The following is a 57671-nucleotide window of genomic DNA, read 5'->3' as shown; positions in this document are numbered from 1 at the left end:
ACTGTAATTGCGAGGCTTAATGAGCTAAAGCCAAACTTGGTTGTTTTCTTTAGATTGGTCATCATGTGGTCTCTTTATTTATTATATTTTTGCTTGTGACTCATTTTTATTCATAAACATATGATTAAAAATCGTCTCTCCCAAAATGAAATACATCATCTCGGTTACATTTCTATAACAAATGCAAGCTAATTGCGAACAATTTCGATTACCTCTCAAAATAATCTACGCATTTCGAGGTAATAACAGAGTAAAAGACTAAAACACTAACTAAATGAATAGCAAGGCAGTTGATAACGCTGACTTTATACTTACAAACCAATTAACCATGAGGCTCAAGAACACCTTTCTAGTTCAAAAAACCATCAAAACTGAACGAATAGATAATGCTAACCATCAGCCATTATAGAGCAAAAACTCCATACTTTTTAATACTATAATTTTACAAAGCTATAGAATGTTGTTGACCTGTTAACTAAAACCACTCTAATCTAAACGCCTGTTTGAAATGCAGCAAAAAAAACAACAAAGGGCATAAGCATGGGGTATGACGCAGATAAAGAACTCAATCTACAGCAATATGATTCATTGGTAGATTTGATCGAACAAACTTGCCAACGTTATGGGGATAATGTGGCTTATGCTTGTTTGGGGAAACAAACCACCTTTAAAGAACTCGAACTTGCTTCACGTCAGTTTGCCGCCTACATGCAAAACCATAGTCAGCTAAAACCTGGGGATCGCATCGCGATTCAGTTGCCAAATATCACTCAATTTGTGATTGCCGCATACGGTGCAATTCGTGCGGGGCTAATCATAGTCAACACTAACCCGCTGTATACTGAACGTGAGCTAATCCATCAGTTTAATGATTCCGGCGCAAAAGCCTTGGTGGTGTTATCTAACTTATTACCCACATTAAATAATGTAGTTGCGAAAACTGATATTGAATTAGTCATCAGCACCCATGCACTGGATTTAATTAATCCTCAGCCTCAAGCCGACACCCCTTTTGCAAAAGTCGAATTTAACCACATGCTCGCCTTAGGTGAACAATCAAGCTTTAGTCCTTACAAACCTCAGCAAGAAGATCTAGCCGCGCTGCAATACACTGGCGGCACCACGGGCTTATCAAAAGGTGCCATGCTAAGCCATCGCAATATGTTGGCTAACTCAGGCCAAGTAAAATCGCGTATTGCCAGCACTATGACTGAAGGCAAGGACATTTTTGTCGCGCCGTTACCGATTTATCATATCTATGCCTTTATGGTGAATTTAGTCCTGTATTTTGAATCTGGCAGCTGCTCAGTGCTAATCCCTAACCCACGCGATATTGCAGGCTTAATAAAGACTATGGCCAGTTATCCGTTTACTGGCTTTGCAGGGCTTAATACTTTATTTGTTGGCCTATGCCACCAACCAGAATTTCAAGCATTGGATTTTAGTAAGTTAACCATTACGCTCTCTGGCGGCACAGCACTGACAAGTGCTGCGGCAAATATTTGGCAAAAAACTACTGGCAGTATGATATCTGAGGGTTATGGCTTATCAGAAACCGCCCCGGTAGTGAGCTTAAATGCGCCGGGTTACCAAAAGTTAGGCACTATTGGTAAACCTGTATTGGCCACCGAGGTTAAAATATTAGATATAAACGATGAAGAAGTGCCATTAGGTGAAGCTGGCGAACTTGCAGTTAAAGGCCCACAAGTGATGCAAGGCTATTGGCAAAAGCCTGAAGAAACCGCCAAAGTCATGACCCGTAACGGTTATTTTAAAACCGGCGATATTGCAGTCGCTACTGAAGATGGTTTTCACAAAATAGTCGATCGCAAAAAAGACATGATTATCGTTTCAGGTTTTAATGTTTATCCCAATGAAGTGGAAGATATTTTATCCCAAAACGAATTAGTGCTTGAGTGCGCGGTAGTCGGTGTCGAAGATGAAAAATCCGGTGAAGCAGTTAAAGCAGTGATCGTTTTAAAAGATCCCTCAATTGATGAAGCGCAAACCAAACAGCAAATTTCAGATTATTGCCGCAGCCAATTAACAGCCTATAAAATTCCACGCATTATTGAGTTTACCGAGCAACTGCCGAAAAGCACTGTGGGTAAAATCTTACGCCGCGAGTTAAGAAAGTAGCAGTCCACGGTATATGATTTAAAAGAAATATCATTCGTAACAACATCAAAAATGCCTTCACAATTGAAGGCATTTTTTTATCGCTGGCTAAACTGAAAATAGTCAGCGCTAAGCAGATTCTTGCCCTATGTCAATGTCAGCGAGTAATTGCAAGCTGGCAAACGCGTTATAAATTTCACTTGTATGCATTAGCTCTTGGTGTGTGCCCACAGCAACGACTTGGCCTTTTTCTAACACCACAATTCTGTCGGCATTAATCACTGTGGCTAATCGATGGGCAATGATCAAGGTGGTTCTGCCCTGCATCAGATTATCTAAACCTTGCTTTACATACACTTCACTCACCGCATCTAGGGCACTGGTGGCTTCATCTAATAATAGAATAGGTCTGTCTGCCAATATGGCTCTGGCAATGGCAATGCGCTGTTTTTGACCACCTGAGAGCTTAACGCCTCTCTCACCTAAATAGGTATGATAGCCGTCAGGTAACTCATTAATAAATTCATCAGCTTTAGCTGTTTTACAAGCGTTAATAACCTCATCTTCGCTGGCATCAACCCGGCCATAGCGAACATTTTCAAGTACGTTAGTGGCGAAAATAACTGAGTCTTGTGGCACTAATGCATACTGCTCGCGTAATTGGTTTAAGCTCAACTGCGAGATATCAAATCCATCTAACTTAACAGCGCCTGAGCGAGGTTGATAAAAACGTAGCAGCAATTCAAATAAGGTACTTTTACCGGCGCCGCTTTCTCCTACCAACGCAACTCTTTCACCCGCCTTAATCTGTAAATCAATGCCTTTAATGACATCATCGGCAACACTAGGGTAAGCAAAACGTAACTGCTCTAGACTCAGTTGGCCTTTAACCTCATCAGGGAGCATCTGAGGCGTTGTAACTTGTGGTAAATCAATAGGAGTGTTCACTAACTCAACTAATCGCTCTGCAGCGCCTGAGGCGCGCTGAATTTCACTGAACACTTCACTAATGGTGGCCACTGCACCTGCTGCCATTACCGCATAAAACATAAAGGCGGATAATTCACCAGCGGTAATATTTTGCGCCATCACATCTTGCGCCCCAACCCACAGCACCAAGGCAATAGCGGCAATACTTAAAAACATTACTGAAGATATTAAAATAGAGCGATAGAGAATACGGCTTTTAGCCGCGGTCATCACAGCTTCAACTTGCTCATTGAACACGTAGCGATCTTTACTTTCATGGCCGTAGGCTTGCACGGTATGAATTTCATGGAGGGTTTCATCGATATACGCCCCCAGATCGCCCACTTTATCTTGGCTGGTACGTGAATACTGACGCACTTTTTTACCAAGAAAAATAACCGGAACAAACACCATAGGCACAGCCAGTAACACTAAGCCCGTTAACTTAATACTGGTCAGCGCCATCATCACTATAGCGCCGAGCACGGTAACACTTGAGCGAAACGCCATCGACAAACTACTGCCCACCACACTTTGCAATAACGTGCTGTCAGCGGTAAAGCGTGAAATCACTTCACCAGTGCGCTGCTCGGCAAAAAATGCCGGCGATAATGACAATAAATGGTTATATACTTTCAAGCGAATATCAGCGATAACCCGCTCACCTAGCCAAGTCATTAAGTAAAAGCGACAAAAGACCGCCGTGCCACTTACTGCGGTTATCACTAATATAAACAAGACGATTTCATTGAGCCGGCCAGCGTTATCAGCCACAAAGCCTTCATCGACCATCATCTTCACTCCTTGGCCTAATGATAACCAAGCAAATGAGCCGATAAATAAAAAGATAATTGCCGCTACCACTCTCATTCGATAAGGCTTAAGAAATGTCATAATCCACGGCAATACTGGAAATGCTTGTTTAGACGATGGCTTTTGTTCAAGTGGCTGTGAAGGCGAGTCAGTAGTCAAAATAGATACCAATAAAAACTAAGTAGCCAAATAGTACCAATAAACAATCAAGCAGATGAAGATAAATATAGCATTGACAATACTGAGCCAATTATTGAACTCAGCATTGTTGCAAAATGGTGCAGGGTTTTACTATTGCTTGCAGTAAAACAAAACAGTAGATTAGCTCAAGCTGTTACTGTCGATGGTTTTCAGTGAGCGTAAAAATATCCCTAAGCCGCCAACACTCAGCACTAAGATAACAATTAATTCGAACGCGCTCATTTGGGTAAAGCGAAAATTAATTGAGCTAATCACGCCGAAGATAAGCGCAACCAGTGAGCCAAAGGTTAGGATCCAGCCAAAAATATTTTTGGCATTGTAAAACATCAAACCTACTCCAAACATAAATGGGATCATGATCATGCCACTGGTCAGGTTCATACCGCCCATTCTGTATAGACTATGCCCCATACCAAATGAACTGGTGATTTTAATGGCATTCAGTAGCATATAAAAACCACCGCACATCATAATCAAACCAATAAAAAATGACCCAATTCCACCTGACGTTCCACCTGCACCTTTCATACAATTCCTTTGTAAATGTTAATGTTATTAGCGCGTTGAGCTTAATCTATTGCCTATGTAATCTAGCATCAGTCACCTTGGCGCTGCAAACCTTATCAGCCTATGTCGAACAAATACGCCACAGGGCAATTTGGGTGTAAGGCGTCATCATTTTAGATATGGCGATTAAACGGGGCGATTAACTGCAGATAAGCCCTGAGTTCCTCTCGCACAATAAACGCTTATCTGCGATAATTATCGGCTATTTTGATGATGTTGATGACAGGTAATTATAATGACGGCAAACCAATTCTCATGTGAAGGAATTGAGTTAACACTTTTTCGCTATCCAAAGCAGCAAGAGTCCAACCTGCAAGCTTGGGATGCCGCCGATGAACACCTGATAAAACATATTATTGAGTCAAGCCAGATTCAGTCAAACACGAGCCCAGTTAATACCGCCATCATTAATGATAATTTTGGGGCGCTGCAATGCGGCCTTGTTGCGATTGAGCCAAGCTGGCCTTTATTTGTGGAAACCGACGCGAAAACCAGTTTACTGGGGGCTGAGTTAAACTTAGCAGCCAATCAACTGCCATCAGATAATATCCAGCGTTTTCATAGCCGTGAGCTATTACCTGACATCTTGCAGCTAGTGTTAATGAAGCTGCCAAAAAACCTCAGTTATTTTGCTCATCAATTGCAGCGCTTATCTCAGGTTTTACCAAAAGGTACTCAGGTACTCATTGGCGCTAAAGCAAAAACCATCAATAAAGCGATTTTAGCCGTCATTGAGAAAAATTTAGGCGCTGCTAATGCTAGCTTAACTTGGAAGAAAACCCGCGTAATCACTTGTATTGCTGACGGTAATAAACGCCAACTTCCACAAGCTGTCAACTGGCCTGTTGATGAGTTATCACTTAACATCAGTAACTTAAGCAATGTATTTGCCGCTAACAAGCTCGATATTGGTGCTCGTATCATGCTAGATAACTTGCCAGAAGGTGAGTTTAATACCGTTATAGATCTTGGTTGTGGTAATGGTATTTTAGGCCTGCGAGCCGGACAACTTTACCCGCAAGCAACTATCCACTTTGTAGACGACTCAGAAATGGCCGTTGCATCGAGTCGTCACAATTGGCAAGCAAATGGCTTTGCTCGTGAAAAAGCGCAGTTTCATTGGGATGATTGTTTAACCCACTTAGATGCTGAAATGGTGGCTGATTTGGTGTTGTGTAACCCTCCTTTTCACCAGGGGGAAGCAATAACCGATCACATTGCATGGCAGATGTTTGTTGATGCCCGTAAACGTTTAGCCCCTGGCGGCATGTTACAAGTCGTGGGCAATCGGCATTTGGCTTACCATGTAAAATTGAAGCGTTTATTTAAAAACTGCAACACTGTGGCGTCAAATGGTAAGTTTGTTATTTTACAAGCAATTAAGTAAACCCTGCCAGACTCAACCTTTGTTCAAGCTTCGATTAAGCCTTTAACTTAAAGGCTTAATCGCGCTAACAGTTAAACGACTCATTCTGGCTAATCAGTGCAGTTAATCTGTGCCGCTAATCTGTGTTAGTCATATCAGGCCCTAGTTTCAATACTTCTCCCCCACAGATACTTTACTCGGCCGAGTCAAAACAGTTAACCGCCAAGACGAGCATTACCACTTAAGTTGTTACTCATGTAAGTTTATTACCAGCTGTAACAATCGAGCTTACCATAACGGCTAATGATCGAAGACTGGCTATAAAATAAAGCGCCTAATAAATCGATATTGATATGACACCCTATAGCAAATTATAACGCTATTAACTAACCCGAGACGCTATTATTCAAGCTAATAAGCTGCCACCAGCCCCTAAATAAAAGCTTAGATAAGGCAATTAAATTGGTAATAACACCAGAAGAAAATTGGTATACCAACAGAATAGCTAGATGATCTCCGTAACCAACGCCAAAAATACAAACAAATATCATTCTCAGAAAATTTATTACAATTTAGTAACAAAAAACTTTTAAGATAGCAACGTAATTACATACTTTTTAAGCACCTATCATCACTTTTTCACTGTAAATCAATAAAAGCTTATCCCGAAGGTTTAATATAATGTCCAATAAACTGACAATCCTTGTTAATTGATAAGGTAAAATATCACCAGGGTTAGACTCTAGACCAACTCGGCTTAAGTCATTAAATTAGTGATTTGAATTAGCGATTTGAATTAGCGATAAGAGTAAAAAAGACAACCTTTAACCGCAGCCCTTGCTTTGGCCGCTGATTTTGTACAAAAAACAAACAGAATTCTCTACAACCATAAAAAAAGGACGCTTAGCGTCCTTTAAAGTGTGTATTGATGGTTAACTTAATCTGTTAACCAAGTTATCAATTGAATATAAATCACGCTTCTCACTGTTTTTACGTTTCACTTCTTCAAGTGATTTAGCCTCAACAGTATCAAACAATACATTAATCAAGCGATTAAAGTGTTTGTGCATAGCTGCACGCGCCTCTGAAGCATCTGCTGCGGCGAGAGCCTCATAAATGGCAGTATGTTCATCTAAGGTCTTCTGGTTGTCTTTGCTACAAACGCTATCATAGTCGTCAATAATTTTTGGACTTGATGCCCGCAGTGCCCACAAGCTTTCAAACATTTTGATTAATGCACCGTTACGAGTAGAGTTAGCGATGATGTTATGAAACATTTGATCTGCTTCTTCTACATAAGACTTATTTTCCATCATAATCAATGTCTTATTTAACTCTACCAATTCTTCTTCGGTAATAGTATTTGCTGCAAGTGCAGCTATCTCACCTTCAACAAGTGCTCTAGCCTGGGTTAATTCAAAGGCGTTGATTTTGTTTTTTAGCTGGGACTGATTGACTGATTGTAAGACGTAAACACCCGAACCCGTTTTAACTTCAATTTTCTCTCGCACTTCCAGTGCAATAATCGCCTCACGAATGGTTGGACGACTAACATCAAACTTTTCAGCTAGCTCCCTTTCTGGAGGTAAACGACTACCAGGTACATATTCGCCGCGAGTAATAGACGCTTCAATCTCTTCTACGATGCGCCAAAACATACGTCTATTTTTCATGTTTGGTCCTTCAATATTTTAAAAAATAACAATTTGCATAACCTACATCATATCGATTTAGTAATTCAACGCAAAGCCTATTTATCAGTTTAGAGTGCAATTCAGCAATCATACAAGTAGTAATCATTGTTACCTTAATGTTATTGGTAATAACAAAAAAGTAAAGCCAATTTAATATTGGTAACACAAAATGGTTGACACGCACCATGACCATTGGTTAGTTTCTATGCAGCGAAAGGTTGTATTTAAAGATCATGTTTAAAGGATTGTGTTCGCATTTAAATACAATATTTTATCTGGGGAGATAAACGTGAAACTTAATAAAATAAGCGACGCATTAAGGTTAAGTAAGCTTAACTGGCAGCCAAAATATTGTGCCTGATGCAAATCTATTTGGTTTCTCACCACAAGTGGCATCTGCGTCAGTGTATTGGGAAGGTGATTGGGCAACATTCAGAGTACTTTATAAGTACCGAGAATCGTATTTCCAACCTAATAACTTGCCGTTTCCAGATAGTTCAAACCGTTATGTGCAAGACTCTGATTACTTATCTGTATCACTTAAAGCGCTAAACCTGCTAGACGAGCCACAAATCATGACTCGTGGTAATGACACCACAGTTTCTGACTACTCTCGTTCAGGGCCTAAGTACTTCCTTGGCGCGAAAGTTAAGTTTTAATCCGCATTAGAAACTTAGCATTGGCACTCCTACCCCACTATTGAGCTAGGAGTTTATTTACGATTAAAACAACACTAAAACTCAGTATAAAAATAACAATGAGCGTACTAATGCAATATCAATATTTACCTAGCAAGGATAAAAACTTAAAACATATTGCTCTTATGCTGTGTCTATCGGCATTAAGCCCTTTCTTATCGCTCAATGCAGCCACTTACACAGTGAAGACGCCTGTGGAATATAACCAAACAATAAAAAATATTGTCGCAGGTGATGAAATCATCTTGGCTGACGGTATTTGGCAAGACTTTGAAATCAACTTTAGCGGTCAAGGCACAAAAGCGGCCCCCATCACACTGTCAGCGCAAACCAAAGGCAAAGTCATATTATCAGGACAATCTAATTTGCGTTTATCTGGCCAGTATTTACATGTAAGCGGCTTAGTATTTAAAAATGGCTACAGTCCAAGCCGTGAAGTGATTGCCTTTAGAAGCAGTGATGATGATTTTGCTAATCATTCGCGAGTATCTGAAGTGGTCATCGACAACTTCAATAAGCCAGAGCGATTTGATTCTGATCAGTGGGTGGCGCTGTATGGTAAAAATAACCGCTTCGACCACAATCATTTAGTGGGTAAGCGTAATAAAGGCGTGACCTTAACGGTGCGATTAAAATCGCCGTTAAGTCAGCAAAATAATCATCAGATTGATCATAACTACTTTGGTCCTCGGCCAACCTTGGGATCCAATGGCGGTGAAACAATCCGCATTGGCACTAGCCATCATTCCATGTCGGCATCGCAAACTGTCATCGAAAATAACTACTTTGACCGCTGTGATGGCGAAGTAGAAATCATCTCCGTTAAGTCCGGCAACAACACCATTCGTAACAACACCTTTTTTGCATCCCGCGGCACCTTAACCCTACGTCATGGTAATGCTAACCAAATAAGCAGCAATGTATTTTTAGGTAATGGCGTAGAGCACACTGGCGGCGTTCGGGTGATCAATCGCGATCAAATCGTCACCAACAACTACTTTGAAGGCTTAACGGGTTATCGCTTTGGCAGTGGCTTCACCATTATGAATGGCGTACCTAACTCGCCTTTAAATCGTTATCACCAAGTGGTTAATGCCAATATTAATCACAACAGTTTTATTGATGTAAACCATATTCATTTAGCTGCAGGTAGCGATGCTGAACGCTCTGCTGCGCCGCTAGAAACTCAGTTTTCAAAAAACCTGTTAGTTAATCGCAATCAACTATCACCGTTCGCCATATTTGATGATATTTCAGGGATAAGCTTTACTAACAACGTTTCTAATAAGCTTAACAATAACAGCATTACTCAAGGCATTGATGCGCAATCGATTAAACTAGTGCGGGCTGAAAATGGCCTGTTATATCCAAGCAATAACGCCTTAAGCGCCTATGGCATATCGACCTCACTCACTCCCACTTTAAAAAGCGCAACTGGCGTGAGTTGGTATCCGAAAACAGAACCAGAAATCGCCTTTGATTCAGGTAACCAAATCGCAGTTTCAACCGCGCAAGAGCTTAAGCAAGCCGTTAACCATGCAAGCGCTGGCGATGTTATCGCACTCAATAACGGCGAATATCAGCTTGAACAAGTGTTACTTATCAATAAGCCGCTCACCATCAAGGCACGAGTAAAGCAACAAGCCAAACTGAGTTTTAGCCAATCCAGCCTATTTGAAATTCAAAATAACGGCAGTTTAAAGCTCGATGGTTTAGTCATTAGCGGTAAAAATAGTACCAATATTGCAGGTAACGATATTGCAGCTAACGATGTTGCAGAAAACAGTGTGGTAAAAACCACCAGCTCCGGCATGTTAACCAATTATCGATTCAGCTTATTAAATAGTGAAATCAAACAACTTGATAACCAGCCTTCATTTCACTTTTTTGACTCAGGTGCGCGAGCTTTTGCCAATAATATTGTCATTAGCAATAATCACTTTATCAATATCAGCGGTGATATTTTAAGGCTCAATAAAGAGACTGATGATAAAGGCATTTATAACGCTGAGTATGTACAAGTAAACAACAATCAGTTTGAGCATATTCAAGGCTCACTGGTTAATTTATATCGCGGCGGTAAAGACGAAAGTACCTTCGGCCCTCACCTTACATTTGTGAATAATCACATCAATCAGGTTGGCCTTGGAAAACGTAATCCCTTCAAAGCCAGCTTATACCTTCATGGCGTGCAAGTGACCGATATGGCTAATAATCAATTTACTGACAGTGCCGCAGTCAAAATAGAACACACCACAGGTGACCCCGTCACTCAACTCAGTCATAACCAATTTACTCATACGCTACTACCAACCATTAGCGCGCTTTATGAAAACCCTAAATTTATCCATAAAAAACCAATAACTAAAAATAAGCAGTAGGAGTCACAATGAAACAGAGCGAACATTTTTCATTTGGAAATGAAACAGAAATTGAAGACATTGGCGGCGGTTTAAAGCGTCAAATGCTTGGGTTTAATCAAGAGCTAATGGCAGTAAAAATTTGGTTTGAGAAAGGAGCCATTGGTTACAATCATGCCCACAGACACTCACAAGTTTCATACGTTGTGGAAGGTGAATTTCACTTTAATATCGATGGCGTCACTAAAATTCTAAGAGCGGGTGATAGCTGTATGATCCCGCCTCATGCAGACCATGGGGCCACTTGCCCAACAGGCGGTATTTTAATTGATACCTTTAGTCCCGCAAGAGAAGATTTCATTGAGGGACTAAAATGAAAATAAGAAACTTACGCTGGTGGGTGATTCTACTCATCGCATTAGCTACGGTAATTAATTATATCGACCGTTCAGCGCTAAGCGTGCTTTGGCCTGATATTGTTGAAGATATATTTCCTAATGAAACCGCACTAGAGCGCAAACAGATCTATGCCAATATTTCTATTGTATTCATATTATCTTATGCCTTTGGTCAGGCGATATTTGGTAAAATATTTGACTGGATTGGTACCCGACTAGGCTTTGTGCTCTCAATTGGGGTGTGGTCGATTGCAACAGCTGCACATGCATTCGCACAGGGTATGCTGAGCTTCAGTATCTTTAGAGCAATTCTAGGTCTGGCTGAGGCTGGTAACTGGCCAGGCGCAGCTAAAAGTAACGCTGATTGGTTTCCTACAAAGGAGCGCGCTTTAGCCCAAGGCATTTTTAACTCAGGTGCTGCTATTGGCGGCATTATATCGATTCCACTTATCGCTTATATGACCGTTTATTTTAGCTGGCAAATGGTCTTCGTTGTCATTGGTTTGGTCGGTTTATTATGGTTAATCCCTTGGATTATCTTAGTTAAAGCACCGCCTAAGTCTCACCCTTGGATTACCGAGGAGGAGCGACAATACATTTTAACAGGTCAGAAATGCACTAACGCTGACGATGAAGTTGATGCAAAAGAATATAACCCGACCACCACAGAGCTACTTTCTCATAAGCAAAGTTGGGGGGTGATTATTGCGTCTGCAGCAATCGATCCTATCTGGTGGTTGTTTGTTTTCTGGATCCCTATTTACCTCAATGAAGTGTACGCCATGGATGTTAAGTCTATTGGGATATACGGCTGGGTGCCTTATGTGGGAGCAATGCTTGGGGCATGGTTTGGTGGCTTACTGGCACAAAACCGTTTAAAAGCAGGTTGGGATACCAATAAAACCCGTAAGCTGACGATTACCTTAGGTTGTTTGATTATGTTGCCATCGCTTTTATCTATGGCAAACCCAGGTGGGCCAACGACCGCGGTAATGATCATGGCGGTGATCTTGTTCGGCTTTCAAACGGCTATTGGTAATGTACAAACACTGCCCAGTGATTTATTTGGGAAAAAAGCTGTGGGTACACTAGCAGGAGTTTCAGGAATGGCTGCCAAGCTAGGGGCATTAGGGTTAACAGCGTTAGTGCCCTATTTAACGGCTGACGGTAACTACACGCCAGCATTTGTTATTGGTGCATCTTTAGCTCTCATTGCCATTGCTGCGGTGTGGATATTGATCCCCAGAATTGAGCCTGTTAGCCCCAAAAGCAAATAGCCTCAACTCAAGATAGATTAACAACGATTTAGCATTACATTATCTAGCAATAAACCTTATGTTCTGAGCAAACATAAAGTGACTAGTTAATTGTCGCTGGGGCTGAACCCAAATAGCCCTTTTTTATTTGGTGAGACCTACTTTTCATGTACTCAACCCCTTCCGAGTATCTGTTAAGTAGGTTAAACCTTCGTTATTGGCTATTACCTTTAGTGATTATGATACTCTTCGCTCAAGGTTTTTACGCTATCAACCTTAGTATTGAGCTTCAAATCAACTTGAGCCGGCGGCGACAATAACACCGCTAATCTTTGCTTTAATGTTAACCCCGCCATAGTCACTTCCTTAAACATGTCTCGCCACTCAGCAAAGCTCACGATTATAGGATTAAAACTATTAACCGGCTTGGTAATACCATAAATCACCGTGTCATTTTCAGGCTCAAAGGTGTTAAATAACTTATCCCAAATGATCAGCACGCCTGCATAATTTTTATCAATATATTGTGGGTTACGGCCATGGTGCACCCGATGATGTGACGGCGTATTAAAAATAAGCTCAAGCGGGCCAAGAGATTTAATCGCTTGGGTATGCACAAAAAACTGTAACCCCAAATTAAGCAGTACTACAAATACCACCCAATTGGGGTCAAACCCAATCACCACCAATGGCAGCCAAAACAGCCACATTCCCGCTAAGGGGTAAAGCAAACTCTGCCTAAAAGCAGTGCTGAAATTCATATTTTCAGAGCTATGGTGAACAACATGAGCCGCCCACATCCAGCGCACACGGTGGCTTGCGCGGTGAAACCAGTAATAACAGAAATCTTGGGCGATCATCAACGCAATAAAACTGCCAATTCCCATTTGAATATCAAGTAGCTTCCAATCAAATACCATCAGGTATAATTTTGCGATAAATAATCCGGCTAAAATGTCAGTTAGTTGATGCATTGCGGCAAGGCAAAAATTACACGCAACTTCCATAGGGGCGTACTTGGCTGATTCGGGTAACTTATTGGATCTAGTGCCTAGATACCACTCCAGTAAAATGCACAGGAAAAATAGTGGCGCCAGCACCAGTAGCAAGATCTCGGGGTGAGTGATCAGTGTATTCAAATCCATTGAAAACCTTCTTTATTTTTTATTATTGTATTTTATGAATCTATTTATAAATGCATTAACCCATTGGCGCTAACAGGCTTAGGTTCATTACCACTTTGCAAAATGATCTTCGGTTAATCCAAGTTGATTTTGTAACTGATGCACTCGGCCATTATTGTCGGTTATCTGGCCACTAAAATAACCAATATACTGCCTGAAATTACTTTTAAGAAACCCAAGGTTAATCTTCTCACTGCGACACTTTAATGCGCGAAAGCTTAAATCAATTTGGTTGTCGCCCCCGGTGATGTACCAATCATCGTCACTGCGCTGGCGATTAAACTCAAACCTTACCGCTGGCATAAAATGGCGTTCACCATTAATCCATAACACGTTCTCAGTGGCGCCTGTTTCATTAACGCCCGCGGCTAAGTTAAGCCCCAACACACCCGATTCAACTTGAGTATTGATTGACGCCCAGCGCCAGCTGGTTTCTCGGCGCATGTATCCGGCAGAAAAATCATAACTCGCTAAAGCCTGATTCAGCGGCTGCGGTTCATCATTGACCGTTAAACTGCCTGATACTTTTAAACCATTGTGTTTTTGGGTATAGGTCCAACCGTTATAGCCGGTTGGCGTGCATAAACTCATCGGCAAACTTAACATGGGCGCTGTTAATGTAAGCTCAGCCTGAATATTGTCTGCGGCGATATATAACTGCCAGACACCGTCTTTAATAACAAATTCAATCTGAGATTGGCGATGCTTAATGCGCGACTGACCATTTTTAGGTGACTGAGACAGTGACATACCCAGCGCTAACGGTTTTAAGGTTTGCGTCTGTGTTAAGCGATTTTTTTCTATGTCATAGAGGTAACAAAAACTGCTGCCAACATAGCGAATATCGGCAATAGCCACCCCAATGATATAACGAGGGGTAGTAATATTAATAAATTGAAATTGCTTAAAATCGACATGTTTTGCAAACCATGAACTGGGCTTATCCATGTCAGTAAAGTAACTAAATTGCTTAACACCAAGATCTGCGACAATGCCATCAAAATGCCCATATATAGGTTGGCCGTCATTTTTAATTAACGATTCTGGCGCTAATGCCGAAGTGGGTTGTCGATGATGTAAAGCCATTTAGCATCCAATGAATAATATGATTAGACTCTAACCTCTATACTTTCAGGGCTAAAGTCAATGGTTTGTTACCATGGGATATCACCACTAATCTCTCATCATCATGGCGAAATAATCCAGACTAATAAATGAACCAGTGAAACTGATTAACTCAGGTTATTGGGCTGGCAAGGCAGTAAAAATCTGTTATTCTGAGGCCATCATTTTTTACCGTTTTGTGACATGAAATCATTACCTTTGTTGTTATGCAGCTCGTTATTTCTTTCAGCTTGCGCCAGTTACACCCCGACCCATATTGCGCTTAACCCCAGTGTCCCCCAACCACTGAATCAAATCGACCAATATGCCACTGTTGCGGTAAACACCATTGATGTCCGCAAAGCTAACTTTATTGTTCGCTTTAATAAAGAAGGTGAAGCAGCAGAATTAATTAGCCCAAGTGAACCTATCAGGCAGCAACTGGACAATGTATTTAAGCAAGCCATGACCAAGGCGGGCTATCAAGTTGACCCTGCAGCGACCAATTCGGCTGAATTTCAATTAGATTATTTACTGACAGATGTCACCGAGTCGACTTTCGGTTTTGAGGCAAAGACGACATTAACCATCAATGTGGTCGCTAAAAATCAAACCCAAGAATTTACTAAGATATATAACGCTAAAGGTTTATTAAAGGGCCCATTTAGCCCAGATTACGCCACCCTTGAGCTGGATATGAATAAGCTCATCGATGAACTGACCAGCAAAATTATTAATGATGCTGAACTGCACCATTTCTTACAACAATAACCCAGGAAGAAGCCATGCTTAAGTGGATGTTAGCCAGCGTACTTGCATTATCAACCATGGTTGCTCAAGCAGCCGTGGATATTCAGCCCGATACGCTTTACCCAAAAGTTGAGTTTGATACCAGCATGGGCAAGGTCGTGGTTGAGCTAGATAGAACCCGTGCGCCACTCACTGTGGATAATTTTTTGACCTATGTGGTCAAAGGCGATTATGACAATACGATTTTTCATCGCGTCATTGCCGATTTTGTGGTTCAAGGTGGCGGATTAACCTCGGAGTTTGAAGAACTTCCATCGCTAGACCCTATCGTTAATGAATCCGGTAATGGTTTATCCAATGCTATGGGCACCATTGCTATGGCTCGCGATAACGACCCCCACTCTGCCACGCGTCAGTTTTACTTCAATGTAGGCGATAATAAAAACCTCAATCCTTCCAAGCGCCGTTGGGGTTATGCGGTATTTGGCGAAGTCGTAGAAGGAATGGCAGTACTGGAAGCCATGTCATATGTTCCAACTGGCCATAATGCCCAACTCAATTGGCCTGATGTGCCCGTTAAAGAAGTGAAATTGAATAAAGCGACACTACTGAAACGATAAACCTTATAAATTTCATGGTTATAGGTGACTCATTTACGTTACGTAAATTCATCAATTATTTAAAAAAGCGGCGTTAAATATACATTTAACGCCGCTTTTTTGTAGTTTTTTACAATGCCTAGCGATGATTATCTAGTCATAAATACTGAATTTCATTTTACTTTGTAAATCCGAGTGAATGTTCAAGATAACCAACTATACTTTAGTCTATCTTGTAACAAACCTTATTGGTCAATAAATGGAATTATAAGGACGCTTCTCATGCCAATTAAGATAACAACGCCAAAGACGATGACGCCCAATGATTTTATAGAAACCAAAGCCCCTCAACTGGCGTATTATGGAAAAGCCTTCTTAGATAACCAACTAGATCACCATGAAATCAAGCTCTACATGTGGGATGTATTGGAAGAGTGGCAAGCCGTCGACTTAGATAACCCTCCTGAAACTATGACTCCAACTGATACTGAAAAAGTATTTTGGCATTTATTGCACTGTTTTCATGAATGGCCAGCAATGGTTATCCGCGGTAATCAATATTTACGTCAACAAGTTCACGATTGCTGTGATTACATTAATAGCGGTGGTGAAGTACCTCAAGGTTGTGTTGGCATTAGACCCACTATTTAGTGGGTCTTTTTAGTTACAACACAGCTTGTTATAAGCGCTATGCTAATTACTTTTTTATTATTTGAATCATCAATATAACCAATGCTCACTCATAGCAGCGTTGAGCTTAAACTCATGGTTTAACAAACCTGAGTATTACAAATACCCTTGTTTATTGACCAAGCTCAAATTGCTGTACTATTAATAACTTGATAATAACTTGAACCATCTAGCGAGCCCGCTTAAGCTAGAGCCATTCTCCTCTTATCTGTTGTCTTATGTCAGAATTATTTAGTCGAACTCGAGAAGCGCTGTCAGTTTATTATCATAAGCGCGTGGTTATTTTATTGTTACTCGGGTTCTCGGCTGGCCTGCCGTTAATGTTAGTATTTTCAACCTTAAGCTTTTGGTTAAGAGAAGCTGGCGTTGACCGCGCCGCCATTGGTTACTTTAGTTGGATAGCCCTCACCTACGCCTTCAAATGGGCCTGGTCACCACTGGTTGACCGCATGTCTTTGCCTATTTTTACCCGATTTTTTGGCCGCCGCCGTGGCTGGATGCTATTTGCGCAGTTATGTCTGGTGGGCGCCATTGCCGGCATGTCATTTAGCGATCCCTTAGTGGATTTAGAGCGGCTTGCCATTTGCGCTTTCTTACTCGCCTTAGCCTCAGCCACCCAAGACATTGTCATTGATGCATTTCGTATTGAATCTGCTCCAGAAAAAATGCAAGCAGCCTTAGCTGCGGCATATCAAGTAGGTTATCGCGGCGCAATGATTGTCGCCACAGCAGGGGCGTTAAGCATTGCCGCTTGGGTTGACCCTGGCAATGATGGCTACAATCTTGAATCATGGCAAACCGCTTACTTTGTGATGGCGTTATTAATGTCAGTGGGTATTATTACCACTCTTTGCAGTAAAGAGCCTGAAGTTGACACCAAAAGCGCTGATGAACAAGAGTTACAACTTAAACAACGCTTTGCACAAAAGTATCCGCCTAAACTTGCAGCGCCATTGGCTTGGTTGTATAGCGCCAGCGTATTGCCCTTTATCGACTTTTTTAAGCGATATGGTAAAACCGCGATACTGATTTTATTACTTATATCTTGCTACCGCATCTCAGACATTGTTATGGGAATTATGGCCAATGTGTTCTATGTCGACATGGGCTTTAGTAAAGAGGAAATTGCTTTTGTTAGTAAAGTCTATGGTTTAATCATGACCTTAGTTGGCGCAGCATTTGGCGGCTTATTAATTGTCCGTTATGGCACCATGAAAATCCTCTTTCTAGGGGCATTGTTAGTGGCCATCACTAACCTGTTATTTGCTTGGCAAGCTTACATTGGCTACAACATGCCATTTTTGACCTTTGCTATTTCAGTGGATAACTTCAGCGCTGGTATTGCTACTGCGGCATTTATTGCGTACTTATCAAGCCTAACTAGTAGCGGTTACAGCGCAACTCAATATGCCCTACTCTCCTCTATCATGTTGCTATTCCCTAAGTTTATCGCTGGGTTTTCTGGGGTTTATGTTGATGCCTTTGGCTATGTAAATTTCTTTATCGCCGCCAGTTTAATTGGCTTTCCGGTATTGATTTTAATTAGTTTATTACAACGCTATAGCTCGGTTAAACATCAACAAACTGATGAGCCTATACTGTCAGCTGAGGCCGATAAAAACTAATCTATTTAATTCATCACAAGATATTCAGCATAAAAAAAGCCCAATTACATTGGGCTTTTTTATATTAAGAGGCTTATCCGCAGCACAACTTAATGCAGCAGCATTTTACGCTTCAGAAATTTAATCTCTAAAGTTATTAAATTGAAACGGTTGCCCTAAGTCAGCTTCTTTAGCAAGGCGCATGACCGCTTGTAAGTCGTCACGCTTTTTACCTGTCACTCGAACCGAGTCACCTTGAATCGCGGCTTGCACTTTAAGCTTGCTATCTTTAATCGCTTTGACTAATTTTTTGGCGATAAGTGTTTCAATGCCTTCTTTAAACTTCACTTTTAGACTGAAGGTTTTACCGCTATGTACCGTCTTGTCATCCACATCCATGGCTGATGGGTCAACATTACGCTTACTAAGCTGAATGCGTAAAATATCCACCAACTGCTGACATTGGAAATCATCTTCGGCTTTTAAAGTCACCACATGATCTTTGTATTCGATTTCAGCATCTTTACCGCGAAAATCAAATCGTCCCGCCAATTCACGGCGAGAGTTTTCAACGGCATTACGTAATTCAACTTCGTCAACTTCTGATACGACATCCATAGATGGCATAGTCATTCTCCAATAAATTATTTAGGGTTATTTTAACACTCTAAGCCTGTAGGCAAAGCCTAGACTAAAGAGAAAACAATTAATAGTTGGAATTTAATGACTTTGAACGCTGCTTTTTTTATTATTGATTTACTCAAACGACATTGCATCCAGCTAAGATATGTACAGCATGAAAATGAAATTGTTTTTTAGCGCCGCTTTTGCTTTCGCTGTCATCATCATCAGTTACTTGGTTTTCTCTAAACCTAACTATCCAATGACGTTTTCTAATATGGATAAAGTCGGCCATACCGTCAGTTTTTTGGGCTTAACGTTTTTAGCTTATTTTGCCTTCAAGCCTAAATGGTACTGGATGGGGCTGATAATGACTGCCTATGCGGTATTAATTGAACTGATACAATCGCAGATCCCCTATCGTAGCGCCTCTATTGCTGATGTAGTTGCAGATTTAATTGGGGTGGTATTATTTTACTTATTGCTATTTGTGTTTAGAAAATATCAAGCTGCAAAGTTATTCAAAAAGGGACCGCTCAAATCTGCCCTATAGCACTCAAGAGAAACCACATGCCACAGCGCACTAACAGCGACCGCAATATCCTTAACACTACCCAAAAGCCAGTTTTTGATGTTAACGACAACCATGTTAACGACAATCATGTTAACGATAATCATGTGTACCAGACTGATATTGCGATTATTGGGGCTGGCGCTATTGGCAGCTTGCTGTACTGCCAGTTAGCAGCAATCAAGCAGCCATTACTACTCACACGCAGTCGCTCTGTAGGCGCTACAAGCCATGATGATTGCTCTACAATCACTCTTGAAACTCTTAACGGTGACAGTTTGCATCAGCCCTGTATCCAAGCGAACATAAATCAGCTTAACAAGGCTGCGTTAGCCAATATTAAATTAGTCATTGTCTGCGTAAAGGCTTATCAAGTGACTGATGCTATTGCTTCTATATTGGCGCTTATTCCACAGAGTTGTCATATTCTGCTGCTACACAATGGTATGGGGCCACATTTAGAGGTGTTAGCCCTTCTAAAGCAACACCCTCAACTTAAACTGGGGTTATCTTTAGGCACGACATCTCAAGCGGCGTTAAAACTGGCGCCGATGCAGGTGCGCCATACGGGTAAAGGTAAAAGCATTATTGGCCATTTATCTGGCCCAGTAATGCCTTTAGCAATACAAAACCAATTACTGGCTGCTGTTGAAGATATGTCGGTAGTCGATGATATCGTCACTAGTTTGTGGCAAAAGCTGCTGGTTAATTGCGCCATTAACCCACTGACGGCATTAGCCCAATGTGCTAATGGTGAATTGGCCCAGCCGCAATTTCAGCAGCAAATCGAGGCGATAACGCAAGAGTGCATCATGGTCGCCAAAGCTGATGGGGTTAACCTTTCGCTGCTTGATTCTGTTGCCATCATCAATCAGGTAATTAAACTCACAGCCAACAACTTTTCGTCTATGCATCAAGATATTCATCACAATCGCAAAACCGAGATACTGCAAATTAACGGTTACGTGGTCGCCCGCGCAGCCCATCACGGTTTAACAGCTGCGATAAATCAAAGCATGCTAACTGAAATAACCGCGCTAGAAAGTGCGCTATAAACCCAATAGATGAAAAACCATAGCTATGAAAAAACAAGCCGCTAAACTTATGTTATTGCAGCCCAAAGCCTTATTACAGCCTCAAGCTCTGCCGTTTAGTGCTCGAGTCGGTTTATTCTACCTTGTTGCCGTTATCGCCATACTGGTAAGCGTAAGCTACATTGATCGACCTTTGGCACAGCTTTTACATGATAGTAAGCAAAGCGACTTTGGATTAACCTCAGTATTTAAACTACTGGCAAATACCCCATTAGCCTTAGAAGTATTGGCAGGCGTGCTTGTTTTAATTGGCTTATTAGGTCGTAATAACGCATTCATTCATTTAGTTAAGCCCATTGTCTTGGTCGCTATTAGCGCCACAGTGGTCCGTTTTGGGGCTAAAATTATCAGCGGCCGCACCTGGCCAGAAACTTGGGTTAATAATAACCCCTCTTGGATTGAGCATGGCGTGGAGATATTTGCGCCATTTTCATTGTCGCAAAGCTATCATTCGTTTCCTTCAGGGCATGCGCTATTTACCTTTGCCTTCGCCAGTTTATTTTGGCAATACAGCCCAAAGCTTTACTGGTTGTGGTTAACAGCCATGGTAAGCGTTTTTATCGGTCAATTAGGGCAAAACTACCATTACTTAGGTGACTTACTGGCAGGGGCGGTACTAGGAGTATTGATAAGTCAGTTGGTGAGTCATTATTGCCTTGCCCCAATTGCGGGCACAAAAAATCCATAAATAACTGTCTTTGATTAAGTCATTTTTAACCGCTTAAATGTCGATACCAAAGCTAACCACAAATTGGTATTGAGGAAAAGATTAAATCTTGTGATAAGCAGGTACAACAAGAGGCAAAAAGTAGTCAAGTTTGTTGGCGTTTAGAAAGTATTCCAGGTATCGGGCCAGTCACAGTTACCGCATTTTATGCAGCTGCTGGGGAGGGTAAAGATTTTAATAATGGCAGACACTTTTCAGCATTTTTCGTTGGGGCAGCTGGGTGTTCCAAGAGAGTATTGCTGTTGATACCCTTTTGGTCTGGTGTGGGCGAAGCACCACGACCTTGATCTTATTACCAACTAGAGTATCAAAACGATTTCTTAACCTATCCAAACAACGTTAAGTTCAAGCAAAAAAAAGCCCTGAACTTAATCATAAGTTCAGGGCTTTTAAAGAATCTCTTATCTACTTACTGGTATCAATTGGTTCAAACGACTTGACCAAATCATCTACCGCTTTCATTTGAGTTAAGTAGTTTTCAAGCTGATTAAGCGGCAATGCACATGGGCCATCGCACTTAGCATTATCAGGATCTGGATGCGCTTCAATGAACAACCCCGCTAAACCTAATGCCATACCGCTACGTGCAAGTTCGGTTGCTTGAGCGCGGCGTCCGCCTGCACTATCAGTACGACCACCTGGGCGCTGCAGTGCATGAGTTGCATCAAAGATGACTGGGTAACCAGACTGCTTCATTTCATCCATACCCAGCATATCCACTACTAGGTTGTTATAGCCAAAGCTTGAACCACGTTCACACAGAATAATGTTGTCATTACCGGCTTCATTAAACTTCTTAATGATATGACGCATTTCATGGGGCGCTAAGAATTGCGGCTTTTTCACGTTAATGATTGAACCCGTTGCTGCCATAGCAACTACTAGGTCCGTTTGACGGGCTAAAAATGCTGGCAACTGAATAATATCAACCACATCAGCCACTGGCTGGCATTGATGAATTTCATGCACATCGGTGATAATAGGTACATTAAAGGTCGACTTAATCTCTTCGAAAATCTTTAAGCCTTCTTCCATACCTGGACCACGATATGAGTTCACAGATGAGCGATTTGCTTTATCAAATGACGCTTTAAATACGTAAGGAATACCCAGTTTTTGGGTTACTTCTACGTAATGCTCTGCAATTTTCATTGCTAGATCGCGAGACTCAAGCACATTCATGCCACCAAATAAAACAAACGGTTTATCATTCGCAATTTCTAGCTCATTTAAACCAATGATTTTATGATCCATAGTCATTTCTCTTTAATCAATACCATGGGATTAGCCGCTGCTAACCCCATTAAAAAATAATGTTATACCGCAAGTATCTGCAGTAACTGGCCACACATCCAAGCCATATATGTGCCTACAGCATAGCCCAATACCGCCAACAATACGCCAACTGGCGCAAGTGCTGGATGAAACGCTGCTGCAACCACAGGGGCCGACGCTGCGCCGCCAACGTTAGCCTGACTGCCCACCGCCATATAAAACAGCGGCGCTTTAATAATTTTAGCCACGATAAGCATAAAGCTTGCGTGTACCAGCATCCAAATAATACCAATGGCGAAATACCACAGGTTTTGCTCATCAGCGAGTTTGGATACATCCATATGCAAACCAATGGTCGCAACAAGGATATATAAAAATGCCGATGCCACTTTCGAGGCGCCCGCAGCTTCTATCTGCTTTACTGGACTAAAGGATAAAGCTAAACCAATAGTAGTGGCGATAACAACCAGCCAGAAGAACTTGGAGGTTAAGCTGTAGTCTTGAGTCCAAGGGTAATTAACTTCAAAAAATGGTCCTAAAAAGTCTGCCGCAAAATGCGCTAACCCGGTAACACCAAAACCTATGGCCACAATCAGCATTAAGTCACGCAGTGAAGGTATACGGGCATTTTCTGCATGGTACTTTTCAACTTTGGCTTTAAGGGCTTCAAGGGCGGTGGTGTCTGCGCCTGTTTTAGCATCAATCTCTTTAGCACGAGATGCCATCAGCAGTAATACTGCCATCCACAGGTTAGCGACAATTACATCTACAGTCACCATCACGGAAAAGATATCGCCGCCCACTTCATAAATTTCTTTCATTGAGGCTTGGTTAGCGCCGCCGCCAATCCAACTGCCCGCAAGAGTGGTCATTCCGCGCCATACTGCATCAGGGCCATTGCCGCCTAATACGTCAGGGTTAATGGCTGAGATAATCAATAACGCAATGGGACCGCCAATCACAATGCCCACGGTGCCGGTTAAAAACATCACAATGGCTTTAGGGCCTAAACTTAAAATCGCTTTTAAATCGACACTTAAAATCAATAACACCAAACAAGCAGGTAATAAGTAACGCGAGGCAACATAATATAATTTTGAGGTGTCACCATCGACGATACCAAAGGTATTCAGTAGTGATGGTAAGAAGTAACACAGCAATAAGGCTGGGATAAACTTATAGAATTTTTGCCAAAATGGGTGTGCTGACGAACTGGTATAGAAAACAAAGCCGAGAATGACGGCAAGTAATCCCAGTGCTGTTGCGTCATTGGTTACCATGGGTGTGGTGGTCATGAAAAAGCTCCCTTGCAAATGCATTTCATAGTGAATTTATTATTGTTATGAATGTACTTTAAAGTACTTATTATTTTAAATTGGCGAAGTTACTGACAGATTAACTGCTTTGCGATAAACAATTCAGGCTCATAAATGAGCCTGAATTTGAATATTATATTAACCACTTAGTGATAAGTCTGTGGTTGTTGACTTAACTCTTTCAGCTGGATTTTGACAATTTCCGTCACCGGGTCGTGTGGACTGCTGTCGATAAAGTGCTGTAAATCTGAAATGGCCACTTTAATGCACCCCAGTTGCTGGGCAATAAAAGCGCGCTCTCGATTTAAGCTCACATCATCAGGATGCCACTGCAGCAATAAATTGCAGCATTCCATCGCTTGTTCAAATTTCTGGGTTACGATGCAACCCGCTTTTAGCTCATGTAACATACGAGTTATTAAGCGTTTTAGGCTGGCTGTTTTTAAGTACTTAGGCTTAAGCATGGCCGAATTACCTAACTCACCACGCACCAGTATATGCAATTGGTGGCGGCTTAATTGCTGCCCCGTTAGCGGATCGATATAAATGACATTATCATTTATATGGCTTCTCACTACGGTGTGCCCCGGTAATAATACCGCTTCTAAGCTAATATCAAGCTGCTTAGCCAGTAAAATTAATACCGTGGCTAAGGTGGTGCTGTTACCTTGACGGGTCATAATGCAGCGACCAAGATCGGCAGCATCAACACTAAAGTAATCATCACGCACACAAAAGCCTAAATCATCATAAAACCAGTGCAATAAACCTTCAAAGCGCTGTTGCTGATCTTCGACATATAAGCTCATCACTGAGCCGGCAATTTCATACCAAGCCCAAAGCGCTTTCTTCTCTTGAGAAAAGCCAAGATGTTGTGTTATTTCAAATGCAGTTTCAGGGATCTTAACTGCATCTTTCATTTGATGTTTTGCCATTAAACTCTATTAACCCATTAATACAACTTGTTTAAAATGAGCCAGCCTGGCAGCTAATACGAGCCATCCGATAGCACCTAAAAAGGCGAAGATTTTGAATAAATTGTTACGGTTACCTTTAAGTGCCATAACGCCCAATCCAATGTAGGCTAAAACTGCAATTAATTTTTCAGTCATCCACTCATCGACAAATGGATATTGTTTGATCATGAAGCACAAGATTAGCCCTGATAACAATAAGAAGGTATCAATGACATGAGGGGCAACTTTAACAAACTTTTTATCCATGATTGGCGACTTGCGCATGTGTAGTACAAAGCGAGTGACAAAAAAGACCACACTTAAAAAGATGAAGGTTAAGTGCGTGTGTTTAACAGCTGGATATAAACTGTAAAAGGTTTCCATTATTGTTTTTCTCTTTGAGCTACCGATAAAATGGCCGCTAGTTTACTCGATCTGGCGGCTTATTAGCAATGTTGTGAAAATCGCCCCATTAGGCCAGTCACTACATGAGTAAATCAGCAACTAACTCAGTATTAACTGGGCAATTAACGCGATGGATCACTGCCAATGATTAACGAACGAAAAAATGGCGGTTGCAAGTGGCTTAAACCTTGTTCCATTGACCTAAGGTGCAACGGTCATTACTGCCAAAGTCTCGCACGGTTGCGACATTGTCATAACCAAGTTCAATGAGCTTTTGTCTTACGACCAGCGCCTGTTCAAAGCCGTGCTCCAGCAGTAAATAGCCACCTTCAGATAAGTAAGCCCGCGCATAGGTTGCGATATGAAATAAATCAGCAAAACCTGCGTCACCTGCGGTCAATGCACTTGATGGTTCAAAGCGCACATCACCCATGGCTAAATGCTCATCGGCTTCGTCAATATAAGGAGGGTTTGAGACAATTAATTGAAATTGCCGGCCTTCAATTGCACTAAACCAATCTGATTGTAAAATTTCAACTTGAGTGAGATTTAAGTTTTGCCGGTTGGCTTTAGCAAGTTCTACCGCATCAGTGACTTTATCAACGGCTGTGACTTGCCATTGTGGTCGCTCAGATGCCAATGACAATGCTATCGCGCCTGTTCCCGTACCTAAATCCAGTACCTTAGCCGTTTCCGCTACAGGCAAATTTAACGCGGTTTCTACTAAAATTTCAGTATCAGGACGCGGGATCAAGGTGGTGGCGTTAACAATAAATGGCAATGACCAAAATTCACGTTCACCAATAATATGTGCCACAGGCACACCTTGCTGGCGCTTTTCGACCATGGCTTTATAAGCTTTGAATTGATCTGTGGTGAGGACTTTTTCAGGCCAAGTATAAATGAAGCTACGCTGCTTATTGATGCAATGCAGAAGCAAGGCTTCTGCATCGATATTGGCCGATTCAGATGAATCGACCAATAAACTGTAAGCCCATTGCAAAGACTCCGCAATGGTAGAGAAAGAAGACTGTGACAAGGTTACTCCTTAGTCGTCAGCTAATGCAGCAAGCAAGTCCGCTTGTTCCTCTTGCATTAATGGCTCAATAATAGCGTTTAAGTCGCCTTCCATGATTTCATTTAAGCGGTATAGCGTTAAATTAATGCGGTGCTCACTCATACGACCTTGTGGGAAGTTGTAAGTTCGAATACGTTCAGAACGGTCACCACTTGCCACTAGATTACGGCGGGTTGATTCTTCTTCGCTACGACGCTTTTCATCTTCAACCGCTTGTAAGCGCGCTGAAAGCACACTCATGGCTTGGGCACGGTTTTTATGTTGCGAGCGTTGATCCTGACATTCCACCACAATACCTGACGGTACGTGAGTAATACGAATGGCTGAATCGGTTTTGTTGACGTGCTGACCACCTGCGCCAGATGCGCGGAAGGTATCGACTTTTAAATCTGCTGGATTAATTGAAATCTGCTCTGCTTCTGGCACTTCTGGTAATACAACCACGGTAACGGCTGAGGTATGTACACGACCTTGGGATTCAGTTTCTGGTACACGTTGAACACGGTGTCCGCCAGATTCAAATTTCAATTTACCGTAAACGCCTTCACCAGTTACGTGAACGATTAATTCTTTAAAGCCACCATGCTCACCTTCGTTGGCGTTCATGATTTCCATTTGCCACTTATTCGACTCACAAAAACGTGAATACATGCGGAATAAGTCACCCGCGAATATAGCGGCTTCATCACCACCGGCGCCGGCACGGATTTCTACGAAGGCATTACGGTCGTCATTTGGATCTTTTGGAAGCAATAAGATTTGTAATTCATCTTCAAGTTCTGCAATGGCTTTTTTGGCTGCTTTAATTTCTTCTTGAGCCATTTCACGCATTTCTGCGTCATCTTCAGTAAGCATTTCTTGCGCTGACTCAAGATCGGCTTGAGCCTCTTGAAACGCTTTAAAGCTTTTTACAATATCTTCTAACTGAGAATATTCTTTTGATAAGCCGCGAAAGCGGTCTTGATCCGCAATAACTTGTGCATCACTCAGTAATGCCAATACTTCTTCATTACGTTCAAGCAAGCCTTCCAGCTTGCGAATAACCGACTCTTTCATTTAGCTTTATTACCTTAATTTTTATCCAAACCAAGCGTGACACGTAATTGGCCTAAGGTATTCAAGTCCCCTTGACGACTAGCAGAAGTTAACGCTTGTGTCGGTGCATGGATTAAGCGATTGGTTAGCCTATTGGCTAGCTCTAAAATCACTTGTTCATTGTCACCACCTTGAGTTAATTTGTTCAAGGCGCGCTCTACTAATTCATCTTTAATTGCCAAACTTTGGCTTCGGTATTCTCGAATACTGTCTACAGACTCTAACGAACGCACCCATTCCATAAAGATATGAGATTGTTCATCGGCAATTACTTCTGCCTGCTCGGCGGCTTCTTTACGTGAAGCCATGTTCTGTTCAATGATGCTGTGTAAATCGTCCACAGTATAAAGGAAAGCATCGTCTAATTCGCCAACTTCTGCTTCTATATCACGAGGAACTGCAATATCAACCAATAGCATGGGTTGATGACGACGTTGTTTCAGTGCCTTTTCGACCATGCCCTTACCTAATATAGGCAATGGACTGGCGGTAGAGGATATCACGATATCGGCTTTAGGTAGATAGTCTGGTATTTGTTGCAGCGTAATTGCCGTTGCATCAAACTCTTCACACATCGCCTGTGCACGCTCAACCGTTCGGTTAGCCACCACAATACCGGCAACCTCATTGTCTTTTAAATGCTTGGCAACTAATTCAATGGTTTCTCCAGCGCCAATCAATAATACATTGGTGGTACTTAGTGATGAGAAAATATGTTTGGCCATGCTGACAGCGGCAAACGCCACTGACACCGCGGCGGCGCCAATTTCGGTTTCAGTACGCACTTTTTTAGCCACTGAAAAGGTGTTTTGAAACAAACGGTCAATAGTAACTGCCGTTGTGCCTGCCTCTTTAGCTTTCGCAAAGGCTTGTTTAACTTGCCCAAGAATTTGTGGCTCACCTAATACTAGAGAATCTAGACCTGAAGACACGCGCATTAAGTGTTTAACGCATTCCTGATCCTCATAGCTATAAATACAAGGCATGAGATCATCATGACTAAGATTGTGATAATCCTCTAGCCATTCGATTATGTCTTCTTTAGTGCCGTTGTTGCAATAAAGTTCTGTACGGTTACAGGTTGACACGATCACGGATTCACCCGAGCTAGTTCGACTAGCTAGACTCTTCATCGCATCGTGAATCTTATCCGGTGAAAAGGCGACTTTCTCTCGAAGATCGACCGTGGCGGTTTTATGATTTATTCCGATTGCTACTAGGCTCATGTGACTCGTTTTAAGTTCTTCGCAGGATCATTAATTAGGTCATTCTACTTAATTGGTAAAACTAAAAACACAATTGGCTTAACAAAACGGAATAATTATCTATTTTTTTTCTAATAATTCTATCTTGTTAACAAAATCATCCATCATTTGACAAAATACACCAAGAAAAACAGGGCTATGTATATCTACATTAGCTAATATTGTCTAGTATAGGAGTAATAATTAATCAAATCAGTTTTATTTATAAAAGCATTTTTACAATCAGCTTATTGCCCAGTATCATGCCTTATCGCTTTTTTATCCCAGTGAGTCCCTTTGCGAATTTTAACAACTTACCTAAAACACTTACTGTTAATGAGCTGTTTATTGTTAACGGCTTGTTCTATTCGTCCGCCGCACACGCTTTCAGAAACACAGGTAAAGCACCCCAGTGACGCCCAAGCATGGGAATTACAAGGTAAACTGGCTTTTCGTTCTAGCAGCGATAAATTTAGCACCAACTTATTTTGGTTGCACGATCAAAGCAGCCAATATGATCGCGATGAATTGACCCTTACCACCATGATTGGCACAACTGTATTGTCACTTAAGTCTGAAAATGGCCTAGCCAGTTTAGACATTCAAGATAAAACTTACACAGACAACAACCCTGAGCGGCTAATCTACCGCGTCAGCGGCATGACCATTCCCATTAATAAATTACCGCTTTGGATCACAGGTCAAGTCGCCCCTGATGATGAAGTGCTAGAATATAATCCAGATGGCAGCATCAAACGTTTTAGCAGTGCTGATAATGGCGGGGATTGGCTGGTAAGCTTTATGAGTTATCAGCAACAAAGCGGTGCTAAGCTGCCCAGATTACTGCAAATCAATCGCGCTGATGTACAAATAAAAATACAGATAAATCAATGGCAAGCTCTAACAACCAATCTAGCACAAACCAATAACTAATCGATATTGGTTTATCGGCTATTGATGATGCGCTGTTATATAAGTACTTATATAGGCACTTCGACTCAAAATGACAAAACCACTTGAATGGCTTTTACATGACAACAAATAAAGACAATTTGGCAATCTCCACTGAATGGCCAGCTCCTGCAAAGCTCAATTTATTTTTGCATATTACCGGCCAACGAGCCGATGGTTACCACGAGCTTCAAACCCTGTTTCAGTTTATTGACCAATGTGACTATTTAGATTTTCAGACGACTGAGTCGAAACAAATAAGCTTGCATTCAGAATTATCAAAAGTTGTCGCAGAAAAAGATAACTTAATTCTAAAGGCCGCAAAATCTTTACAAGAATATTGCAATTATCAGGGCGGCGCACAAATTTGGTTACGTAAAAACTTGCCTATGGGTGGCGGTTTAGGTGGTGGTTCATCTGATGCGGCCACCACATTAGTGGCATTAAATAAGTTGTGGGGGCTTGATTTACCCCATGCAACCCTAGCAAAAATCGGCCTAGAACTTGGCGCGGATGTCCCTGTTTTTATTAATGGTTTTGCTGCTTTCGCTGAAGGTGTTGGTGAACAGCTTATTGCAGTGCAACCAGCAGAGTTGTACTACCTAGTCATAGTGCCTGAAGTCCATGTGTCAACCCAAGCAATTTTCCAAGCGCCAGACTTAACTCGCGATACACCTAAATTAGCAATCGATACTTTAATGCAGCAAAATTGGTCAAATGATTGCCAAAAACTTGTCACAGAAAAGCACCCCCAAGTTGCCAATGCCTTAAGCTGGCTGGTAGAATATGCGCCGTCAAGAATGACCGGAACTGGCGCATGCGTCTTCGGTGAATTCGAACAGCAACAATCGGCGCTAGACGCGTTGGCACACCTGCCAACGACCATGAGCGGCTTTGTTGCTAAAGGCTTAAACCTGTCACCTTTGATGACACGCTTAAACCAAGATTAACAAATACCTTCTAGAAATGTTTTTTGCTTATTGATGACAACATCCTTAAGTCACATTTTTAGCCACTAACTTAAAGCCAACACCTGAGGTTCATAAAGTGCCCGATATCAAGCTCTTTGCTGGTAACGCTACCCCTAAACTAGCCAAAAAAATAGCCGACCGTTTATTTTGCAAACTTGGCGATGCAGTAGTAGGCCGTTTCAGCGACGGTGAAATCAGTGTTCAAATCAATGAGAACGTACGTGGTGCTGATGTATTCATCATCCAATCGACTTGTGCACCGACCAACGACAACCTGATGGAACTTATCGTTATGGTTGATGCGCTTCGCCGTGCATCTGCTGGTCGTATTACCGCAGTAATTCCATACTTCGGTTACGCTCGTCAAGATCGTCGTGTTCGTAGTGCTCGTGTACCTATTACTGCTAAAGTTGTTGCAGACTTCTTATCAAGTGTTGGGGTTGACCGCGTATTAACTTGCGATCTTCACGCTGAGCAAATTCAAGGTTTCTTTGATGTGCCTGTTGATAACGTTTTCGGTAGCCCAGTACTGCTAGAAGATATGTTAGGCAAGCAACTTGATAACCCAGTTGTTGTTTCTCCAGACATTGGTGGTGTAGTACGTGCTCGCGCTGTAGCTAAACTACTTGATGATTCTGACTTAGCAATTATCGATAAGCGTCGCCCACAAGCGAACGTAGCTCAAGTAATGCATATCATTGGTGATGTTCAAGGCCGTGACTGTATTATTGTTGATGACATGATCGATACTGGTGGTACTTTATGTAAAGCGGCAGAAGCGTTAAAAGAACATGGTGCTAACCGTGTATTCGCTTATGCAACTCACCCGGTATTTTCTGGCAATGCTGCGAAAAATATCGCTGAATCAGTTATCGATGAAGTTATCGTTACCGATACTGTGCCATTAAGCCCTGAGATCGCTAAACTTGAAAAGGTAACTCAGCTAACAATGTCAGCAGTACTTGCTGAAGCGATCCGTCGTGTTAGCAATGAAGAGTCTATTTCTGCGATGTTCCGTCACTAATCAATTATTTGAATTAGTCGCTGACTTAAGGTATCTGGCTTAGGTCTTTGAGTTAGGTCTTCGACTTAGCACCGACATCGAAAAAGCGCACTCAATCGAGTGCGTTTTTTATTGGCTGTTATTTGGCATAAATCAATCTAGATTAATAACCCATAACTCAGTACCCTATTGGCTATAAAAATAATTCAACAATAAGTCATTACCCATGTTTAAGCCTTTCTCATTAATCTCACTGTGTTTTGTTGGCCTAATCTTATCCACTCAAGTCACTGCGCAGTGGCATCAAAAGAGCTTTGAAGTCATGGGGACCCAAGCTCATGTTGAATTTTGGCTTTCAGAAGCAGAGAAGAATACAGAGTCAAATGAAAAACAAACTGCAGATAACCTCATCATCGCTGTCGAACAAGAAATGCATCGCATCGACCGATTAATGAGTCCTTATAAAGCAGACAGCGAATTAAGCAAAATCAACCAACTGGCAGGGAAAGAGGCAGTTGTCATTAATCAAGAACTGTTTGATTTGCTGCTTGATTCACACAAGATTGCTGAGCTGACAAACGGTACATTTGATATCACTTACGCCTCAATTGGTTATCAATACGATTACCGCCAAGGACAAAAGCCAGCGAAACCCGAGATAAACCAAGCCCTCGAAGCTATAGATTACCGCGCAGTAACCTTAGACAAATCACAATCTAGTGTTCGTTTTAAAAACCAAGATGTACGGATTGATTTAGGCGGAATAGCTAAAGGACATGCCGTTAAGCAATGCTTAGCCATTTTACAAGCTGCAGGTATTAAGCACGCCTTAGTCAGCGCAGGTGGTGATACAGGACTGCTCGGTGACAGACGCGGCCGCCCATGGTTTGTCGGTATTAAGCACCCTAGAGCCGCTGAAAAAACAGCGGTGCAATTACCACTGGTTAACGAGTCAATTTCAACATCAGGTGATTACGAGCGTTACTTCATCGAAGATGGCGTGCGCTACCACCACATCATTAATCCTAAAACCGGCGACTCGGCCAGAAAAGTGGTCAGCGTATCCATCATTGGTAAAAACTCAACTTACGTTGATGCCCTATCAACAGCCGTATTTGTAAAAGGCTTACAAGAAGGCATGGCGCTAATTAACCAACTACCAGAATATGAAGCGATTATTATTGATAATCAACAGACGTTACATGTATCAGAGGGACTGCAACAGGACTAGATAAGTAATGGATTAATGGTAGGTGCTGGGGGAGCGTTATAAGGATCCACTTATTTTCTCTCACCCAACATATTTTCAGCACCTACTTATTTTATTTTCTTATTCAAAAAATATCAGTCAGGTTATTTGCGACTTAATAGATCTTTTGTTACAACGAGAACCGTCGACTGCACCATTACACCATTACACCATTACACCATTATTTTCATGAGAGACAACCACATAATCATCAAGCTCATTTAGCAAAACAACTTTCAAAGGTTTTTCAGAATAAGGGAATTTTAGATATACATATTTACGTAATTTCTTATCAGAATAATCTTTATGATTACCAAACAAATCAAAAGAAGCTGAGTTAATTAATTTTTCAAGAGCAAATTGGGAGTAGTTAATCAGATTGGACGCATTATCCGATGACCAGCTATTCTCACCTGATATAGGGAGTGATTTGCCATTAAAAAAATAATAATCTTTAGTCGATTGAATATCCGATATTGGATCAATAATTCTAACTGTAAGTCTAAATTCAATTTGAGCTAAATTATCAGAATCTAAGATAAGCTTAGCTGATGGTAACAGAATTAAATTTGGTGACTCTGTATCATTTACAATCTTAAGTTCTCTATCAAAAACCTGATTTTGGATAATATCTGTTAATACTTCATCAAACTTTACACTCAATGTTTCATTTTCATTGTCAAATGAAACTGAATTACTTAATTGATCGACTAAGATTCCCAATATACCAAAATGGTTTGATAAATTACTTCTACCAGAAAGAAATACTTGGCTATCAGCTACTAAATAATCACCAGCGGGTATTTCCGTGGTTGTAGATATAGTAGCCGAAGAAGATTGGATTTTTACAGAGCCAGAATATTCAGGGACAATAATAGGCTCATAATGTGTCGCACAGCCAGAAATCCAAAGAAAACAAATAAAGGCAAAAAACCTTTTTATAAACGTATAAATAATATTCATAATAACCTAATATTTGTATTGTGCGCATGCACATTTAATAAACCAAATACTTAAACTTTACTAAAGCAAAGCTATTGATTAGTAAGCACTCTGTCAGAGTCCTGTTGGATAAACGAGTATCTATATTTGGAACTGATCAATTGTGATGAAGGTCTATATCATTGCTTCATCTACAAAGTTCTTTTGGATTAAGATTTTAAACCTAGAAAATACCGAATTAGTTGGCAGTTAAACAACCATCACAATGATTAAAAAACAAAAAAGCTCAGAGAATACCTCTGAGCTTTTCAATTTAACCAGCAAAATAAACCGATATTTTAATCAAACTATCGGTTGAAACGCTGTTAGCGAATCTAACATCGCACTGTTGCCCAAACCTTGTCTTGGTGCCACCATATTGAACTGGCCTTGTTCACCATGCAGTGCCATGTAGTTAAGCAACACCGTATCCACCAGCAAGTTCACGTTATTTGCCGATGGGGCTGATGCGGTATCCACTGAGGCATCAGAGCGCATAAAGCCGATTTGTTGGTTTTGCGCCATTTGATCAGCACTTGCGCCCATCAATTGTGGCTTACCCGCTGGGTTATACACCAAGAAGAAAGATGCACCTGTAGATGAGTTATCTCCCGTCCATTCGCCCTTGCCTCGTCCTTCCATTGAGTCATCGATGCGGCCATTACTGGCAACCGAGCCATCACTGAATACATACATCATCAAAGGTTGATTGCGACGAGCGGCATATTCCAAACATGCGCCCATACAACGCCCTGCGCGTAAATCTCGTAACTCACCGGTACCACGCTCACCAGTGTGATAGTCAAAACCACCCATAGTGACAGTGCCAGCACCAGAGAATCCATTAACCACCAGTTTCATAATAGAAGCGGTTTTTTGGAACTCTGATTCTGAATCAAATTCATTAATGGTAAAGATACCGCTTGGGCCCACAATGTCAGGATCTAACACAGGGTTAAGCGTCGAAGGATCACCAAAACGATCGGCTAAATCAGCACTTTTCACATAGCCACAATTGACTAAGTCTTTAATCACATCATCACGAGTTACTTGAGTGTTCACCGAAGCCATTTTCTGGGCGCTAATGCGCTGGATGCTTTCCATTACGGTTACGGCATCGCGCTGAGATAACAAGTTAAACAAATCACCCACATCCACAAGCCCAATCACATCAGACGGTCGATCGATTTTAGTTGGTCGCATGCTCAAATCGACAAAATTAGCCGCTGCCATTGAGTTGCCACCAGAGTCAGTGCTGCGCGAGCCAATGAGTGGCATCAGCGAGCCGTTAGCACCAGCCGCCGCAATAGCATACATAGGATTATGTGGGTTATTACCTGTATCGTTATCAGAACGACAAGGGATCACCGCACCATTAATCCGTGATGCGGTATCGGCTGAAACCTTTTCCAATATGCCACGTAAAAACGCTGAATCAGAGTGGAACGCGAGCCCTAAATCAGTGTTAATAAAATCAGACATACCAACATCAGGGTTTGCAATCGATGGTGCCATATCACCAGGTAAACCCAGCTTGTTATAGCCAGCTGTCGATAAGAAATCTTGCTGACCTCCTGCGCCACCAACCAGCACATTTGAGCCAGCAATATTGGCGCCGCCCGCTAAATCGAAACTAATAAACGGAATTTTACCCGCCCCTTGTACGCTAATACCGCATGAGTCTCGCAGTGCTTCTAGGTCAGAAGACAACGCAGCATTGGCTTGGTTTGGGTTAGCAAACATGCTCATTAATGATAAACCCGCGACCGCTTGGCCACCTTTTGCCAGGCCCGTTGAGATAAACTCACGCCGAGTCATGGGTTTACGATGATCGGAAAACAATAAAGGACTGTCAGGGTGAAGATGAGTACGTTTAGTCATGTTGAAGTCCTTTTAAACTCTTTTTTGCCGCCGCTTGATTGTCGATATTCAATATTGGAAACGTCGTGATCTGTGTGGGTATTTTTATCATCATTACGCTCCTATTGAATCAACATCACAGCACTTGCCAACACTGCTGCACATGAGGCTTTAGCAATAGTTTGGGTTCGCTCTGCATTACAGTTTGTGCCACACACAGACAAATTACTGACTAGTGAATCCAGCTCGTTATAAACCAAGTTAGCATCAGGCTGACTCGATAAATTCAGCGGCATAAGTTGACCAATTAACGGGTTGAGCAAGTTAGGTCTTTCTGCGCTGCTTAATGCCACGTTTGGCTCTTGCGTGAAGTCAATATCAGGGAACCAAGCGCTGCGTAAGCTATCGTCATCAATGGCGACATCGCAATAGGCAATTGCCAGTTGCGTCACCCCCATTTGCTGTGCAGAAATAAAGGTATCGATATTTTCGACACTCGGCAGTTGGCTTTTTACTAGTGCATAGGTATCAAACACTTTGGTTGTTTGCTGAGGTACACCAGTTAACTCACTCATTGAGTGGTTAATTTCAGCAAAGTTTCTTAAGCCTATTTGCGCGGTTTCAGTACTTGCGGGTAACTCATCAGGTGTGATTATCACGCCAGGCACAACCACATTTTCATGTTCACCGATTTGCTCAAAAGTGAGGAAAAACTCATCCTGACTGGCACCTTTTTCGAGACCAATAATAGTGCCTAATGCAGACAGCGACATAGGTTCAGCTAACGCCTGACCGCTTTCAATGGCTAAATCGACGTTAGAATAAGCTTGTCCTTGGGCACTTTCTTTACCATTAATCCCGATACGAACTGAACGCATATCAAATGCTTCAGCCACTGGCGTCCCATCGATATTCACCAATGAAGCGCCAGTAAATAAATAGCTGTAATTATCAAATTGGCTGACTTCAAACATCACATAGGTATTGGGCAAATCAATTAAATGACTTACCGAGAACAGCAAGAAGAATTTCTCACCTACACCGACATCATAGTTTTGGCTGATTTGTTCTTGCTCTAGGACGCGGTTATAAATCGCCAACAAACGAATATCACCCTGCCAGACATGTTGGTTTGAAGCCTCTCGTCCTAAAATCAACGCAAAGCTGTCATCCCAAGATGCCAACGGCGCAATATCTTCATCAGCCACTTCAATTAAGTTACCATTGACGTAAATTTTTCGCCCTTCTGTAGCGTTATAAGTTAATACCACATGCTGCAGTGTCGCTTGCAACACTTCATCGGCATCTGGCGTACTTAAGGCTGGTTCGCCATTGGTGCTTGAAGCTTCAGTGCGCAGCATAAAGTCATAGTTATATTGGCTCTGGCCTAATGTGAAGTTACGTGCATCATCACCTGCTGAATAAGTGACGATTCTTGCAGGCCCTTCTTGGGTGACATTATTTGGTGTTACCCAAGCTTCAACTGAAAACTCACCAGTAGAGGTGATTAAATCATGGAGTTTCTTACTGTTGGCGGTACTGGCCTGCGCTTTACCATTAGTAAAAGATAAGCCCCAACTGCCGAGCCATTCAACATCACCCGTCAGCGATAAATTCGCTTCTGGCGCGATACCAGAGGTATCGTATGCAGTAGAACCCTCGCCAGTTTTGAACTCGTATAAGGCAATGACATCCGTTTCAAATCGACCACCACTTGAAGCGGTAATACCATCCGTTAACCGTAGTGATTTAGACACCACCATTTCTGGTGAAATTTCATCGACAGCAATTGCATCACTCATCGCTGTCACTGCAGCAAGCATTTCATTGCTATTTTCTTGGCAATTTGTCCAACAGTTATGAAACTCACTGCCTAAACGAACCACTAATCTAGACTGAGATGGCTCATCGATGTTGATGACATTTTTAGCCGACTCGTAAGCTTGAGTTATATCGTTACTTGCAAAGAAAGGTGACTGAGCAAAACTCGCTCCTTCGTTATGACAATCAACGCAGTACTGACTAACAATGGGGTAAACATGTTGGCTAAATAGCGCACTGTCATCTGGGAAACTTTTGCTTGAACCTGGCTCTCGAATGACTGGCGCAGTTAACTCAATTGTATTGGCGCTACTGACCCGTTCATCTGACCACAATTTGATCCACGAAGTCATGGTTTCACCACAGGCACTATCACTGTCTAGCCAACAATTATGGCCACCAGCCACTTTTTCAACTAAGCGAGATGAAGCAGGAGCAGTTAAATCAACCAGCGGATTAGTCGCTGCATACGCGTCGTTAACGTCTTCTCGACTGGCAAAATATGGCGCTTGATTTCCTTCTGTATGACAGGCTCCACAGCGATTTTGGGTTGAGATATTATCCCACAATGAGACTTTATATTTTTGAATGTCTTCAGTGGCAGGTGCAGGACCGGTATACACGCCAGAGTCTGGTTCTTGCTGTTGAGGCGGATTACTTTCTACGTCACCGCCGCCACATGCCGTGAGGGTTAAACATAAACTCAGCACCGAGAGGCTAGATAAGGTTTTTTGAGATAATTTCACCGTTACTCTCCCATGCAGTAGCTGCCAACTTCAGCGAATACACGCTTAAGTTGATATGAGTTTTGTTGAAAAGACTCAGTGGTCGCCGCAATTTGGTTAATATCCTCATTGGACTCTGCATCTCGTAAGCACACGGTTTTAAATACTTTCTTTACTTGGCATTGAGCGAAAGCTTGGCTATTAGCAAACTCCTCACCTAATGACTTAGCACCAAAGCCTTTACCTTCAAGGGTTTCATCCCAGCCAAGCTTTTGGTTAACCCCCTCACGCCAATAGTTATGCCATTCATCATCTTCAGTGACATAACCGTAAGGGAAACTGGTCGAGTTAATATGGTATTTACCTTGCACCCTGGTGCCTGTATCGGGATCAACTTGGCCACTTTGGTTGTAAGCAATAGCCCCATTATCACCAACCGGATCGGCTTCAAGGTTAAAATCATATTGATAAAATGCAAACGCTTGAGCTAATGGATCCATGCCACTGTGGCAACCTAAACAGTTATTGATAAATAAGCGACTATCGCCACCAGGGCTGCGGCTAACATCTTGGCGGATTCTATCGGGTGAACGGGTATTATCTTTTAGGGGCTCTAAATCAGTGCACAAATGATTCATTAAGGTAAAACGCACCATGGCTCTGTTTGTACCTAAATAAAAGAATGCTTTGGCAGCCGCTCTACTGGTTAGAACGCCTGCTGTAGCATCACTTGGCAAACCATTTAAGCTAGACTGACTGGTTCGCTCCAAGCCATCTTTTAAATCAATAAACTGATCTTCTAATGATTGGTAATGTTGGTTATTACTGGTGCTATAGGCTGGTAAATTAAGGCTGTTCTTCCCCACATACACCATATCGGCTTGCAGTACCTGCCTGAAATCAACGTCATCTCGTACCGCACCAATTACAGTTGCACTGTAATCATTTAGTGGTGCAAAACTGTCTTGATCGATATTAGTCCAGGGGGTGGCGAACAATTTTAAAGTCGTGGAATAAAAAGCTGGGGTTTCCATTGCTAAATAAGCCGCTTCTATCGGTTTACTATCGTCGAGTAATTGCGCTATATCATTGAGGGTTTGTTCAGATGCGGGAACACCGGCGATACGATCATGTAATTGCTTTGCTTGCTCTAACGTCCCAGCATGAGACAAAGGAGCAAAAACAATTATTGAACCTAGTGTTAATTTATGCAAAAAGGCTCGGGTTTTATTCAGTCTTAATTGCGTTCTTAGCACATTGAATTTATTTGAAAATCGTTGACTTTTCACCGTACAAAGTTGCCTCTTCATACTGTCTCCTTGTCGTTATTTCAGCCAACAAACGCCTTAAGCGGCAGAGTTATAAAAACGCAGACAATGATAAGTATTTCGGGAATCATAAAGCTTGTTGTTTTTATTTTTGTTAACTTTATTTTTACTTGGCAAAATAATTTTTATTAAAAAGTATTGAAACACTGAGACTAGGCGGCAATAATGTCAAGAGTTATTACGTTTTAACTATGTAACGATAACAATAATAACAATTATATATTAAGGGTAATAAATGAAGCCATTATTCGGCTTAAAGGGATTAGGCCGTAAAACTTTTGACAATAAAGTTTTAGGCTATAAAGCTTTTAGTTATCAAGCATTAATGGCGTTTCTTCTTGTTAGCGGTTGTAACACGGATACCGCGCTTAAGGATGAACAGCCTGATCCTGTTTTAGTTGAATACCCTGTGGTTTACATTCAGCGCGATCTCATTACCCAGCCCAGTGATGACAACCCAGAATCCGCTAGTTTTCAAAGTAGAAACCCAAGCCAATTTAATCCTGGCGCACAATTATTTGTAAAACGAAATGCGTTTACTGACTCACCCGTTACCAATATCACCGCCGAACTTTTTGCCGATTTAATCACCGAAGATCCTGACACTATCCAACGCATAGATATTCGTGATTTATCAGTCTCTGATGATGGTCAACAATTTTTAGTCTCTATTCGCGCGCCAGAAATTGCTGATGCCGACGAAGACGAGCAACCAAGTTGGAATGTATGGCGTTACCAATTATCTGACCAATCACTGACCCGATTAATAGACAGTGATACGACCGCCGAACAAGGTGATGACTTGATGGCATCCTTTCTCCCTGATGGACGGATTATATTTGCCTCAACCCGCCAGCGCTTATCACGAGCCATTTTACTCGATGAAGGTAAACCGCAATACACCGCTCTCGATGAAAGCCGCGATAACGAAACGTTCAACATCCATTTAATGAACGATGATGGTAGCGGTATTGAGCAACTGACCTTCAATCTTAGTCATGATTTCTACCCACTGGTATTGCAAGATGGACAAATCCTCTATAGCCGTTGGGATGACATGGGTGGCGACCATGGTATTAACCTCTACAAAATGAATCCAGATGGCACCGAGAATGAATTAATGTTCGGCTGGCATTCTCATCAAATGACTCTCGATGAGCAAGATGAACAAATTGAGTTTGTTAAACCGCAGCAATTACCAAATGGCAATATACTAATGCTGCTGTCATCACAGGATGAAATGAGTTATCAAAAAAGGCCTGTGACAATCAATATCGATGAGTATATTGATAACCAGCAAGCCACTGCGGTATCGGGCGAAACCGACAACACAACTAACAATGCCATAAGCGATTTACCGCTCAGTTTTGATTTTAAATTTAACTTCGCAGACGCGCTATCTCCTTCTGGGCGCTTAACTCATTTATATCCATTACCTGATAACAGCCAACGTTATTTATTGAGTTGGGATCTTTGTCGGGTTGTTGTTGAAGAACAAATCCGTGCATGTGGTCAATTAACTGATGAACAGTTACTGGATCAAACCTTAACACTTGCCGATCCCTTATATGAGCTTTGGCTACTTAACGATGCCGACGGTACTCAGCAGTTAGTCGCCAATAGCGAAGAAGGTAAAGTGATTACTGAAGCGTTAGTGATGCAGCCTTCATCGCAACCTAAAGCCTTTATCGCCGATCAAGTGGTTGGTAATGAACTTGATCCACAGTTGCACCAAGAACTCGCTGCGGCAATTCACATTCGCAGCGTATATGATTTTGATGGTCAAGACAGCAGCAGTAATCAAGGCGGTATTAGTCGATTAAGCGATCCTTCATTAACCCCAGCCAGTGAATTACCAGCGCGCTTTTTAAAAGTCGTCCGCGGCGTACCTATGCCACCTGATGAAGTTCGAGATATTGCCAATACCGATTTTGGCCGCAGCCGAAATCAATTAATGCGCGAAGTTATTGGCTACACCCCAATTCAGCCAGACGGCTCAGTGAAAATTAAAGTCCCTGCAAATGTGCCATTGGCCATCAGTGTCTTAGATAGCAACGGCCAACGCATTGGTGGTCGCCACAGCCAATGGATAAGTTTACAAGCCGGTGAAACCCTGCAATGTATGGGTTGTCACACGGCTAACAGCCAATTACCTCATGGCCGTTATGATGCCCAAGCAGACAGCATTAACACAGGGGCGATTGGTGGCTCTGCATACCCTAATGCCAGCAGCAATATTATTCCAATACAAGGTCAAACCATGGCGCAGGCCGATGCTATGGTCAATGGCATTGCAGAGCTATCGGCGAGCCTACGTTACGATGATATTTGGACTAATCCAGCTATCTCAGCGCCAAACCCGAGTATGAATCTGAGTTATGAAAACTTAACAACCCCTGCACCAAATGGCAGTGAATGTTTTAATAATTGGACCCCATATTGCCGCATTCAAATCAACTATGAAGAACATATTCAGCCCCTTTGGGATTTACCTCGTTTAGCCATAGACGAAGACACCTTAGAGGTCCTTGCGGATAACACTTGCACCGTGTGCCATAGCAATGTCGATGATAATAACCTTGCCCAGGTGCCAGCTGGTCAGCTTGAATTGATTGCAGCTCCATCAATAGATCAAATCGCTCACCTAACGAGTTATCGTGAGTTATTTTTTAATGATGTCGAACAAGAAGAAGTGGATGGGATCGTTATCGACAAACTAGTCGAAGTGCTAGATGCCGATGGTAACGTGGTTTATCAACTGGATGCCGATGGTGAATTGATACTCGATGCCGAAGGTAATCCAATTCCTGTATTAACCACAGTGAATGTACCAGCAATTATCTCGACTAATGGTGCCAGAGCCAGTAGCAGGTTTTTTAATACCATGAATGATGAAACCCATCAAAATATGCTGACAGCCGACGAACTTAAATTATTAAGCGAATGGATAGATATTGGGGCTCAGTATTACAACACCCCTTTTTACGCTCAAGATTAGTCGAAAAGGCTTTTGATAACAGCCGCCATAATAAGAGCAACCTTGGTAAGAGACTGCTTGATAAGAAAAACCTTGATAACAACAAAGTTAAAAGCCAAATAAAAACAACAATAAACAAGGACTGATGATGTTACAAAAAGGAAACTATGTTTAATTTCGCCTGCCCATTCAAATTCATGTTGGCAGGTACATTACTCTGTTTAACGTTATTGAACTCCAACCTTGCTCACGCTGAATCCTCGGCGGCGCAGTTAACCATTGATGTTCCCTTTGTTGAGCTTCATTCAGGCCCAAGTGCAGGCTATCCCGTCGTACATGTTGTTGAGCAACATGAACAGGTCAGTGTACTACTCAAACGAACATCTTGGCTCAAAGTCCGTGATAAGCGTGGCATTGAAGGTTGGTTTCATGAAGATGACTTACGCGGACTCAGCCAACATGGTGAAGCGGTTAACCAGCATGTCATTGGCACTGAAGCCTTTATGCAAAGAGACTGGGAATCGGGCGTAATGTATGGCGACCTTGAAGGCGCTAACTTTTATAACGTGCACTTAGGCTATGTTTTCACCCCTGTTTTTAGTGCTGAAATATCTGCAGGTAAAGCCTTAGGTAGCATTTCTGATAGTGACTTATTTGAAGCCATGCTTTACAGCCATCCTTTTCCTGAATTTACCTTGGTCCCTTACATTGGCATAGGTGGCGGCATTATCAACACTAAGCCTCACAGTGTTATCGCGGATTCTGAATCACGTCAAAGCACCTTAATGAGTGCAGCGGCTGGGGTTAAATACCATCTCGCACGTAACTTTATCTTACGCGCCGAATATAAACTCTCGTTGGCCTTAACCGACAGAGATGAAAATGAACAACTTCAATCTTGGAAAGTCGGCTTTAGCGTCTTTTTCTAATGGGCATGGGAATAATGAAGGCAATGATGAAAACAGCGATAACAACAAAAATAAGCATTAATACCATGGTAAAAAACGCAATTAAATCTTGTTTAACCCTAAGTATCGTCACTTTAGGCATGGGCTATAGCGCCATTGCACTTTCAGCTGAAGCTAGCCAATCAAATACCGTCGGAGTTAAAGCCGATGTTGAGCGCCGCGAAGTACTCGATGATGTATTGGATACCGAAAATTTCGAGGTCGGTATTCAAGGTGGCTTGATGTCAATTGAGGACTTTGAAAATAGCCCTTGGATTAGTGCACATCTGGGGTATCACATCAGTGAACACTTTTATGTCAAAGGCAGATATGCAGTCGCTGAAGGCGGATATACCAGTTTTGAGAAGCTTGCTAATACCGCGCCTTTACTGACAGATGAAGAGCGCGAAATGACCTACTACGGCCTCAATATTGGTTATAACCTTCTGCCTGGTGAAATATTTTTCAGTGAAGATTTAGTCTTTAACAGTGTGTTCTCCATTGAAGTCGGTGGTGGTAACACTGAGTTTGCCGGTGATGAACAATTTACGGTGAACTTAACCGCTAACTACCGTGTTTTTCTCAATGACTGGGTTGCATGGGATCTGGCGATGAGTGACTACATCTTTGACACTCAAATAACAGGCTCATCAAAAACGACGCACAATTTAACCTTTTCTACCGGTATTGCTGTTTATTTTTAATCTATAGCCGTTGGTCACAACCTAGCTCGAAAAAGAGTTAAACAAAAATTAAATAGTAAGAAAAAAAGGATTATCAATGATGTTATTTAAGCGTGGGTTCATTGCCCTGTTTACCCTATTTACTTTAAGTGTATCGATTCAAGCCAATGCGTTATCAGAAGGCGATATGGCACCAGATTTCACCTTAAAAAACATGCAAGGTGAGAACCTTAAACTCTCTGAGCAGCGCGGCAATATCATCCTGATTAACTTCTGGGCATCTTGGTGTGGACCTTGTAGAAAAGAGATGCCAGTACTGCAAAAGCTTGAAGACAAATATCGAGATTTAGGCGTTGCCGTTTGGGGCGTCAATGTTGAGCAAGAAAACCAAGCAGGTAAAGACTTTCTAGCCGATCTTAATTTAAGTTTTGACATCTTTTTTGACGAAACAAACAGCCTATCTCAGACCTACGATGTAAAAGCCATGCCAACGACTGTGATTGTCGATCGCGACGGCAAAGTGCGATATGTGTTCTTAGGTTATCAAGACGGTTACGAGAAAAAATACGCCGCTGCGATTAAAAAGCTGATCAGAGAGTAACCCTATGATGAATCCAATCAAAAAAATGCTCATGCTCATAACGGCCCTGTCGTCACTATTCATAATATCGGGCTGCTCAAGTTTAGACATAGAACCTTGGGTAAAACCTTATGAACGCCAAAACCTTGCCGATCCTATTATGCGATTTGGTAGGCACCCCATTGCCAATATGCACGTAGCGCATGTATTGGAGGCCCGTGAGTCTGCTCGCGGAGCAGAAGGAACTGGAGGCGGTGGCTGTGGTTGTAACTAAGATGCTCAAGTGCTTATTAAAGACAGCCACACTGACAGGATTAATTCTCTGCTCGCCACTCAGCCTAGCAGCAGTGCTAGAGCCTGATCGCGCTGATGTGCTTTATCACAGCTATGAAGGCGGCGGGATGAAAATTGACGGTCCTTCGGTATTGCTTCGAAAAAAGACCTCAGAATCATTGGCGTTTACTGGCTACTACTACCTCGATAGCATTTCTTCGGCCTCTGTAGATGTGCTCAGTACAGCAAGTCCATATAGCGAAAAGCGCCATGAAGGCCAAGTTGGGGTCGAATACCTCAACGATAAGACCTTAATGACCTTTAATGCCCGCCAGAGTGATGAAGACGATTACCTCGCACAATCCTTTAGCGTTAATGTATCTCAAGATACCTTTGGCGATTTAACCAATTTAAGTCTTGGTGTGTCATATGGTGATAATGAAATACGCCGCAATGGCGATGACCAATTTGAAGAACAAAGCCAGCAGTACCGTATTCGCGCAGGCATAAGTCAAATTTTAACTCGCAACTTAACCGCGCAACTTAACTTTGAAGCCATTGCTGACGAAGGTTACCTCAATAACCCATACCGTACGGTACGCTACATAGATACAACTAACCCATCCGGTGTTGGCTATCAGTCAGAAATCTATCCAGAGACTCGTAACTCGTTTTCAACCAAATTATCGGCAAGCTACTTTCTGCCCTATCGCGCGGCGTTATTTTTTCATTATCGCTACTTCAACGACAGCTGGGAAATTGATGCTAATGATGTCGAACTCGGATACCGCCACCCTATTGGTGACTTCTTAGAACTTGAATTTAAAGTGCGTTACTACCAGCAAACTCAAGCTGAATTTTATAGTGACTTATTCCCTTATCAAGATGCACAAAACTACCTAGCCCGCGATAAAGAGTTAAGTGACTTTAATGACTTAACCTTAGGCCTAGGTGTCACTTATTTAATGCCTGAAAGCTTATCTTTTGGAGATACTCGTTCAGAAGCCAGTATTCAATGGGACTACATCACCTTCGACTACAACAACTTTAGAGATCCAACTGCTGATGGTGGCGTAGGTAACGAACCGTTTTACAATTTTTCCGCTAACGTCATCCGCGCTTTTTATAGCGTTTACTTTTAATCATTTTGCGTAATGTTAGCGATTTAGCCCATTTTCAAGGTAGGAATATGAACAACACAGATCAAGGTACTGGACAAGGTACAGCGCAGGGTAACACTGTTAAGTCATCTACAAATTTTAAAATATGGCTCACTTTGGGGCTATTTATAACCGTGTTCTGGAGCGCGATGCAGCCAAGTGCCGCGTTAGCCAATACTAATAGTGACGCGAGTGCTAATGCAATGACTAATGGTAATGGTAATGGTAATGGTAGCGCTGATAGTCAGAGTCAGGTAGCAAGCGATCTTGAAAACATCAAAAGCCAAGTCATTAAATTAAATCGTGATTTATTCATTCTTGAAGAAGACTTATTGTTCCCCGCAAGCACTCAAATAGCTGTATTTGTGTCAGTGGATATTGGACGTTTTTTTACCCTAGACAGTGTCGAGCTAAAAATTAATCAGCAAAATGTAGCCGGTTTTTTATATACCCAACGCCAACGTCGTGCACTGGAAAAAGGCGGCATTCAAAAAGTCTATATGGGAAATTTGAAAATGGGACAGCATCAGCTTACCGCTATTTTTACCGGTGTTGATGCAGAAGGTCGCACCGTACAAAGAGCAGTGACTCATCAATTTGAAAAGACAGATGAAACCGTGATGGTGGAATTGAAACTTGAAGATAATGAATCCAGTTATCGTGCAGATGTGAAAGTTGAAGAGTGGGTTTTATAACGGTTATGCCAGTTAATATGAACCAAGCTTTCCCTGACTTTAGCCGCTATGCAGTAGCAACGCCTCAGCTAAAAGCGATATTACTGCTTATCGTTAGCGGCTGTTTTTCAACTGCAGCTATCAGTGCTGATATGCCCACTTATGTCTCAACTGATGAGCTAAATAAGCAACCAACTGAAGTTGCTCATTCAACGGCTGCAACTAATTTAACCCTTGCTCAGCAAGCTAACCTGCGCAATAAACTTTATCGCCAAGCCTTATACTTTTATTTTGAAGGTGATTACAACGCCGCATTAAGCCAAGTTAGCCTAAACAGACAGCGCTTTGATGCTGATACCGCAAAAAGCCATTTGTTTGAAGCTGGCTTACAGGTATCCATCGGTTTACATCATCAAGCTACTGAGACGTTGGCCACGTTCGAGCAAGCATTAATTCAACAACAAGCAAACGATAAGTTGGCAGGTATTGAGCCACCAACCGAAGATAAGCAAGGCAATAAAACTGCCACCTCAGCTGATGAGCTAAAGCTTATCGCACTACTACAGTTGTCAGAACAACAAATAGAGCAAGGTAAACACAGTGCTGCCCAGCAAACCCTCGCTAATATCACTCAACTGCCTGCTTCATATGCTGAGCAATATCAGATCCTACATCAATTGGCATATTGGCCTGCATCTGTGACTCCTTCAGCGAAAATACTTGATGAGTCAGCCGCGGGATCAAACCAAGCAGATACTGAATTAACTGCAAAGTCAGCATTATCTGCTTACGTCATGCTTAACCAAGCACTGCAATTGATGCAAGCAAAGGATTATCAACGCGCAGAAACACTGCTGGTACGCATTAAAAACATAAACGTAGCAGCAACTGAAACGAATTTCTGGCAAAGCTTATTTACCGAAAAGAGTCCACAACAACGAGCTCAAGTTTCTAGTAAAAATGTTAATAAAGAAATCACTGACATAAGCATAATGACAGCTGATGAATTAAAGGCAGACAAACAAATCCAGCAGCAAGCCATTAATGATTATGCTCAATTATTGTTAGCCCAACTGTATGTTAAACAAGGTCTATACCAAGCAGCATTCGATCAATTACAAGATTTTCCTGAGCACAGTCCTTACACTGAGTCTGCACTATTTCTATTTGCCTTCTCAGCTCAGCAGATCAAGCGATATGACACTTCACTGGCATTGCTTGATTTATTAAAACGTGACTATCAATACTCCCAGCTCGGTTGGCAATCAGCATTACTCATTTCTGCTCAAATCAAACAGCAAAACACACTTTCTGAGAGCCTATATAGCTATCAACAAGCCGAGCAACTCTATGTTGAACAATTAGCTGACTTAGCACGCTTTCATACCGATATTAAGCAAACAGAATTAACGCCATTATTGTTCAACAGTAATGTAAACGCTCAAACGGGAGCTAATGGTCAATGGCTGCAAAAAGCCTTAGAAAATCCAGAGCTGAAACACGATATCGATACCTTATCTGAGTTATCACTGTTAACGAGCAATATTGACCGTCAGCAGCAAAAAAATGCCTGGATAAAAGAGAGCTTAACACTCAATAAACAGCGTCAAGCTCGCATCATCGAACAGCAAAGCCAAACCCAGTATCCTGAATTGATTCAGCAGTTAACCAATCAAAAGCAGCTGTTAGCACAAATGATTACTGAGGCTGAGGCACAAGAAAACGCAGATATTTTTGCCAATGACGCAGAGCAAGCATGGCTTAAACGCGTCAATGAAAGTGAAAACGTTATCAAGGCTATTCGTGGTCAGCGCAGCACTGAAGAGTATCAACAAAGACTAAACCGCGTTAAAGCAGTCCTTAACTGGGAGTTGCAACAGCAATTTCCTCAAAGATTATGGCAACATAAAAAATTACTTAAACAAGTCGACCAACAACTCGTACTGGTAAGTCTGCAGCAACAACGCTTTGCTCAGTTAGCCAATTCTCAGCAACAAACCACTGCGTTTGAGCAGCGCCAAGCTCAAGCAGAAACGAGACTGGTTACAACAATTCAAAATATCGCAGCACTTGAATCCTCAACCAAAGCTCAAATTCAACAAAAAATCTCAGCCTTTGTTTCTGAGCAACAAATTCAGCTTGAACAGTTATTACTGGCCTCTCGCCATGAAATGGCGGCTGTATTAGAGCAAATGTCCCAACCTGTTATAAATGGGGAGAAATTATAATGACCCCATCAAAACCAACGCTATCTCTACTCGTTAGCTGCATGATCATTGCTGGCGTCAGCGGTTGTAAAAGCACCCTAGATACTCAAGCTAATAACAATCCCAAAAGAGCGACATTAACTGATTTAGCCAAACAACAACCCCAAGTTTCATTGGACTCACTTGCTCTGACAAAAGCGCAGCGAAGCCAAAAACTTGCGCAAATTTATCAGCAATTACTGACATTAGAACCCAACCCAGAAGTCAGAACACACGTTGAATATCGTCTGGTTCAAATTAAGACTGAAAATCTTGAAGAGCAAATGTTTGGTGAGCTTGAAACCACAGTTCTTGATGAAGATACAGGGGTTAACCCGTTAGCTGCAGAGCAAAAAGCTTTGCAACAATTCAAGCAAAACGATCAACAGCTAGTAAAATTAATCGCTGAGTATCAAACACTATTACAGCGCTACCCTAATCGCGCTGATAACGAGCATCTGCAGTATCAACTGGCAAAAGCGCTAGATTTGCAAGGCCAGCTAGATGAAAGCTTAATCGAGATGGAATCGTTATTATCCCGCTACCCTAACACTCAATATTTAGCGGAGCTTAACTTTAGGCGCGGCGAAATCTATTACAACTTGCAAGATTACCCTGCTGCGATAAGCGCTTATAAACAGGTTCAATCAGCTGATAACAATGATAAATATTTACTCAACAGCATTTATATGTCTGGCTGGTCACTGTTTAAACTGAATCGCTTACCTGAGGCTGATAGTACCTTTTTAGCCGTGTTCGATACGATTTTAGCTAACCATAAACCAAAGCAAAATGAGTTAACCGCAACGGATTTCAGTTTTGCCAGTTTGAGCAGTCGCGAGCAAAACCTAGCAATTGATGCGCAGCGAGTGTTAAGTATTTCACTCAGTCAGCAGCAACAATCCGTATCCTTAGTTGCACTGGTGACATCAAAACAAGACACGCGTTACTTACCTATTTATCAACATGTTCTATTTGATAACTTAGCAAAATTCTTACTGAAACAAGAGCTGCAACATGATGCAGAGCTGGCCTATCAAGCCTATATCGATTTGGCACAAGATAACATTTGGTCTGCTCGTTACTCATTGGCTTTACTTGAGCTTTATCAGCGCCAAGGTAAATTTGCTTCAATGCATAAACTCAAAAATGATTATATTAACCAGTACGGGTTAAATAGCACTTTTTGGAGTCAAGCAAGTGCAAAGCATCAACAAGAGTTACTACCTCATTTACTGGCATTTAGTGATGAGCATAGCCGCAGAGTTTACGCCAACGCGCAAAATCAGCCTGCAGGCATTGGCCGAGTAAGCGCTTTTAAAGTGGCTGCAAATGCATTAAGTACTTACTTACAACTCGCAAAATTGCCACAGGCAAGCAGCTTACTCAGCAAAGATATTCACACTGATGAATACCTGTTTGCTGATGCTAATTTTGAAGCCAAGCAATTTAGACAAGCACTTAACAGTTATAAAACTATCGCTTATGGTGAAATCAGTTCTATTGATGATTCGGTTCAAGCAGACCAGCCAAACCAACAAGCTGATCACTTAAGCCAACCAAATAAGCAGCTAAACCAAGAGCAGATAGCCCTCAAAAAGCAGGCTGCTTATGCAACCACAATCACAATTCGAGAAATCCTAACGCCGCTACAAAATCAAGCTAATGCAAATTTGGATAGCACTCAGGTCGTTGTCCAAGAGAGGGTCGCCTTAGATAAACAGTTTATCGCCAACTATCCAGATGATAAACGCGCTCTAGAGCTTGCAACTCACGGCGCCCAATATTCATTTGCATCGAAAAATTACCTGGATTTAGCCCAGTTCAGCGAATTTGTATTAGTGACTCACGGTGTCATTAATCAACCCTCTGAGAAAAGTGCAGAACAAATAGCGGTAGTAGCGCGACAAACACCTGATGAATTAGCCAGTGTACAAAAACCTCAGGCTTATATCTCCCTAGATAAATCAAGTGTTATCAATCCAGTAGAGCACGGTAAACAGCTGCCTAAAACTCAATTAAAACAAGTACAACTTGTGACTCAGTTATATGCTCACGGGTTATATCAGCAAAGCCAATATGCCCTTGCTGAGCAATCTTATAATCTGGCGTTAAAATATTTAAGTGTCAGTCAAACACCGACAGCGCAGCAAGCGACATCACGAGTTGAAATGCGCGATTTATTAGCATCAAGCATTTACTTCCAAGCACAGGCTAACAAGAACGACAATCCGCAACTTGCTGTTGTCGATTTATTACGGATTAGCAAAGCTGTGCCTGAATCAAAATATGCAGTCAGTGGCGAGTTTGAAGCGGCGAATATCTTGCTTTCGCAACAGCAATGGCAACAAGCTATTACGGTATTGGTGCCATTTCAAAAGCGTTACCCTAAACATCACTTCAGTGCATCAATCCCAGCAAAACTTGCTCAGTCATATGAAGCATTAGAACAATGGGAATTGGCTGCTGAGCAACTGTTGATTATTGTTGCCAATGAACCCAAAGGAGCGCTAAAGCGTGAGGCGCAATATACTGCTGCGGAGTACTACCTCAAAGCAGGCGAAACCGAAAAAGCCCGCTTAACCTATCGAACATACGCTAAAGATTACCCTGAGCCTTTTGATGTAGCACAAGAAGTACGCCTTAAAATGAGCGAGTTTTATCAAGTTTCTAACGAGCCCAACAAGGAATATTACTGGTATCGCCAGATATTAACCTTCCACGCCAAGCAGCAAGCTAAAGCGAATACCTTTGCTGGGCGAGAAATTGAAATTGCCTCTATTGCAGCTTCTGAATTAGCCCAAGCACACCAGCAAACATTTATCGCGATTAAGCTAACCGCGCCATTAAATAAAACCTTGAAGCGTAAACAAGACGCGATGAAACAAGCTATTGATTATTACCAGCAAGTGTTGGACTTTCAACGAGCACAATATGTGCCGCAAGCAACCTTTAACTTAGCTGAAATGTATCGCCAGTTAGCGGCTGATGTTATGGACTCTGAGCGCCCTAGTGACCTAGATGAATTAGCGCTGGAAGAGTACGAAATATTGCTTGAAGAGCTCGCCTATCCATTTGAGGAAAAGGCTATTGAAATTCATATCAGTAACACTGAGCGAGCTTGGCAAAATATCTATGACCAATGGATTGGCAAAAGTTTCACAACCTTAACTGAACTGTCACCTGCGTTATATAACAAACAGGAGGTGACACATGATGTCGTTGAATCAATTCACTAAACCTTTAAGTAAGAGAGTAAACAGTCGGGTGAATAATAAAGTGAATAACACACTTTCCTCAGCTCATGTCACCATCAAGTTATTAATGGGTTTCAGCCTAATGATCTTGTCTGCATGCTCAACGATGACTAATGATCAAGCGAGTGAAAACGCCGAAGCTAACGGTATTGATGCCCTAGATAGCAGTATGGTGGATATGGTTAACACAGATGATGGCAATGCTAGCTCTGTGGCAAATGGCTCTGTAGGGAACAGCTCGAACAAGCAAACGGCAAGTAATGGCGCTTTAAATGACATAACAGCCAACAATTACAACTTATATGCTGAGCAAGCACAGAAACGTTTAGCCAATGTACCCAGTACGGTGTTAACTCAGTATCAAGATGCGCTTGCTCTGATGAAACAACAGCAATTTGATCAAGCTGATGTATTATTCGATCAAGTACTCTTGGCGCAGCCAACCCTATCAGGTGCATTAGTAAACAAAGCCTTAATCGCCATTAATAAAAGTGACTTTAGTCAGGCTGAATCTTTGTTAAATCAAGCCATTGCCGTTAACCATAAAAACCCTTACGCCTTTCAGTTGAAGGCCCTTGTAGCAAGAAAGCAAGGTCAATTTGAACAGGCAGAAAAAGATTATTTAACCGCATTATCTATTTGGCCTAATTATCCAGAAGCACAAGTTAACCTGGCTATTTTGCTCGAGCTATACCGAGGAAAACTATTAGATTCGAGACGTTATTATCAATCCTATTTATTGCTAAAACCTGATGATGTTCAAGCCCAGCGATGGTTGGCTGGCGTTGAAATAAAAATTCAGCGCGCTGGGCTCAATTTGCAAGAAGGAGAAGGATAAGATGGTTAGTTCATTAACCCCGATGACAACATACCGTGTAAACGCAGCGGTTATTGCTGTTATGACACTCTTGCTGCTATCAGTCATTAGCATTGGCCAGCTTAATGCCGCTGAAACCGTCAGCACAGCAAACAAACCCGTATTAATTGAAAGTAAAGTGACCGGCACGCAAGAGCAACCCAAAGTGCTTTACATCATGCCTTGGCAAGGAATTACCAACCCTGTAGCAATACAAGATAACAATATGCAAATCATCTTGCCGCAATTCAAACCGATTAACCCTAAAAAGTTCCAACAAGAGGTACGTGATTTCAGTGTGAATACTTCATCAAAACAATAAAGGGTGTATTCACCAAGATAAAAGTTTAACCCAAAGCAGTAACAAAAAAGCAGTAACAAAAAATAACTACATTTAGGACGAGTCAAAAACAACTTCGTTCGACTCTATAAAAAGGAAAATATCATGAGTTTTACCGACCATATTATTGCATTTTTACAAAATGGTGGCCCGTTCATATACCCTATCGCCCTAGTATTAGTCGTCGGTTTGGCCATCACTATCGAACGCTGGTTATATCTCAGTTCAGCTCATCGCACTAACCAAAAAGCATTCTCGTTAATCAAAGAAGCACTTAAAAGCGGTGATGTCGCGACAATCAGTCAACATGCGCAAAATAATAAAGCCCCTGTATTTGATGTATTGCAATCTGGTATCGTCAGAATTTCACAAGCTAATCGCCGTGAAGATGTGGAATACGCCATGGAAGAAACCATCATGGAGTACATGTTGAGACTTGAAAAGCGCACGCCATTTATTGCTACCTTAGCCAATATTGCTACGCTACTTGGTCTACTGGGTACCATTATGGGGCTGATTGCAGCGTTCTCTGCGGTAGCCAGTGCAGATCCAGCTGAAAAAGCTAACCTGCTGTCTTCCAGTATTTCTGTTGCAATGAACACCACTGCATTTGGTCTTATTACCGCTATTCCGCTAATTCTATTTCACTCAACACTGCAAACTAAAACTGCGACTATTGTTGATTCAATTGAAATGGCTGGCATTAAATTACTTAATTCACTGTCATTTTCTAAGCAAGCGGATTCGGACCGAGGCTAATAATTATGAGACGCCGTCGTCGCCCTAATACCGAAGATGCAGAACTCGATATCACTTCATTTATGAATTTGATGATCGTGCTCGTGCCTGTGTTATTACTGAGTTTGGTATTTTCACAAGTACGGATACTAAATCTGCAATTGCCTGTTATGTCAGAATCTCAACAAGCTGAAGATGATCAAGAACCTAAAGTATTGGAACTGGTCATTACTCAGCAAAGTCTTGAGCTCAACTACCCTGCGGGCATATTACTTAAACGTATTGAAACAACAGAACAAGGTTATGATTTCAAGGCTTTGTCTGTGTACTTACAAGACCTTAAACTGACTTTTCAACAACAAGAAATCGATAAAAATGACATAGTGCTTTTGCTTGAATCTAATATCGATTATCAGACCATTGTGACTGCAATGGATACCGTGCGTTCATACAAAGCAGTGGTTGCGGCTAATCTAGTCGATGCTGAACTGTTTCCGCTTATCTCATTAGGCGATGCACCTGAAGAATCACTTGCTGAAACACAAGTAAGTGAAACCACAGGAGGCAAATCATGAAGCAATCACCCAGAGCTAAACGACTTGCTAAGCACCATAAGCGCTTTAAATCAGGTGGCAAACTTAACTTAGTTGCCTTGATGGATATCTTTACGATTTTGGTATTCTTCTTGATTGTGAATCAATCTGAAGTACGCGTTCTACAAAATATCGAAAAGATAAAGTTACCTGTCTCTATTGCTGAAGAACTGCCAGTTGAAAACCTGGTTATCACAGTACTTAAAGATACAGTGCTTATCCAAGAGCGAGCTGTTTGGCAAAATAGTGCTGATAAGCCTAACTTCAGTGAACAAGAAAACCTTGAGTTTATCGAAGCGATGACTACTGAGCTTACATACCAAGCGAGTAAACGTACTGAGTTAACAGAGTCAGAACAGGAAAAAGGCCGTGCCGTCACCATTATTGGCGATAGCAGCACACCTTATATGGCGTTAAAGCAAATTATGGCTGCTTGTGCTGAAACGGGATATAGAAATATGTCATTAGCCGTGGAACGCCAAGCCAGTAAAACGGCTGAGGAGAGTTAGCATGACAGCAGCAAGCTTATCCCATTCGTTTAATGGCAGTAGCCCAAATGGTAATAGCTTTAACGACATAGGTGATTTATTTAAGCCCAGTAAACAAGATAGGTTATTTAAACAGATCTTAGTGTTACTACTGGTCATTTACGCTGTGTTCGGCATCGGTGTGCCTTTACTTGAGCAAGTTGAAGTGCCAAGAGAAGTTAAAGAGCAATTACCACCGCAGTTAGCGAAAATAATGCTTAAAGAAAAACAACTTCCAGTGCCTGAAAAGCCAGAAGTTATTCCTGAACCTGAGCCAGAACTTGAAAAAGAACCGGAAAAGGTTGAAGAGAAGCCTATCGATAAACCTGTTGAAAAGCCAATAGTACAGCCGACAATGACCCGTGAGGCCGCAAAAGAAAAAGCACAAACTTCAGGGCTAGCAGCCATGAAAGATGAGCTTTTTTCAATGCGTGAAGCGTTTGATATCAAGCCGGCATCTCAAAGTGCCCTTGAACAAACGCAGGCGCAAGAAGTGAAAGTCAAACGTAAGATGTTAGCAGCTTCGGCCAATACCCAAAGTGAGAGTTTAACCACCTCTACCGTCAATCAAACCGTTGTGTCAGATGCTTTAAGCACTAAAAACACCCAACAAATTAGGTTGGCAGAAGAGGAGGTGTTAGCTACTCAAGGGGCAATTGCCGAGGAAGAGCAACTGGCTTCTGCGGGAAGCCAACGTTCAGAGGCAGCATTACGCCGCACACTTGAGGCGAACAAAGCACGTTTATATGCCTTGTATAATCGAGCTCTGCGTAAAGACCCTTTCCTCAAAGGTAAAGTCATGTTTGAGATTGAGATCCTGCCTAATGGCAGCATTAGTCGGGTTGATATTCAATCAAGCCAGCTTAACAATGCCAAATTAGAGCGCCAACTAAAGGTTGTGTTACGTTCAATCACCTTCCCAGCAGAAGATGTTGCAACAATGACAACCATTTGGGCGATCGACTTCTTACCCAGCTAGACAGAAGTAAGCGATAAATGATTAATTAATTTTTATCAGTTAACAATACGGCCAATTGGCCGTATTTTTTTATTTGCTTAAGGCTTAGAAAGTAAAACTGATTAAAGCACTTGCTTCATAATCTTAGCATCAGGGCCATAACTTGCGTTAGCCGCCTGCTCATGATCAATCTCAAAGCCCATTTTTTGCCAAAAAGGGACTGAGCCTTGTATTGCCACAAGTTGTATTTGTGAGTAATTGTATTGCTTAGCAATTAATTTTAACTGCTCAACCATTTGCTTACCGACTCCAGAGCCTTTTAATAGAGCAGATACCGCTAAATCATGTAGAAACAATTTACTACCCTCCTTTTTCTCAGAAAGTGTCTGATAGAGCTTAGGAGGCGTTTCATTAGCCCAAACATGAGCCAATAGATAAGCCATTACCTTTTGCTCTTCATTTTGATAGACAAAACAGCAGTGAGCAGAATGCTGCCATTTATCCCGAAGGACTTCGAGCGGCTCTGGTTCAATATCCACATACACTTGCGATTGGAGTTTATAGATTTCAGGCCACATTGACTCTGTAATTGGATTAATTGGCATTTTGGGCAGACTCTGAATGTAATAATTTAGAAAGTAATAATTTGGAACGTATGACTTATCCATCATACAAAAATAATCATATGCCTCAATCGATAAGTGATAATGGATAAATATAAGAAGATAAATCATAAATTTCAGGCAACAAAAAGCCCATCATAAGACGGGCTCTTGCTTTAACCGTGAGGCTAAATTTGGCTGGGATACCAGGATTCGAACCTGGGGATGCCGAGATCAAAACCCGGTGCCTTACCACTTGGCGATATCCCAAAATTGGTTATGTATAACTTTTCATAAAGGAAGGTTTACATATTGAAAAAATTTGATGGTACGGGAGGAGAGACTTGAACTCTCACACCTTACGGCACCAGAACCTAAATCTGGCGTGTCTACCAATTCCACCACTCCCGCATCAAATCTTTCTCAGAATATACACTAATTATATATAGTGTAAACTCTGTTGTTGCTCTTTTCTAACTAAGTAGCATAGCGTTACCCACTAACCTACCTTTAAACATGGTAGCAATGGCGGGACTTGAACCTGCGACCCCAGCATTATGAATGCTGTGCTCTAACCAGCTGAGCTACATTGCCTAAGATGGCTGGGATACCAGGATT

Annotated in this window: 51 protein-coding genes, 3 tRNA genes and 1 pseudogene (1 of these 55 running past the window's edge); 33 read left to right on the top strand and 22 right to left on the bottom strand. The window is 41.9% G+C overall.

Annotated features, from left to right (window positions below; genetic code table 11):
• Positions 1-65 carry the beginning of a TonB-dependent siderophore receptor gene (locus AB4160_RS15600; protein WP_102438881.1) on the bottom strand. Its footprint begins 2503 nt before the window's first position, so the window shows 65 of its 2568 coding nt (coding positions 1-65); its start codon is at positions 63-65; its stop codon lies off the left edge, out of view.
• 475 nt (positions 66-540) lie between these two features.
• Here AB4160_RS15600 and AB4160_RS15595 point away from each other — a divergent pair, with 475 nt between their 5' ends.
• Complete coding sequence (locus AB4160_RS15595; RefSeq protein WP_372005443.1) at positions 541-2139, top strand: AMP-binding protein; 1599 nt, start codon at positions 541-543, stop codon at positions 2137-2139.
• Positions 2140-2247: 108 nt separating this feature from the next.
• On the opposite strand, the gene AB4160_RS15590 is transcribed toward AB4160_RS15595, so the two are convergent.
• Both AB4160_RS15590 and AB4160_RS15585 read right to left on the bottom strand, forming a co-directional pair.
• Positions 2248-4059: an ABC transporter transmembrane domain-containing protein gene (locus tag AB4160_RS15590; protein WP_372000060.1), complete on the bottom strand. Its 1812-nt coding sequence runs from the start codon at positions 4057-4059 to the stop codon at positions 2248-2250.
• Positions 4060-4221: 162 nt separating this feature from the next.
• The gene (locus AB4160_RS15585; RefSeq protein WP_102475573.1) at positions 4222-4629 is read right to left on the bottom strand and encodes a hypothetical protein; all 408 of its coding nucleotides are present in this window, start codon (positions 4627-4629) and stop codon (positions 4222-4224) included.
• Between the two features lie 274 nt (positions 4630-4903).
• Here AB4160_RS15585 and AB4160_RS15580 point away from each other — a divergent pair, with 274 nt between their 5' ends.
• Positions 4904-6055: a methyltransferase gene (locus AB4160_RS15580; RefSeq protein ID WP_372005441.1), complete on the top strand. Its 1152-nt coding sequence runs from the start codon at positions 4904-4906 to the stop codon at positions 6053-6055.
• A gap of 911 nt (positions 6056-6966) precedes the next feature.
• Here AB4160_RS15580 and AB4160_RS15575 read toward each other — a convergent pair.
• The gene (locus AB4160_RS15575) at positions 6967-7707 is read right to left on the bottom strand and encodes a FadR/GntR family transcriptional regulator (RefSeq protein ID WP_102438889.1); all 741 of its coding nucleotides are present in this window, start codon (positions 7705-7707) and stop codon (positions 6967-6969) included.
• 374 nt (positions 7708-8081) lie between these two features.
• Here AB4160_RS15575 and AB4160_RS15570 point away from each other — a divergent pair, with 374 nt between their 5' ends.
• The 4 genes from AB4160_RS15570 to AB4160_RS15555 all read left to right on the top strand — a co-directional run bounded on the left by AB4160_RS15570 (position 8082) and on the right by AB4160_RS15555 (position 12461).
• Positions 8082-8387 (top strand): hypothetical protein, encoded by a 306-nt coding sequence (locus AB4160_RS15570; RefSeq protein ID WP_303502622.1) that lies wholly within the window; start codon positions 8082-8084, stop codon positions 8385-8387.
• Between the two features lie 110 nt (positions 8388-8497).
• A complete protein-coding gene (locus AB4160_RS15565) occupies positions 8498-10807 on the top strand; it encodes a chondroitinase-B domain-containing protein (protein ID WP_372005439.1) in 2310 nt (769 codons plus the stop codon).
• Positions 10808-10815: 8 nt separating this feature from the next.
• Entirely contained in the window at positions 10816-11163 is a 348-nt protein-coding gene (locus AB4160_RS15560; RefSeq protein ID WP_102438895.1) for a cupin domain-containing protein, read from the top strand.
• Complete coding sequence (locus tag AB4160_RS15555; RefSeq protein ID WP_102475577.1) at positions 11160-12461, top strand: MFS transporter; 1302 nt, start codon at positions 11160-11162, stop codon at positions 12459-12461. The genes AB4160_RS15560 and AB4160_RS15555 overlap by 4 nt, the downstream gene beginning before the upstream one ends.
• 209 nt (positions 12462-12670) lie before the next feature.
• On the opposite strand, the gene AB4160_RS15550 is transcribed toward AB4160_RS15555, so the two are convergent.
• Together AB4160_RS15550 and AB4160_RS15545 are read right to left on the bottom strand one after the other, a co-directional pair.
• Positions 12671-13585, bottom strand: a complete 915-nt coding sequence (locus AB4160_RS15550) for a sterol desaturase family protein (protein ID WP_372005437.1) — start codon at positions 13583-13585, stop codon at positions 12671-12673.
• A gap of 87 nt (positions 13586-13672) precedes the next feature.
• Positions 13673-14710, bottom strand: a complete 1038-nt coding sequence (locus AB4160_RS15545; RefSeq protein WP_102438901.1) for a DUF2804 domain-containing protein — start codon at positions 14708-14710, stop codon at positions 13673-13675.
• A 222-nt stretch (positions 14711-14932) separates the two neighbouring features.
• Here AB4160_RS15545 and AB4160_RS15540 point away from each other — a divergent pair, with 222 nt between their 5' ends.
• The 4 genes from AB4160_RS15540 (at position 14933) to AB4160_RS15525 (ending at position 18392) form a co-directional block, all read left to right on the top strand.
• Complete coding sequence (locus tag AB4160_RS15540; protein WP_102438903.1) at positions 14933-15499, top strand: YajG family lipoprotein; 567 nt, start codon at positions 14933-14935, stop codon at positions 15497-15499.
• Between the two features lie 14 nt (positions 15500-15513).
• Entirely contained in the window at positions 15514-16098 is a 585-nt protein-coding gene (locus tag AB4160_RS15535; RefSeq protein ID WP_102475580.1) for a peptidylprolyl isomerase, read from the top strand.
• Positions 16099-16389: 291 nt separating this feature from the next.
• Entirely contained in the window at positions 16390-16728 is a 339-nt protein-coding gene (locus AB4160_RS15530; RefSeq protein WP_102475590.1) for a hypothetical protein, read from the top strand.
• Between the two features lie 257 nt (positions 16729-16985).
• Positions 16986-18392, top strand: a complete 1407-nt coding sequence (locus AB4160_RS15525) for an AmpG family muropeptide MFS transporter (RefSeq protein ID WP_372005434.1) — start codon at positions 16986-16988, stop codon at positions 18390-18392.
• 120 nt (positions 18393-18512) lie between these two features.
• On the opposite strand, the gene AB4160_RS15520 is transcribed toward AB4160_RS15525, so the two are convergent.
• Complete coding sequence (locus AB4160_RS15520) at positions 18513-18998, bottom strand: YajQ family cyclic di-GMP-binding protein (RefSeq protein WP_303445568.1); 486 nt, start codon at positions 18996-18998, stop codon at positions 18513-18515.
• A 169-nt stretch (positions 18999-19167) separates the two neighbouring features.
• Here AB4160_RS15520 and AB4160_RS15515 point away from each other — a divergent pair, with 169 nt between their 5' ends.
• The 4 genes and pseudogenes from AB4160_RS15515 to AB4160_RS15500 all read left to right on the top strand — a co-directional run.
• The gene (locus AB4160_RS15515; RefSeq protein WP_102438911.1) at positions 19168-19545 is read left to right on the top strand and encodes a VanZ family protein; all 378 of its coding nucleotides are present in this window, start codon (positions 19168-19170) and stop codon (positions 19543-19545) included.
• Between the two features lie 17 nt (positions 19546-19562).
• Positions 19563-20618, top strand: a complete 1056-nt coding sequence (locus tag AB4160_RS15510; RefSeq protein ID WP_102438913.1) for a ketopantoate reductase family protein — start codon at positions 19563-19565, stop codon at positions 20616-20618.
• Between the two features lie 25 nt (positions 20619-20643).
• Positions 20644-21345 carry a phosphatase PAP2 family protein gene (locus tag AB4160_RS15505; protein ID WP_303502618.1) on the top strand — a complete coding sequence of 234 codons (702 nt, stop codon included), beginning with the start codon at positions 20644-20646 and terminating at the stop codon, positions 21343-21345.
• Between the two features lie 68 nt (positions 21346-21413).
• Positions 21414-21587: pseudogene (locus tag AB4160_RS15500) on the top strand (transposase); the annotation flags it as partial.
• Positions 21588-21789: 202 nt separating this feature from the next.
• Here the strand turns inward: AB4160_RS15500 and kdsA are convergent.
• From kdsA to hemA, 7 genes are all read right to left on the bottom strand, one after another.
• The gene (gene kdsA, locus AB4160_RS15495; protein ID WP_102438923.1) at positions 21790-22638 is read right to left on the bottom strand and encodes a 3-deoxy-8-phosphooctulonate synthase; all 849 of its coding nucleotides are present in this window, start codon (positions 22636-22638) and stop codon (positions 21790-21792) included.
• Between the two features lie 62 nt (positions 22639-22700).
• Positions 22701-23954: a DUF819 domain-containing protein gene (locus AB4160_RS15490; protein ID WP_076543123.1), complete on the bottom strand. Its 1254-nt coding sequence runs from the start codon at positions 23952-23954 to the stop codon at positions 22701-22703.
• Positions 23955-24121: 167 nt separating this feature from the next.
• Positions 24122-24910, bottom strand: a complete 789-nt coding sequence (locus tag AB4160_RS15485; protein WP_102438925.1) for a SirB1 family protein — start codon at positions 24908-24910, stop codon at positions 24122-24124.
• Between the two features lie 9 nt (positions 24911-24919).
• Positions 24920-25315, bottom strand: a complete 396-nt coding sequence (locus tag AB4160_RS15480; RefSeq protein WP_076543121.1) for a SirB2 family protein — start codon at positions 25313-25315, stop codon at positions 24920-24922.
• A gap of 202 nt (positions 25316-25517) precedes the next feature.
• Positions 25518-26375: a peptide chain release factor N(5)-glutamine methyltransferase gene (gene prmC, locus AB4160_RS15475; RefSeq protein ID WP_102438929.1), complete on the bottom strand. Its 858-nt coding sequence runs from the start codon at positions 26373-26375 to the stop codon at positions 25518-25520.
• Between the two features lie 9 nt (positions 26376-26384).
• A complete protein-coding gene (gene prfA / locus AB4160_RS15470) occupies positions 26385-27470 on the bottom strand; it encodes a peptide chain release factor 1 (protein ID WP_076543119.1) in 1086 nt (361 codons plus the stop codon).
• Positions 27471-27484: 14 nt separating this feature from the next.
• Positions 27485-28735 (bottom strand): glutamyl-tRNA reductase, encoded by a 1251-nt coding sequence (gene hemA / locus AB4160_RS15465; RefSeq protein WP_102438932.1) that lies wholly within the window; start codon positions 28733-28735, stop codon positions 27485-27487.
• Positions 28736-29050: 315 nt separating this feature from the next.
• Here hemA and lolB point away from each other — a divergent pair, with 315 nt between their 5' ends.
• The 4 genes from lolB (at position 29051) to AB4160_RS15445 (ending at position 32909) form a co-directional block, all read left to right on the top strand.
• Entirely contained in the window at positions 29051-29686 is a 636-nt protein-coding gene (lolB, locus tag AB4160_RS15460) for a lipoprotein insertase outer membrane protein LolB (RefSeq protein WP_241900962.1), read from the top strand.
• Positions 29687-29784: 98 nt separating this feature from the next.
• Positions 29785-30654, top strand: coding sequence for a 4-(cytidine 5'-diphospho)-2-C-methyl-D-erythritol kinase (gene ispE / locus AB4160_RS15455; RefSeq protein ID WP_303413793.1), 870 nt, complete (start codon positions 29785-29787; stop codon positions 30652-30654).
• Between the two features lie 97 nt (positions 30655-30751).
• Positions 30752-31699, top strand: coding sequence for a ribose-phosphate pyrophosphokinase (locus tag AB4160_RS15450; protein WP_076543115.1), 948 nt, complete (start codon positions 30752-30754; stop codon positions 31697-31699).
• 205 nt (positions 31700-31904) lie between these two features.
• Positions 31905-32909 (top strand): FAD:protein FMN transferase, encoded by a 1005-nt coding sequence (locus AB4160_RS15445; protein WP_303458922.1) that lies wholly within the window; start codon positions 31905-31907, stop codon positions 32907-32909.
• Between the two features lie 183 nt (positions 32910-33092).
• Here AB4160_RS15445 and AB4160_RS15440 read toward each other — a convergent pair whose 3' ends face one another.
• From AB4160_RS15440 to AB4160_RS15425, 4 genes are all read right to left on the bottom strand, one after another.
• Complete coding sequence (locus tag AB4160_RS15440) at positions 33093-33890, bottom strand: hypothetical protein (RefSeq protein WP_372005430.1); 798 nt, start codon at positions 33888-33890, stop codon at positions 33093-33095.
• A gap of 321 nt (positions 33891-34211) precedes the next feature.
• A complete protein-coding gene (locus AB4160_RS15435; RefSeq protein ID WP_372005427.1) occupies positions 34212-35789 on the bottom strand; it encodes a hypothetical protein in 1578 nt (525 codons plus the stop codon).
• Positions 35790-35890: 101 nt separating this feature from the next.
• Complete coding sequence (locus tag AB4160_RS15430) at positions 35891-38335, bottom strand: LamG domain-containing protein (RefSeq protein WP_372005424.1); 2445 nt, start codon at positions 38333-38335, stop codon at positions 35891-35893.
• Between the two features lie 2 nt (positions 38336-38337).
• On the bottom strand, positions 38338-39624 hold the full coding sequence (locus AB4160_RS15425) for a hypothetical protein (RefSeq protein WP_303445576.1): 1287 nt from the start codon (positions 39622-39624) through the stop codon (positions 38338-38340).
• Positions 39625-39877: 253 nt separating this feature from the next.
• Here AB4160_RS15425 and AB4160_RS15420 point away from each other — a divergent pair, with 253 nt between their 5' ends.
• The 15 genes from AB4160_RS15420 (at position 39878) to AB4160_RS15350 (ending at position 56472) form a co-directional block, all read left to right on the top strand.
• Positions 39878-42640 carry a hypothetical protein gene (locus AB4160_RS15420; RefSeq protein WP_372005421.1) on the top strand — a complete coding sequence of 921 codons (2763 nt, stop codon included), beginning with the start codon at positions 39878-39880 and terminating at the stop codon, positions 42638-42640.
• 146 nt (positions 42641-42786) lie between these two features.
• Complete coding sequence (locus AB4160_RS15415) at positions 42787-43548, top strand: SH3 domain-containing protein (protein ID WP_102477101.1); 762 nt, start codon at positions 42787-42789, stop codon at positions 43546-43548.
• A gap of 65 nt (positions 43549-43613) precedes the next feature.
• Entirely contained in the window at positions 43614-44270 is a 657-nt protein-coding gene (locus AB4160_RS15410) for an outer membrane beta-barrel domain-containing protein (RefSeq protein ID WP_241901126.1), read from the top strand.
• Positions 44271-44346: 76 nt separating this feature from the next.
• A complete protein-coding gene (locus tag AB4160_RS15405) occupies positions 44347-44850 on the top strand; it encodes a TlpA disulfide reductase family protein (protein WP_102438952.1) in 504 nt (167 codons plus the stop codon).
• Positions 44851-44854: 4 nt separating this feature from the next.
• Positions 44855-45103: a DUF4266 domain-containing protein gene (locus AB4160_RS15400; protein ID WP_368389875.1), complete on the top strand. Its 249-nt coding sequence runs from the start codon at positions 44855-44857 to the stop codon at positions 45101-45103.
• Positions 45048-46244, top strand: coding sequence for a DUF3570 domain-containing protein (locus AB4160_RS15395; RefSeq protein ID WP_303502611.1), 1197 nt, complete (start codon positions 45048-45050; stop codon positions 46242-46244). Before AB4160_RS15400 ends, AB4160_RS15395 begins: the two co-directional genes overlap by 56 nt.
• A gap of 47 nt (positions 46245-46291) precedes the next feature.
• A complete protein-coding gene (locus AB4160_RS15390) occupies positions 46292-46957 on the top strand; it encodes an AraC family transcriptional regulator (protein WP_372005417.1) in 666 nt (221 codons plus the stop codon).
• Positions 46958-46962: 5 nt separating this feature from the next.
• Complete coding sequence (locus AB4160_RS15385; protein ID WP_372005414.1) at positions 46963-49164, top strand: CDC27 family protein; 2202 nt, start codon at positions 46963-46965, stop codon at positions 49162-49164.
• Positions 49164-52421 (top strand): tol-pal system YbgF family protein, encoded by a 3258-nt coding sequence (locus AB4160_RS15380; protein WP_372005411.1) that lies wholly within the window; start codon positions 49164-49166, stop codon positions 52419-52421. The genes AB4160_RS15385 and AB4160_RS15380 overlap by 1 nt, the downstream gene beginning before the upstream one ends.
• Positions 52396-53277: a tetratricopeptide repeat protein gene (locus AB4160_RS15375; protein WP_372005408.1), complete on the top strand. Its 882-nt coding sequence runs from the start codon at positions 52396-52398 to the stop codon at positions 53275-53277. Before AB4160_RS15380 ends, AB4160_RS15375 begins: the two co-directional genes overlap by 26 nt.
• Before the next feature lies 1 nt (position 53278).
• A complete protein-coding gene (locus tag AB4160_RS15370) occupies positions 53279-53617 on the top strand; it encodes a hypothetical protein (protein WP_102477096.1) in 339 nt (112 codons plus the stop codon).
• Positions 53618-53740: 123 nt separating this feature from the next.
• Positions 53741-54394 carry a MotA/TolQ/ExbB proton channel family protein gene (locus AB4160_RS15365; RefSeq protein WP_102438963.1) on the top strand — a complete coding sequence of 218 codons (654 nt, stop codon included), beginning with the start codon at positions 53741-53743 and terminating at the stop codon, positions 54392-54394.
• 5 nt (positions 54395-54399) lie between these two features.
• The gene (locus tag AB4160_RS15360) at positions 54400-54948 is read left to right on the top strand and encodes a biopolymer transporter ExbD (protein WP_372000575.1); all 549 of its coding nucleotides are present in this window, start codon (positions 54400-54402) and stop codon (positions 54946-54948) included.
• Positions 54945-55475: a biopolymer transporter ExbD gene (locus tag AB4160_RS15355; protein WP_102528072.1), complete on the top strand. Its 531-nt coding sequence runs from the start codon at positions 54945-54947 to the stop codon at positions 55473-55475. Before AB4160_RS15360 ends, AB4160_RS15355 begins: the two co-directional genes overlap by 4 nt.
• A 1-nt stretch (position 55476) precedes the next feature.
• The gene (locus AB4160_RS15350) at positions 55477-56472 is read left to right on the top strand and encodes an AgmX/PglI C-terminal domain-containing protein (RefSeq protein ID WP_102532057.1); all 996 of its coding nucleotides are present in this window, start codon (positions 55477-55479) and stop codon (positions 56470-56472) included.
• Positions 56473-56573: 101 nt separating this feature from the next.
• Here AB4160_RS15350 and AB4160_RS15345 read toward each other — a convergent pair whose 3' ends face one another.
• The 4 genes from AB4160_RS15345 to AB4160_RS15330 all read right to left on the bottom strand — a co-directional run bounded on the left by AB4160_RS15345 (position 56574) and on the right by AB4160_RS15330 (position 57647).
• A complete protein-coding gene (locus tag AB4160_RS15345; protein WP_372005404.1) occupies positions 56574-57056 on the bottom strand; it encodes a GNAT family N-acetyltransferase in 483 nt (160 codons plus the stop codon).
• 192 nt (positions 57057-57248) lie between these two features.
• Positions 57249-57323: transfer RNA gene (locus tag AB4160_RS15340), tRNA-Gln, on the bottom strand.
• A gap of 56 nt (positions 57324-57379) precedes the next feature.
• Positions 57380-57464: transfer RNA gene (locus tag AB4160_RS15335), tRNA-Leu, on the bottom strand.
• A gap of 106 nt (positions 57465-57570) precedes the next feature.
• A tRNA-Met gene (locus tag AB4160_RS15330) sits at positions 57571-57647 on the bottom strand.
• Between the last annotated feature and the right edge of the window lie 24 nt (positions 57648-57671).

The organism is Shewanella sp. 10N.286.51.B8 (assembly GCF_041469325.1).
Classification (GTDB): domain Bacteria; phylum Pseudomonadota; class Gammaproteobacteria; order Enterobacterales; family Shewanellaceae; genus Shewanella.
Note: the sequence above shows the minus strand (reverse complement) of the source record. Positions and strands in the feature narration are given on the sequence as shown.

Bases quoted from the DNA above. Each gene is read 5' to 3' on its own strand.
- AB4160_RS15595 (WP_372005443.1), top strand. From the start codon at position 541: ATGGGGTATGACGCAGATAAAGAACTCAATCTACAGCAATATGATTCA.
- AB4160_RS15585 (WP_102475573.1), bottom strand. From the start codon at position 4,629: ATGAAAGGTGCAGGTGGAACGTCAGGTGGAATTGGGTCATTTTTTATT.
- AB4160_RS15580 (WP_372005441.1), top strand. From the start codon at position 4,904: ATGACGGCAAACCAATTCTCATGTGAAGGAATTGAGTTAACACTTTTT.
- AB4160_RS15575 (WP_102438889.1), bottom strand. From the start codon at position 7,707: ATGAAAAATAGACGTATGTTTTGGCGCATCGTAGAAGAGATTGAAGCG.
- AB4160_RS15565 (WP_372005439.1), top strand. From the start codon at position 8,498: ATGCAATATCAATATTTACCTAGCAAGGATAAAAACTTAAAACATATT.
- AB4160_RS15560 (WP_102438895.1), top strand. From the start codon at position 10,816: ATGAAACAGAGCGAACATTTTTCATTTGGAAATGAAACAGAAATTGAA.
- AB4160_RS15555 (WP_102475577.1), top strand. From the start codon at position 11,160: ATGAAAATAAGAAACTTACGCTGGTGGGTGATTCTACTCATCGCATTA.
- AB4160_RS15550 (WP_372005437.1), bottom strand. From the start codon at position 13,585: ATGGATTTGAATACACTGATCACTCACCCCGAGATCTTGCTACTGGTG.
- AB4160_RS15545 (WP_102438901.1), bottom strand. From the start codon at position 14,710: ATGGCTTTACATCATCGACAACCCACTTCGGCATTAGCGCCAGAATCG.
- AB4160_RS15540 (WP_102438903.1), top strand. From the start codon at position 14,933: ATGAAATCATTACCTTTGTTGTTATGCAGCTCGTTATTTCTTTCAGCT.
- AB4160_RS15535 (WP_102475580.1), top strand. From the start codon at position 15,514: ATGCTTAAGTGGATGTTAGCCAGCGTACTTGCATTATCAACCATGGTT.
- AB4160_RS15530 (WP_102475590.1), top strand. From the start codon at position 16,390: ATGACGCCCAATGATTTTATAGAAACCAAAGCCCCTCAACTGGCGTAT.
- AB4160_RS15525 (WP_372005434.1), top strand. From the start codon at position 16,986: ATGTCAGAATTATTTAGTCGAACTCGAGAAGCGCTGTCAGTTTATTAT.
- AB4160_RS15520 (WP_303445568.1), bottom strand. From the start codon at position 18,998: ATGCCATCTATGGATGTCGTATCAGAAGTTGACGAAGTTGAATTACGT.
- AB4160_RS15515 (WP_102438911.1), top strand. From the start codon at position 19,168: ATGAAAATGAAATTGTTTTTTAGCGCCGCTTTTGCTTTCGCTGTCATC.
- AB4160_RS15510 (WP_102438913.1), top strand. From the start codon at position 19,563: ATGCCACAGCGCACTAACAGCGACCGCAATATCCTTAACACTACCCAA.
- AB4160_RS15505 (WP_303502618.1), top strand. From the start codon at position 20,644: ATGAAAAAACAAGCCGCTAAACTTATGTTATTGCAGCCCAAAGCCTTA.
- kdsA (WP_102438923.1), bottom strand. From the start codon at position 22,638: ATGGATCATAAAATCATTGGTTTAAATGAGCTAGAAATTGCGAATGAT.
- AB4160_RS15490 (WP_076543123.1), bottom strand. From the start codon at position 23,954: ATGACCACCACACCCATGGTAACCAATGACGCAACAGCACTGGGATTA.
- AB4160_RS15485 (WP_102438925.1), bottom strand. From the start codon at position 24,910: ATGGCAAAACATCAAATGAAAGATGCAGTTAAGATCCCTGAAACTGCA.
- AB4160_RS15480 (WP_076543121.1), bottom strand. From the start codon at position 25,315: ATGGAAACCTTTTACAGTTTATATCCAGCTGTTAAACACACGCACTTA.
- prfA (WP_076543119.1), bottom strand. From the start codon at position 27,470: ATGAAAGAGTCGGTTATTCGCAAGCTGGAAGGCTTGCTTGAACGTAAT.
- hemA (WP_102438932.1), bottom strand. From the start codon at position 28,735: ATGAGCCTAGTAGCAATCGGAATAAATCATAAAACCGCCACGGTCGAT.
- ispE (WP_303413793.1), top strand. From the start codon at position 29,785: ATGACAACAAATAAAGACAATTTGGCAATCTCCACTGAATGGCCAGCT.
- AB4160_RS15445 (WP_303458922.1), top strand. From the start codon at position 31,905: ATGTTTAAGCCTTTCTCATTAATCTCACTGTGTTTTGTTGGCCTAATC.
- AB4160_RS15440 (WP_372005430.1), bottom strand. From the start codon at position 33,890: ATGAATATTATTTATACGTTTATAAAAAGGTTTTTTGCCTTTATTTGT.
- AB4160_RS15435 (WP_372005427.1), bottom strand. From the start codon at position 35,789: ATGACTAAACGTACTCATCTTCACCCTGACAGTCCTTTATTGTTTTCC.
- AB4160_RS15425 (WP_303445576.1), bottom strand. From the start codon at position 39,624: ATGAAGAGGCAACTTTGTACGGTGAAAAGTCAACGATTTTCAAATAAA.
- AB4160_RS15420 (WP_372005421.1), top strand. From the start codon at position 39,878: ATGAAGCCATTATTCGGCTTAAAGGGATTAGGCCGTAAAACTTTTGAC.
- AB4160_RS15415 (WP_102477101.1), top strand. From the start codon at position 42,787: ATGTTTAATTTCGCCTGCCCATTCAAATTCATGTTGGCAGGTACATTA.
- AB4160_RS15410 (WP_241901126.1), top strand. From the start codon at position 43,614: ATGGTAAAAAACGCAATTAAATCTTGTTTAACCCTAAGTATCGTCACT.
- AB4160_RS15405 (WP_102438952.1), top strand. From the start codon at position 44,347: ATGATGTTATTTAAGCGTGGGTTCATTGCCCTGTTTACCCTATTTACT.
- AB4160_RS15400 (WP_368389875.1), top strand. From the start codon at position 44,855: ATGATGAATCCAATCAAAAAAATGCTCATGCTCATAACGGCCCTGTCG.
- AB4160_RS15390 (WP_372005417.1), top strand. From the start codon at position 46,292: ATGAACAACACAGATCAAGGTACTGGACAAGGTACAGCGCAGGGTAAC.
- AB4160_RS15385 (WP_372005414.1), top strand. From the start codon at position 46,963: ATGCCAGTTAATATGAACCAAGCTTTCCCTGACTTTAGCCGCTATGCA.
- AB4160_RS15380 (WP_372005411.1), top strand. From the start codon at position 49,164: ATGACCCCATCAAAACCAACGCTATCTCTACTCGTTAGCTGCATGATC.
- AB4160_RS15375 (WP_372005408.1), top strand. From the start codon at position 52,396: ATGATGTCGTTGAATCAATTCACTAAACCTTTAAGTAAGAGAGTAAAC.
- AB4160_RS15370 (WP_102477096.1), top strand. From the start codon at position 53,279: ATGGTTAGTTCATTAACCCCGATGACAACATACCGTGTAAACGCAGCG.
- AB4160_RS15365 (WP_102438963.1), top strand. From the start codon at position 53,741: ATGAGTTTTACCGACCATATTATTGCATTTTTACAAAATGGTGGCCCG.
- AB4160_RS15360 (WP_372000575.1), top strand. From the start codon at position 54,400: ATGAGACGCCGTCGTCGCCCTAATACCGAAGATGCAGAACTCGATATC.
- AB4160_RS15355 (WP_102528072.1), top strand. From the start codon at position 54,945: ATGAAGCAATCACCCAGAGCTAAACGACTTGCTAAGCACCATAAGCGC.
- AB4160_RS15350 (WP_102532057.1), top strand. From the start codon at position 55,477: ATGACAGCAGCAAGCTTATCCCATTCGTTTAATGGCAGTAGCCCAAAT.
- AB4160_RS15345 (WP_372005404.1), bottom strand. From the start codon at position 57,056: ATGCCAATTAATCCAATTACAGAGTCAATGTGGCCTGAAATCTATAAA.